At 66.2% G+C, this 57,300-nt stretch carries 53 protein-coding genes and 1 pseudogene (1 of these 54 only partly in view); 17 read left to right on the forward strand and 37 right to left on the reverse strand.

Translation table 11 applies throughout. From position 1 onward, the window contains the following. Positions 1-307 precede the first annotated feature (307 nt). The 13 genes from tyrS to argC all read right to left on the reverse strand — a co-directional run bounded on the left by tyrS (position 308) and on the right by argC (position 14,129). A complete protein-coding gene (gene tyrS, locus AOP75_RS00005) occupies positions 308-1,570 on the reverse strand; it encodes a tyrosine--tRNA ligase (protein ID WP_062076357.1) in 1,263 nt (420 codons plus the stop codon). A 225-nt stretch (positions 1,571-1,795) separates the two neighbouring features. Next, complete coding sequence (locus AOP75_RS00010; RefSeq protein ID WP_062076358.1) at positions 1,796-2,419, reverse strand: uridine kinase family protein; 624 nt, start codon at positions 2,417-2,419, stop codon at positions 1,796-1,798. A gap of 31 nt (positions 2,420-2,450) precedes the next feature. Then, entirely contained in the window at positions 2,451-3,578 is a 1,128-nt protein-coding gene (gene menC / locus AOP75_RS00015) for an o-succinylbenzoate synthase (protein WP_062076359.1), read from the reverse strand. Further along, positions 3,568-4,419 (reverse strand): GNAT family N-acetyltransferase, encoded by an 852-nt coding sequence (locus AOP75_RS00020; RefSeq protein WP_152649882.1) that lies wholly within the window; start codon positions 4,417-4,419, stop codon positions 3,568-3,570. The genes menC and AOP75_RS00020 overlap by 11 nt, the downstream gene beginning before the upstream one ends. After that, entirely contained in the window at positions 4,416-5,567 is a 1,152-nt protein-coding gene (locus AOP75_RS00025) for a M20/M25/M40 family metallo-hydrolase (protein ID WP_236683040.1), read from the reverse strand. Before AOP75_RS00025 ends, AOP75_RS00020 begins: the two co-directional genes overlap by 4 nt. A gap of 51 nt (positions 5,568-5,618) precedes the next feature. Beyond that, positions 5,619-7,058 carry an argininosuccinate lyase gene (argH, locus tag AOP75_RS00030; RefSeq protein WP_152649883.1) on the reverse strand — a complete coding sequence of 480 codons (1,440 nt, stop codon included), beginning with the start codon at positions 7,056-7,058 and terminating at the stop codon, positions 5,619-5,621. Beyond that, positions 7,055-8,257 carry an argininosuccinate synthase gene (locus AOP75_RS00035; RefSeq protein WP_062076362.1) on the reverse strand — a complete coding sequence of 401 codons (1,203 nt, stop codon included), beginning with the start codon at positions 8,255-8,257 and terminating at the stop codon, positions 7,055-7,057. Before AOP75_RS00035 ends, argH begins: the two co-directional genes overlap by 4 nt. 99 nt (positions 8,258-8,356) lie before the next feature. After that, on the reverse strand, positions 8,357-8,845 hold the full coding sequence (gene argR, locus AOP75_RS00040; protein ID WP_062078222.1) for an arginine repressor: 489 nt from the start codon (positions 8,843-8,845) through the stop codon (positions 8,357-8,359). Positions 8,846-8,847: 2 nt separating this feature from the next. Next, a complete protein-coding gene (argF, locus tag AOP75_RS00045) occupies positions 8,848-9,777 on the reverse strand; it encodes an ornithine carbamoyltransferase (RefSeq protein WP_062076363.1) in 930 nt (309 codons plus the stop codon). Then, positions 9,777-11,003 (reverse strand): acetylornithine transaminase, encoded by a 1,227-nt coding sequence (locus tag AOP75_RS00050; protein ID WP_062078224.1) that lies wholly within the window; start codon positions 11,001-11,003, stop codon positions 9,777-9,779. The genes argF and AOP75_RS00050 overlap by 1 nt, the downstream gene beginning before the upstream one ends. Beyond that, positions 11,000-11,917, reverse strand: a complete 918-nt coding sequence (argB, locus tag AOP75_RS00055; protein WP_062076364.1) for an acetylglutamate kinase — start codon at positions 11,915-11,917, stop codon at positions 11,000-11,002. The genes AOP75_RS00050 and argB overlap by 4 nt, the downstream gene beginning before the upstream one ends. After that, complete coding sequence (gene argJ / locus AOP75_RS00060; RefSeq protein WP_062076365.1) at positions 11,914-13,089, reverse strand: bifunctional glutamate N-acetyltransferase/amino-acid acetyltransferase ArgJ; 1,176 nt, start codon at positions 13,087-13,089, stop codon at positions 11,914-11,916. The genes argB and argJ overlap by 4 nt, the downstream gene beginning before the upstream one ends. Continuing rightward, the gene (gene argC, locus AOP75_RS00065) at positions 13,086-14,129 is read right to left on the reverse strand and encodes an N-acetyl-gamma-glutamyl-phosphate reductase (protein WP_201774133.1); all 1,044 of its coding nucleotides are present in this window, start codon (positions 14,127-14,129) and stop codon (positions 13,086-13,088) included. The genes argJ and argC overlap by 4 nt, the downstream gene beginning before the upstream one ends. A gap of 89 nt (positions 14,130-14,218) precedes the next feature. Between argC and AOP75_RS00070 the strand changes: the two genes are divergently transcribed. Then, positions 14,219-15,202: a quinone oxidoreductase family protein gene (locus AOP75_RS00070; RefSeq protein WP_062076367.1), complete on the forward strand. Its 984-nt coding sequence runs from the start codon at positions 14,219-14,221 to the stop codon at positions 15,200-15,202. Positions 15,203-15,273: 71 nt separating this feature from the next. Then, positions 15,274-15,783 carry a GNAT family N-acetyltransferase gene (locus AOP75_RS00075; protein WP_152649884.1) on the forward strand — a complete coding sequence of 170 codons (510 nt, stop codon included), beginning with the start codon at positions 15,274-15,276 and terminating at the stop codon, positions 15,781-15,783. On the opposite strand, the gene AOP75_RS00080 is transcribed toward AOP75_RS00075, so the two are convergent. Then, positions 15,784-17,304, reverse strand: a complete 1,521-nt coding sequence (locus AOP75_RS00080; protein WP_269078799.1) for a DHA2 family efflux MFS transporter permease subunit — start codon at positions 17,302-17,304, stop codon at positions 15,784-15,786. 67 nt (positions 17,305-17,371) lie between these two features. Here AOP75_RS00080 and AOP75_RS00085 point away from each other — a divergent pair, with 67 nt between their 5' ends. The 4 genes from AOP75_RS00085 (at position 17,372) to AOP75_RS00100 (ending at position 20,881) form a co-directional block, all read left to right on the forward strand. Continuing rightward, complete coding sequence (locus AOP75_RS00085) at positions 17,372-18,418, forward strand: NAD-dependent epimerase/dehydratase family protein (RefSeq protein WP_062076369.1); 1,047 nt, start codon at positions 17,372-17,374, stop codon at positions 18,416-18,418. Next, positions 18,415-19,074, forward strand: coding sequence for a hypothetical protein (locus AOP75_RS00090; RefSeq protein ID WP_062076370.1), 660 nt, complete (start codon positions 18,415-18,417; stop codon positions 19,072-19,074). Before AOP75_RS00085 ends, AOP75_RS00090 begins: the two co-directional genes overlap by 4 nt. A 28-nt stretch (positions 19,075-19,102) precedes the next feature. Further along, a complete protein-coding gene (locus AOP75_RS00095; protein WP_062076371.1) occupies positions 19,103-20,092 on the forward strand; it encodes a zinc-binding alcohol dehydrogenase family protein in 990 nt (329 codons plus the stop codon). A gap of 63 nt (positions 20,093-20,155) precedes the next feature. After that, positions 20,156-20,881 (forward strand): hypothetical protein, encoded by a 726-nt coding sequence (locus AOP75_RS00100; protein ID WP_062076372.1) that lies wholly within the window; start codon positions 20,156-20,158, stop codon positions 20,879-20,881. On the opposite strand, the gene tal is transcribed toward AOP75_RS00100, so the two are convergent. Further along, positions 20,878-22,014 carry a transaldolase gene (tal, locus tag AOP75_RS00105; RefSeq protein WP_062076373.1) on the reverse strand — a complete coding sequence of 379 codons (1,137 nt, stop codon included), beginning with the start codon at positions 22,012-22,014 and terminating at the stop codon, positions 20,878-20,880. The two genes, AOP75_RS00100 and tal, sit on opposite strands and share 4 nt — an antisense overlap. A gap of 256 nt (positions 22,015-22,270) precedes the next feature. Between tal and zwf the strand changes: the two genes are divergently transcribed. Continuing rightward, positions 22,271-23,716 (forward strand): glucose-6-phosphate dehydrogenase, encoded by a 1,446-nt coding sequence (zwf, locus tag AOP75_RS00110; RefSeq protein ID WP_062076374.1) that lies wholly within the window; start codon positions 22,271-22,273, stop codon positions 23,714-23,716. Next, the gene (gnd, locus tag AOP75_RS00115; protein ID WP_174435786.1) at positions 23,713-24,762 is read left to right on the forward strand and encodes a phosphogluconate dehydrogenase (NAD(+)-dependent, decarboxylating); all 1,050 of its coding nucleotides are present in this window, start codon (positions 23,713-23,715) and stop codon (positions 24,760-24,762) included. Before zwf ends, gnd begins: the two co-directional genes overlap by 4 nt. A gap of 28 nt (positions 24,763-24,790) precedes the next feature. Here the strand turns inward: gnd and AOP75_RS00120 are convergent, their stop codons facing one another. The 4 genes from AOP75_RS00120 to AOP75_RS00135 all read right to left on the reverse strand — a co-directional run bounded on the left by AOP75_RS00120 (position 24,791) and on the right by AOP75_RS00135 (position 26,980). Then, positions 24,791-25,252 (reverse strand): hypothetical protein, encoded by a 462-nt coding sequence (locus tag AOP75_RS00120; protein ID WP_062076375.1) that lies wholly within the window; start codon positions 25,250-25,252, stop codon positions 24,791-24,793. Between the two features lie 91 nt (positions 25,253-25,343). After that, positions 25,344-25,721: a YidH family protein gene (locus tag AOP75_RS00125; protein WP_062076376.1), complete on the reverse strand. Its 378-nt coding sequence runs from the start codon at positions 25,719-25,721 to the stop codon at positions 25,344-25,346. Continuing rightward, entirely contained in the window at positions 25,718-26,053 is a 336-nt protein-coding gene (locus AOP75_RS00130; protein WP_062076377.1) for a YidH family protein, read from the reverse strand. Before AOP75_RS00130 ends, AOP75_RS00125 begins: the two co-directional genes overlap by 4 nt. A gap of 165 nt (positions 26,054-26,218) precedes the next feature. Beyond that, positions 26,219-26,980: a phosphodiester glycosidase family protein gene (locus tag AOP75_RS00135; RefSeq protein WP_062076378.1), complete on the reverse strand. Its 762-nt coding sequence runs from the start codon at positions 26,978-26,980 to the stop codon at positions 26,219-26,221. Between the two features lie 265 nt (positions 26,981-27,245). Here AOP75_RS00135 and AOP75_RS00140 point away from each other — a divergent pair, with 265 nt between their 5' ends. Further along, the gene (locus tag AOP75_RS00140) at positions 27,246-28,142 is read left to right on the forward strand and encodes a glucose 1-dehydrogenase (RefSeq protein WP_062076379.1); all 897 of its coding nucleotides are present in this window, start codon (positions 27,246-27,248) and stop codon (positions 28,140-28,142) included. Between the two features lie 121 nt (positions 28,143-28,263). Here AOP75_RS00140 and AOP75_RS00145 read toward each other — a convergent pair whose 3' ends face one another. Further along, positions 28,264-29,913 (reverse strand): cation:proton antiporter, encoded by a 1,650-nt coding sequence (locus AOP75_RS00145; protein ID WP_062076380.1) that lies wholly within the window; start codon positions 29,911-29,913, stop codon positions 28,264-28,266. A gap of 164 nt (positions 29,914-30,077) precedes the next feature. Here AOP75_RS00145 and AOP75_RS00150 point away from each other — a divergent pair, with 164 nt between their 5' ends. Further along, entirely contained in the window at positions 30,078-30,371 is a 294-nt protein-coding gene (locus tag AOP75_RS00150) for a hypothetical protein (RefSeq protein ID WP_062076381.1), read from the forward strand. A gap of 113 nt (positions 30,372-30,484) precedes the next feature. Here AOP75_RS00150 and AOP75_RS00155 read toward each other — a convergent pair whose 3' ends face one another. Together AOP75_RS00155 and AOP75_RS00160 are read right to left on the reverse strand one after the other, a co-directional pair. After that, entirely contained in the window at positions 30,485-31,612 is a 1,128-nt protein-coding gene (locus AOP75_RS00155; RefSeq protein WP_062076382.1) for an Rv2578c family radical SAM protein, read from the reverse strand. Between the two features lie 45 nt (positions 31,613-31,657). Continuing rightward, the gene (locus tag AOP75_RS00160) at positions 31,658-31,996 is read right to left on the reverse strand and encodes a hypothetical protein (protein ID WP_062076383.1); all 339 of its coding nucleotides are present in this window, start codon (positions 31,994-31,996) and stop codon (positions 31,658-31,660) included. Positions 31,997-32,224: 228 nt separating this feature from the next. Between AOP75_RS00160 and AOP75_RS12955 the strand changes: the two genes are divergently transcribed. After that, the gene (locus tag AOP75_RS12955; protein ID WP_083966572.1) at positions 32,225-32,839 is read left to right on the forward strand and encodes a sugar O-acetyltransferase; all 615 of its coding nucleotides are present in this window, start codon (positions 32,225-32,227) and stop codon (positions 32,837-32,839) included. A gap of 171 nt (positions 32,840-33,010) precedes the next feature. Here AOP75_RS12955 and AOP75_RS00170 read toward each other — a convergent pair whose 3' ends face one another. Both AOP75_RS00170 and AOP75_RS00175 read right to left on the reverse strand, forming a co-directional pair. Then, positions 33,011-34,768, reverse strand: a complete 1,758-nt coding sequence (locus AOP75_RS00170; protein ID WP_062076384.1) for a glycosyl hydrolase family 18 protein — start codon at positions 34,766-34,768, stop codon at positions 33,011-33,013. A gap of 215 nt (positions 34,769-34,983) precedes the next feature. Beyond that, positions 34,984-35,406: a hypothetical protein gene (locus AOP75_RS00175; protein WP_062076385.1), complete on the reverse strand. Its 423-nt coding sequence runs from the start codon at positions 35,404-35,406 to the stop codon at positions 34,984-34,986. 121 nt (positions 35,407-35,527) lie between these two features. On the opposite strand from AOP75_RS00175, the gene AOP75_RS12580 reads away from it, so the two are divergent. The 3 genes from AOP75_RS12580 to AOP75_RS00185 are packed head-to-tail and all read left to right on the forward strand — an operon-like array spanning position 35,528 to position 38,116. Further along, positions 35,528-35,689, forward strand: a complete 162-nt coding sequence (locus AOP75_RS12580; RefSeq protein WP_161794510.1) for a hypothetical protein — start codon at positions 35,528-35,530, stop codon at positions 35,687-35,689. Next, the gene (locus AOP75_RS00180; protein WP_062076386.1) at positions 35,686-37,071 is read left to right on the forward strand and encodes a hemolysin family protein; all 1,386 of its coding nucleotides are present in this window, start codon (positions 35,686-35,688) and stop codon (positions 37,069-37,071) included. The genes AOP75_RS12580 and AOP75_RS00180 overlap by 4 nt, the downstream gene beginning before the upstream one ends. After that, entirely contained in the window at positions 37,064-38,116 is a 1,053-nt protein-coding gene (locus AOP75_RS00185) for a hemolysin family protein (protein WP_062076387.1), read from the forward strand. The genes AOP75_RS00180 and AOP75_RS00185 overlap by 8 nt, the downstream gene beginning before the upstream one ends. 122 nt (positions 38,117-38,238) lie before the next feature. On the opposite strand, the gene AOP75_RS12315 is transcribed toward AOP75_RS00185, so the two are convergent. The 6 genes from AOP75_RS12315 to AOP75_RS00210 all read right to left on the reverse strand — a co-directional run bounded on the left by AOP75_RS12315 (position 38,239) and on the right by AOP75_RS00210 (position 47,751). Further along, positions 38,239-38,400: a methionine/alanine import family NSS transporter small subunit gene (locus AOP75_RS12315; RefSeq protein WP_083966573.1), complete on the reverse strand. Its 162-nt coding sequence runs from the start codon at positions 38,398-38,400 to the stop codon at positions 38,239-38,241. Then, the gene (locus AOP75_RS00190) at positions 38,397-40,091 is read right to left on the reverse strand and encodes a sodium-dependent transporter (protein WP_062076388.1); all 1,695 of its coding nucleotides are present in this window, start codon (positions 40,089-40,091) and stop codon (positions 38,397-38,399) included. The genes AOP75_RS12315 and AOP75_RS00190 overlap by 4 nt, the downstream gene beginning before the upstream one ends. A 63-nt stretch (positions 40,092-40,154) precedes the next feature. Continuing rightward, the gene (locus AOP75_RS00195) at positions 40,155-41,870 is read right to left on the reverse strand and encodes an HNH endonuclease signature motif containing protein (protein WP_062076389.1); all 1,716 of its coding nucleotides are present in this window, start codon (positions 41,868-41,870) and stop codon (positions 40,155-40,157) included. 297 nt (positions 41,871-42,167) lie between these two features. Next, positions 42,168-44,582, reverse strand: a complete 2,415-nt coding sequence (locus AOP75_RS00200) for a glycoside hydrolase family 94 protein (RefSeq protein WP_062076390.1) — start codon at positions 44,580-44,582, stop codon at positions 42,168-42,170. A gap of 75 nt (positions 44,583-44,657) precedes the next feature. Further along, entirely contained in the window at positions 44,658-46,850 is a 2,193-nt protein-coding gene (locus AOP75_RS00205; RefSeq protein ID WP_062076391.1) for an NTP transferase domain-containing protein, read from the reverse strand. A 151-nt stretch (positions 46,851-47,001) separates the two neighbouring features. Continuing rightward, complete coding sequence (locus AOP75_RS00210) at positions 47,002-47,751, reverse strand: hypothetical protein (protein WP_062076392.1); 750 nt, start codon at positions 47,749-47,751, stop codon at positions 47,002-47,004. A 207-nt stretch (positions 47,752-47,958) separates the two neighbouring features. Here AOP75_RS00210 and AOP75_RS12975 point away from each other — a divergent pair. Together AOP75_RS12975 and AOP75_RS00215 are read left to right on the forward strand one after the other, a co-directional pair. Next, a pseudogene (locus AOP75_RS12975) lies at positions 47,959-48,084 on the forward strand (DUF2510 domain-containing protein); the annotation flags it as partial. 111 nt (positions 48,085-48,195) lie between these two features. Beyond that, a complete protein-coding gene (locus tag AOP75_RS00215) occupies positions 48,196-49,089 on the forward strand; it encodes a transglutaminase domain-containing protein (protein WP_062076393.1) in 894 nt (297 codons plus the stop codon). On the opposite strand, the gene AOP75_RS00220 is transcribed toward AOP75_RS00215, so the two are convergent. Together AOP75_RS00220 and AOP75_RS00225 are read right to left on the reverse strand one after the other, a co-directional pair. Continuing rightward, complete coding sequence (locus AOP75_RS00220; protein WP_062076394.1) at positions 49,086-49,718, reverse strand: hypothetical protein; 633 nt, start codon at positions 49,716-49,718, stop codon at positions 49,086-49,088. The two genes, AOP75_RS00215 and AOP75_RS00220, sit on opposite strands and share 4 nt — an antisense overlap. A 189-nt stretch (positions 49,719-49,907) precedes the next feature. After that, complete coding sequence (locus AOP75_RS00225) at positions 49,908-50,540, reverse strand: DUF6226 family protein (protein ID WP_062078232.1); 633 nt, start codon at positions 50,538-50,540, stop codon at positions 49,908-49,910. Between the two features lie 53 nt (positions 50,541-50,593). Here AOP75_RS00225 and AOP75_RS00230 point away from each other — a divergent pair, with 53 nt between their 5' ends. After that, positions 50,594-51,469, forward strand: a complete 876-nt coding sequence (locus AOP75_RS00230) for a hypothetical protein (protein ID WP_152649886.1) — start codon at positions 50,594-50,596, stop codon at positions 51,467-51,469. A 128-nt stretch (positions 51,470-51,597) separates the two neighbouring features. Here AOP75_RS00230 and AOP75_RS00235 read toward each other — a convergent pair whose 3' ends face one another. The 5 genes from AOP75_RS00235 to pheS all read right to left on the reverse strand — a co-directional run. Further along, positions 51,598-52,080 (reverse strand): FBP domain-containing protein, encoded by a 483-nt coding sequence (locus AOP75_RS00235; protein WP_062076396.1) that lies wholly within the window; start codon positions 52,078-52,080, stop codon positions 51,598-51,600. 280 nt (positions 52,081-52,360) lie between these two features. Beyond that, positions 52,361-53,854 (reverse strand): DEAD/DEAH box helicase, encoded by a 1,494-nt coding sequence (locus AOP75_RS00240; protein ID WP_062076397.1) that lies wholly within the window; start codon positions 53,852-53,854, stop codon positions 52,361-52,363. A gap of 354 nt (positions 53,855-54,208) precedes the next feature. Further along, positions 54,209-54,433: an archaeosortase/exosortase family protein gene (locus AOP75_RS12735; RefSeq protein WP_500778382.1), complete on the reverse strand. Its 225-nt coding sequence runs from the start codon at positions 54,431-54,433 to the stop codon at positions 54,209-54,211. 142 nt (positions 54,434-54,575) lie between these two features. Then, complete coding sequence (locus AOP75_RS00245) at positions 54,576-57,284, reverse strand: phenylalanine--tRNA ligase subunit beta (protein ID WP_062076398.1); 2,709 nt, start codon at positions 57,282-57,284, stop codon at positions 54,576-54,578. Further along, positions 57,285-57,300 carry the final stretch of a phenylalanine--tRNA ligase subunit alpha gene (gene pheS, locus AOP75_RS00250; RefSeq protein WP_062076399.1) on the reverse strand. 1,073 nt of this gene lie beyond the right edge of the window, so the window shows 16 of its 1,089 coding nt (coding positions 1,074-1,089); the start codon falls outside the window, past its right edge; the stop codon is at positions 57,285-57,287.

A 57,300-nucleotide genomic window follows, 5' to 3' on the forward strand; every position in this document is an offset into this window, starting at 1 on the left:
GTCTCACCGCGTCAAATCGCCTTGCCGGCGTATTGTGACGCTGTTCGATCAGCGGGATCTCCCACTCTACACCCTCAGGCGCGCCGCAGCGAACCAAAGCTTGAGCAGAGTGAGTGGCTGACAATCGAGCTCTTCATCCTGACCTCTCTGAGGCCCTTCCGAAGCGCTTCCGTCCTTGGCAGCGAGGAATACATTACGGGCGCTCGGGCCCCGCGTCAAATCGCGCAAATCCCGGGCGTGTCGCGGGTTTCGAGGAGCGTCTTCCCTGGTAGATCCCAGTAGGGACCGGCCTCTCGCCCGCGACCGGTCATGGCACCCGCAACATTCCTACAGATTTTTTTCCACGTCGGAGGACGAACCAGCCACCCGCCAGCGCATCGTGGTCCGCGAGCGTGGCTTCCAGGGAGTCGACCTTGACGTTGTTCACGTACGCTCCCCCGTCCTGAACCGCCCGGCGCGCGTCCGACTTCGACTTCACAATGCCGGCCTCGACCAGCGCGTCGACCACCGTGGCGTCGGCGGAGGCGTCGCCCGCCCCAAGCTCAGCGGCGCACCCGTCGAGTGTTGCCACGTCCAGGCGTTCGAGTTCTGCGCGTCCAAAGAGCGCCTGAGACGCGTGGACAACACCGTCCGCGGCATCGGCCCCATGCACCAGTGCGGTCACGTCCCATGCCAATGTGCGCTGCGCCTCCCGGCGGAACGGCTCTTCCGCCACCTTGCGCTCGAGTTCCTCGATCTCTTCGCGCGTGCGGAACGTGAAGATCTTCAGGAAGCGCACGACATCCGCGTCGTCTGTGTTGATCCAGAACTGATAGAAGGCGTACGGGCTCATCATGTCCGGAGCCAGCCACACGGCGCCGCCCTCGGTCTTGCCGAACTTGGTACCGTCCGCCTTCGTGATCAGTGGCGTCGTCATCGCATGGACGGACGTTCCTTCAGCCTTGCGGATCAGTTCGACGCCGCTGAGGAGGTTGCCCCACTGGTCATTTCCACCCGTCTGCAGGGTGCAACCGTGACGACGGTACAGCTCAAGGAAGTCATTGCCCTGGAGTACTTGGTAGCTGAACTCAGTGAACGAGATGCCTTCATCGCTGGCGAGCCGGCGCGCGACGGTGTCCTTGGCGATCATGGTGCCGAGGCGGAAGTGCTTGCCAATCTCCCTCAAGAGGTCAATCGCCGTGAGCTCCCCCGTCCAGTCAAGGTTGTTCACCATGCGGGCCGGGTTGTCGCCGTCGAAGTCCAGGAAGCGGGAGATCTGCGAGCGCAGCCGTTCCACCCATTCGGCCACCGTGTCCTTGGTGTTCAACACACGCTCGCCGGACATGCGAGGATCGCCGATCATTCCGGTCGCGCCTCCCACGAGCGGGAGCACCTGGTGTCCCGCTTGCTGAAGGTGGCGCAGGAGTACCAACTGAACGAGGTGACCGTGATGGAGGCTCGGCGCAGTGGGGTCGAAGCCGCAGTACACCGTGATCGGTCCCTCGTCGAGGGACGCCTTGAGGTCGTCTTCACCAGTGGTCTGCGCGATCAGCCCGCGCCAGGCGAGCTCGTCAAGAATGTGCGTCGTCATGATGCTTGCCATTGTGCCAGGCGCCGGCACCGGTCACGCCGATGCGGCACGCCGCCTTTCCGAGGAAGAAGAAAGGGTCGCTGGACGCACAGACACCGAGCACGAATCGGCGCTGAGGGGTGGACGTCCGCAGAGGGGTCCTACCGACTCGCGTGGCCGCGCATCCAGCGACACCTTCGACGGTATGCGGGCCGGTCTGAGAGTGGTCTCAGATTCCTCACACACTCAGTCCGGGATGGGAGCAGTTCCGTCGAGGATGACGTGCGCGTGGTCGCGGGTGGAATGGGCCGCAAAATGCGTGGCCTCGTCCCGCATCCACGCCATCCATTCGTGGCGCACGTGCGCACCATCGCGTGCGAGACCTCGTTGAAGGCGAAGGTCATCCGGAGCCTCAATCCACAGCAGCAGCGAGGCGACCTCGCGCGCGGCGCGACGCCCCACGCCCACACCTTCGGCGATGAGGACGGGCCCGGGTGGCACCGCAATGTGGTGGGTCCGCTCGTGACGGTGCCAGTCCCACATCTCGAACCCACCTGTCTCCCCGGCACTGACCGGCATCAAGACCTGTTCGACCAACACCGTGTCGAGACTGGACATGCCCGTCCAGCCCTCGTACATGTCGTCGGCGTGAATGATCTGCACGGGGGAATCCGCCGCGGTCGGGGCAGCGGGATCGAAGGTGCCTGGCCCGGGTGCTTCAGCGCCGCCGAGCGCTACGGCCAGACGTGAGGCAAGGGTGGTCTTACCCGAGCCGGCTGGGCCGTCAATGAGGACAATGCTGGTGCCGCCCGGCGATGGTGGAGCGGACCGGATGAGAGCAACCAGTTCGGTGAGTGTCGCCTGCGGCATCGGACCAGGCTACGGCAGTGGTGATCGAGCGCTAGGCGACATCTACGCGCGTCGAGGCAACCGCGAAGTTCGCGACCGCTTCGGCATCCGGCTCCTCGCACAGCCCGGGAAAGGTCGGAACGTCGATGTGTCCGTCCCTCAGCACATAGGGCGTCGTGAGGTCGCGCACGTAGAAACGATCCGAGGCTGAGATATCGCCGGGCAAGGTGAAGCCCGGTAGTCCAGCCAGGGCTGCGTTCGCGCCGCGCGCGAGCCCAGTTTCCAGCATGCCGCCACACCACACGGCGATTCCCGAGGCCCGCGCAACGTCGTGAATGCGACGGGCCTCGAGGTAGCCACCGACCCGGGACGGCTTGATGTTGATGACCGCTGCCGCGCCCCACGCGATGGCGTCTGCGGCGCTTTGGGCGGAGACCACCGACTCGTCAAGACACATGGGAGTGCGCATCACGCGGGCGAGCTCGGCGTGCTGGCGCATGTCCGCTTCGCCAAGCGGCTGCTCGATCAAGAGCAGATCGAAGTCGTCGAGTGCCCGCAGGTGGGCGGAGTCGGTGAGGGTGTAGGCCGCATTGGCGTCGACCTGCAACGGCACGTCCGGGTGCGCCTCGCGCACAGCGCGCACGGGCTCGAGGTCCCACCCTGGCTGGATCTTGAGCTTGATGCGTTGATAGCCCTGATCGACAAAGCCTGCGACCGCCTCGAGAAGGGCGTCCACGGAATCCTGAATGCCGACGGACACGCCCGACGCGACACGGCTGGCGGTGACTCCAAGGTAGTCAGCAAAGGAAGTGCGGGATGCCTTGAGTTGCGCGTCGAGGATGGCGGACTCAAGCGCTGCCTTGGCCATACGGTGGCCCACAATCGGCGCGAGGTGCTCCCCCACAGTCTCCGCAGTGAGGGGACGCTCGCGCTGAGCGCGGGCGAGCCGTGGCAGCGCAAACCTCTCAATGACGTCGACGGCGCCGTCTGCGTACTCCTCCGAATAGACAGGCTCCGCAAGAGCGCCGCACTCACCCCAGCCCGTGATCTCACCGTGGTCGGTCATCGCCGCGACCTCCACCGCGACAACCGTGCGCGCATGCTGGGTCGAAAACGACGTAGTGAACGGCGCGACCAACGGGATCCGCAAGGAGTGAAGGGTGACGTGGTCAATCTGCATCCGGTGCCTCCAGCACATAGTGGTGGTCGGTAAAGCTAGTGATGGTCCACCCGCCGCGCATTGCCGGTCCGAGCGCTTCGCGCACCGCAGTTCGCCAGGCGCGCGCCGCGGCCGGGCGGTGTGCACGGAGGCTCTCGATGTCGCGAGGTACCGCGACCGAGATCGCGGCGGCTTGCGGGTGGGAGACGGTCATGCGCGGCATGCCGTCGCGGCCTTCGGTCACGAGGGCCGATGCCTGAGGCAGCGCCGTACGCGAGTCGCCGTGAGGGGTGCTCACCACGGGTTGCGTCAGATCCCACCGGGCGAGCAAACGATCGCTCGTCTGGCCGCGGTTGACGCCGTCGGACATGTCCCCGTAGAAGTCGACGAGGTACTCAGCCACCTCGACGCGAAGCCGGTTGAGGTTGAACGCCGCGTTGCGGGCCACGAGCGGGTCGAAGGTCCACGTGACCTGGGTGAGCCCGCGCTCGAGTGCCCACGCGCGCTGATGCATTTTCAGCGCCATACCCACGCCGCGGCGGGCGGCGTGCGGCGCAACCCCGGTGACGTGGGAGTGCAGCGCGTGCCCGAGCGGCTGAGAGAAGTACGCGACACAGACTCCCACCAACTCTTCTTCGAGAAACGCCCCCGCGACATAGTTGCCTGCGTGGCCGAGGGCGACCATGAGCGGCGCCTCCACGACGGGGGCGCCCCACATGCGCGTGAGGAGGGCAGTCGCGTCCCCGACCTGTCCGGGGCTGAGCGAACGAATGACCACCCCGGCCCGGGAAGCGGAGTTCTGGGGCTCCTTGTTCGCGCTCGAGCGCAGTGGCGCAGACGCGTGCAGGTCTTCATCCCTCATGGGTGCGCCAAGACATCTTCGACGAGCAACGCGAGCAGCGTCGCGCGCGGCGCCACGTGCTCGATTTCCACGTGTTCGTCCGCTGCATGTGCTCCGCCCCCGACGCCCCCGAGCCCGTCGAGCGTGGGAACCCCAAGACCGCCCGTGAAGTTGCCATCCGAGGCACCGCCCACCGCGCACTCCTGCAGGTCGGTGACGCCGGCAACGGGAGCGAGGCGCAGGGCCCGCTCGAACAGCGCCGCAGCCATCGAGCGCTCCAACGGTGGCCGATTGACGTCCCCCGCCACCTCAATCGTTGCGCCCGGGGTGACCGGCGCCAGAGACGTGATCGCGGTGTGGATTCGTGCGAGCTCCGCTGCCGAGCCAGCACGAACATCCACCGCAAACGATGCTGCCTCGGGGACCGTGTTCGCCGTCGAGCCGATCATGCCGCTGGTGGGCACCACGGTGGTGCCGTCGCCGGACTGATGGAGGCTCGCGACTGCAAGCAACTGGTGCGCGAGTTCGAGGCCCGCGTTCACGCCCCGGTCGGGGTCGAGGCCGGCGTGCGAGGCACGCCCCTTCGCCATCACCGTGTACATCCCGGTGCCCTTACGCTGCGTCTTGAGCGCTCCAGCCGGCCCGGCCGCCTCGAGAACGAACACGGCCTGCGCGCCGCGTGCCTCATCCTCGAGCAGGCCACGCGAGGTAGACGACCCCACTTCTTCATCCCCCGTGACCAGAATGGTCACCCCAGCCACGGCATCGGCCCCATCGCGCTCAGCGAGAGCGGCGACAGCATGGGCCGCCTGGACCAACCCGATCGCCATGTCGAAACACCCGGGGCCGGTGAGCACGCCATCACGGATGACGCACGGATGCGCCTCGAGGCTCCCCAGCGGCCACACGGTGTCGTGGTGGCCCAGAAGGAGCACTCGGGTGCTCGCGCCACCTCTCCACCTCAGGTGGGTGACACCCTCGGTCACGATCCGCTCCGGCTCGCGGGGAAGGCCCGCGTCTGCGAGCCGGGCGCCCAGCACGTCGGCGACCACGTCTGCGCTGCGGGCATTCGCCTGCAGGTCGTCTGACGGGGATTCGCACTCGATGATGCGCTGCACGTCTTCCAGCATCGCTGGTAGGCGGGCGGCGAGGGCGTCTGCGAGGCTCACACCGCCATGGTGTCAGAAGTCAGGTGACGACGGTGTTTCGCGGGGAAGCTACTACGCCCCGGCCTCAGACCAGGGACGGTAGTACCGCACCCGCTCGCGCGCCGACTTGCCCTGTTCAACGACGCGCTCGGGAGCAGTGCCGCCAGTACCGTTGCGGGCAGCCAATGAGCCCTCGACCGTCAACACCTCGAGCACGCGCTCATCGAGGGCGGGGTGAATGCCCTCCATTTCCTCGCGCGTCATCTCGTGAAGGTCCTTGCCGCGCTTCTCACACAAGCGCACGCACGCGCCAGCGACCTCGTGAGCATCGCGGAACGGCACGCCTTCCTTCACGAGCCACTCGGCAATGTCTGTCGCCAAGGAGAAACCGGCGGGTGCAAGCTGAGCGAGTCGCTCCTCGCGGAACACCAACGTCCTCACCATTCCCGAGAACGCCGGCAACAGCACCTCGAGCGTTTCCACGGCATCGAAACCTGGCTCGTGGACTTCCTGGATGTCACGGTTGTATGCCAGCGGCAGGCCCTTGAGCGTCGCGAGCAGTCCGGTGAGGTCGCCAATGAGACGCCCCGCCTTTCCTCGCGCAAGTTCCGCAATGTCCGGGTTCTTCTTCTGGGGCATGATCGACGACCCCGTGGAGTAGGAGTCGTCGAGGCCAGCGAAACCGAACTCGACCGTCGCCCACGCGATGACCTCTTCCGAGATTCGCGACAGGTCGATGCCGATCATCGACGTCACCCATAGGAACTCAGCGACGACGTCGCGCGAGGCCGTGGCGTCGATCGAGTTTTCGCATGGCGCGGAGAAACCGAGCTCATCGGCGACGCCCTGGGGGTCAAGTCCCAGCGTGGAACCGGCAAGAGCGCCCGCGCCGTAGGGCGACTTCGCGGCGCGTGCGTCCCAGTCCACGAGCCGCTCAACGTCGCGCAGCAGCGGCCACGCGTGGGCCATCAGGTGGTGGCCCAGCGTCACGGGTTGCGCATGCTGGAAGTGCGTGCGCCCAGGCATGGGCGAATCGATGTGCCGGTCCGCCTGCTCAAGAAGCGCGTCGACCACATCGAGCACCTGTCCCGCGATCACTCGTGCATGCCTGCGCAGGTACATGCGTGACAGGGTCGCGATCTGGTCGTTGCGCGAGCGTCCTGCGCGCAACTTGCCGCCCACTTCCGGGCCGATGCGCTCGATCAGGAGCCGCTCAAGGGCACCGTGCACGTCCTCGTCGGAGGGCGCGGGCTGAAGCGTGCCGTTTGCTTCATCACGGCGCAGCTCCTCCAAGCCGTCGACCATCACCGCGAGTTCCGTGTCAGACAGCAGCCCGGCACGATGAAGAGCATTGGCGTGAGCGATGGACCCACGCAGGTCGTCGTCCGCATAGCGCCAATCGAACTGCGTCGACTTGCTCAACGCGGCCAGCGCCTCCGCCGGGCCCTGAGCAAAGCGACCGCCCCACAGGGCGCCTTCATTCGTGCCGTGCTGCTGCTCCACTGGGGTTATCCCTTCACGCGTGCGGCGCGTGCCGCAGCCTGCTTGGCCGCCAGGCCGTAGATCTCGATAAAGCCGCGGGCGGCCGACTGATCAAAGGCGTCGCCCTCGTCGTAGGTGGCCATGTTGAAGTCGTACAAGCCCACATCGGACTTACGACCCGTCACCGTGGCCCGGCCACCGTGCAGCACCATCCGCACGTCACCAGACACATACTCCTGAGTGTCCTCGATGAACGCGTCGAGCGAGTCCTTCAGCGGCGACGACCACATGCCGTCGTAGACCAACTCGCCCCACTTCTGCTCCACGCCGCGCTTGAAGCGAGCCTGCTCGCGCTCGAGGCACACGTTCTCGAGCTCGCGGTGGGCCTCGATCAGAGCAATGGCGCCCGGGGCCTCGTACACCTCGCGGGACTTGATGCCCACCAAGCGGTCCTCGACGATGTCGATGCGACCCACTCCGTGAGCGCCGGCGCGGCGGTTCAGAATCTCGATGGCCTGCAGCGGGGTGACCTTTTCGCCGTCGATGGCGACGGGGATGCCGCGCTCGAACGAGATGGTGACCTCATCGGGGACCGGCGGGAAAGCCGGGTCGTCGGTGTAGTTGTACACGTCCTTGGTCGGCGAGTTCCAGATGTCCTCGAGGAAGCCGGTCTCAATCGCGCGGCCCCACACGTTCTGGTCAATCGAGAAGGGGTTCGACTTGGTGGTCTCGATCGGCAGGGCGTGGCGGCCCGCGTATTCAATGGCCTTATCGCGGGTCAACGCGAGGTCACGCACCGGAGCAATGCACTTGAGGTCAGGTGCGATCGACGTAATGCCGACCTCGAAACGCACCTGGTCGTTGCCCTTACCCGTGCAACCGTGTGCGACGGTGGTGCCGCCAAACTCACGGGCAGCGGCGACCAAGTGCTTGACGATCACGGGGCGCGACAGCCCCGACACCAGCGGGTACTTGTCCTGGTACAGGCCGTTGGCCTTGAGCGCCGGCATGCAGTATTCCTCGGCGAACTCGTCGCGAGCGTCGGCGACGTACGCCTCGACTGCACCGCAGTCCAGCGCGCGCTGACGGATGACCTCGAGGTCCTCTCCACCCTGGCCGACGTCCACCGCGACGGCGATGACCTCTGCTCCCGTGGCATCGGCGATCCAGCCGATGGCTACCGACGTGTCCAGTCCGCCCGAATATGCGAGCACCACCCGGTCAGTCATGTTGTGTCTCCTTGTGAATCTTGTGTGTCGTTGCGTCGTGTTGTGCCGGGCAGGCCGGCAATTCTCGTGAAGTTTGTGTCACGGAGGCAGGTCAGAGAACTAGTGGCCGCCCCCGACGGCTCGCTCCAGGAACCGGCGAGCCAACCGCAGCCCGCCCTGGGGGTCCCGCGCGATCACCATGATGGTGTCGTCACCGCCCACGGTTCCCAAGATGGCCGGGTCGTCGTGCTGATCGATTGCTGATGCCAAATACTGGGCGGCCCCAGACGGAGTCCTGAGCACCGTGAGGTTCGCCGAGCCGTCTGCCGCCAACAGCAATTCGCCGCACAGGCGCGTGAGCCGCTGATCCGTGTCCTCTGACGCGCTGAGCATGTCCGACGTCGCGTACACGTGTGCCCCGCCCAGACCGCGGACCTTGACCGCGCCGATGTCCACCAGGTCGCGCGACAGCGTCGCCTGGGTCACCGCAATCCCCTGGCCTTCAAGGCGCAGCGCAAGCTCGCCCTGCGAGTGAATGGCCTCAGACTCGATCAAACGCCGAATCAGCGCCTGCCGAGCTGCCTTGGTGGCGGGAATCGTCTGGGTCATGGTCACTGCGCCACCAGCCAGGTCAACAGGGCCTTCTGAGCGTGCAGCCGGTACTCGGCCTCGAGCCACACCAGCGACTGTTCGCCGTCGATGACGGAGGCGGTGATTTCCTTGCCGCGGTAGGCGGGCAGGCAGTGGATGACGTGGGCGCCGGGCGCGGCCAGCTCAAGCGATCGGTCGCTCACTTGGAATGCGCCGAAGGCCTGCTCGCGTGCCTCCTTTTCGCCTTCATCACCCATGGATACCCAGGTGTCTGTCGCGATGACGTCGGCGGCGCGCACGGCTTCGTCGTGGCTGTGCGTCACGGTGACCGATCCGCCCGTCTCCTCGGCGATCTGCGTGGCGCGTGCGATGACGTCAGCGTTGGGGAGGTAGCCCTCTGGCGTCCCTACACGCACGTGCATGCCAGCGGTGGCGCCACCGAGCAGGTAGGAGTGGGCCATATTGTTTGCGCCATCGCCCACGTAGGCAAGGTCGAGCCCCGACAACGCTGCGACACCGCCGCGGGCGTCTGCGATGCAGGCCAGATCCGCAAGGATCTGACACGGGTGGAACGAGTCCGTCAGCGCATTGACGACCGGCACGTGAGAGTGAGCGGCCATCTCCTCAAGCCTGTCGTGCCCGAAAGTGCGCCACACGACCGCGCTCACCATGCGCTCCAGCACACGCGCGGTGTCAGCAATGGACTCGCCGCGACCCATTTGCGAACTCGCGGCATCGATGACAAGGGGGTATCCGCCCAGCTCCGCAATACCTGCGGAGAAGGACACCCTGGTGCGAGTCGAATGCTTATCAAAGATGACCGCCACGGCCTGCGGGCCTTCGAAGGGTCGCTGGGCGAAGCGGTCGCTTCGCATCTGTAGCGCCATAGTGAGGACCTCACGCTGCTCGGCAGGCGTCAAGTCGTCATCTCGCAGGAAGTGGCGGGTCATCACCGTCCCCCGTCTTGGGATCCAGGGTTGTCCTCGAGGTAGGAGGAGAACCAGTCAATGAAGGAATCCGCCTCTGCGACGGACAGCGTGAGCGCAGGTACCAACCGAATGGTGTCCGGCGACGGCGGGTTAATGATGAAGCCGGCGTCAACGGCTGCGGCGGCGATCTGGGGAGCCTGGGGCTGTGCCAGTCCGATCGCGAGCATGAGGCCCTCGCCCCGCACCTCAAGCACGCCTTCAAGCGCTTCAAGGCGGGAGGTCAGGTGGGCGCCCACGGTCTTTGCGTTCACCAAGAGGTTTTCCTGCTCGATGGCGTCGAGCGTGGCGAGCGCAGTTGCGGCGCCCATGGGGTTGCCGCCAAAGGTGGTGCCGTGCTCGCCCTTACCGAGGAGTTGACCCGCGCGATCACCGAAGGCGACGACCGCACCGATCGGGAAGCCGCCTCCCAAGCCCTTGGCCAGGGTCATGACGTCAGGCTGCACGCCAAACAGTTGGTGAGCGAACCATGCGCCCGTGCGCGCGACCCCGGTCTGGACCTCGTCAAGGATCAGTAGCGCGCCGGCGGCGCTCGTCAATTCACGAGCCAACGTGAGGAAGTCGTGGTCAAGGGGACGCACGCCGGCCTCGCCCTGGATGGGTTCAGCGATGACGGCCGCGAGGTTATCGCCCGCCTCAGCGACAGCAGCGCGCAGTGCCTGAGCGTCGTTCGCTGGCAGGAACACGACGCCCGCCGGCATGGGCCCAAACTGCTCGCGGATCGCAGGCTTGTGAGTCATGGCTAGCGCGCCCATGGTGCGCCCGTGGAACCCGCCCTCGAAGGCGATGATCGTGTCACGGCCGGTCTTGCGCGCCATCTTGAAGGCGGCTTCGTTGGCCTCGGCTCCCGAATTGGAGAAGAACACACGCGACCCTTCGGGGGCCTCCGCGAGGGTGAGCAGCCGCTCGGCCAGCGCAATTTGGGGTGCCGTGGCGAAGAAGTTGGACACGTGGGCGAGCGTGGCCGCCTGATCCGTCAGCGCCTTGACCCATGCGGGGTGTCCGTGGCCAAGGGCGTTGACTGCGATGCCGCCGAGGAGGTCCAGATACCTGTTGCCGTCGGCGTCCCAGACGAAGTTGCCCTCACCACGTTCCAACATCCGCATGGGGGTGCCGTAGGTTCCCATGAGCGCGTGCTCGTACCGGGCGATCCCTGCGCCGCTCAGTGCGGACTCTTGTGCGGCGCTCATGCCCACAGGTCCGTGTCATCTGGGCGAACCATGGTGCCGATGCCGCGCGACGTGAAGATCTCGGTGAGCAGCGAGTGCGGCTCCCGGCCGTCAATAATGTGCGCCTGCGCGACGCCGCCGCGCACAGCCCTCAGGCAGCCCTCCATCTTGGGGACCATGCCGGCGGCAAGGGACGGGAGCATCTTTTCGACGTCCGAGGCGTGGATGCGGCGCACCAGCGACGCGGGGTCGGGCCAGTTGGCGTACAGGCCCTCGACGTCGGTCAACATGACGAGCTTGCGCGCTCGCAATGCGACGGCAATGGCCGCAGCGGCGGTGTCCGCGTTCACGTTGAGGACCGTGGTGGGGTCCTCCATGTCTGGCGCCACGGTTGATACGACGGGGATGCGCCCAGCCGCGATGATGTCCTCGATCGCCGCGGGATTCACCTTCACGACATCGCCGACCAGGCCGACGTCGACCTTCTCGCCGTCGACAGTCGCCTCACGGCGCTTCGCTTGCAGCAGGCCTGCGTCCTCACCGGAGAGTCCAACAGCGAGCGGTCCGTGGTCGTTAATCAGTCCCACGAGCTCGCGCGACACGGAGCCGGTGAGGACCATGCGGACCACGTCCATCGCCTCTGGGGTGGTCACGCGCAGGCCGCCGCGGAACTCAGACTCGATGCCGAGTTTGCCAAGCATTTCCGAGATCTGTGGGCCGCCACCGTGGACAACGACGGGGTGCAACCCCAGCAGGCGCAGGTGCACGATGTCCTGCGCGAACGCCGCCTTGAGGTCGTCGTCAATCATGGCGTTGCCGCCGTACTTGATGACGACGGTCGCGCCGGTAAAGCTCTCGATCCATGGCATGGCGTCGATGAGGACGCCCACCTTCTGGTGAGGGGTCAGGTCGGGGTAATCGATGTCTGTGCTCATGAGCTGTATGCGCTGTTCTCGTGGACGTAGTCGTGGGTCAAGTCGTTGGTCCAGACGGTGGCGGAGGCCGCACCTGCGTGAAGGTCGACTTCTACGGTCACCTCGCGGCCGGTGAGGTCCACCAGGTCGCGGTCCTCCCCCACCCCTGAGGCACGGCACACCTGCACGCCGTTGACGTAAACGTCGAGCGTGGTCGCGTCGTAGGGGGCCACGGACTCAGGAACGGTGCCGGCCGCGGAAATGATGCGTCCCCAGTTGGGGTCGTTGCCAAAGATTGCGGTCTTGAAGAGGTTGGAGCGCGTGATCGCCCGTGCGACTGCCTCGGCCGCCTCCTCACTGGTGGCGTTCGAGACTGTCACCGCGATGTCGTGGCCCGCGCCCTCAGCGTCAGCGACGAGCTGGCGAGACAGGCTAGCGAGCACCTCGGTCAACGCCTCCTCGAATTCCGCCGCTGGAACCTCCTGGCCGGAGGCCCCAGAAGACATCAAAATGACGGTGTCGTTGGTGGACATGCATCCGTCGGAGTCGACGCGGTTGAGGGTGCGGGAGACGGCCGATGCGAGGGTTGCCTGGGCAACGGCGGTATCGATGATCGCGTCGGTGGTGACCACACACAGCATCGTGGCCATGCCTGGCGCGAGCATGCCGGCGCCCTTGGCCATGCCGCCCACAGTCCAGCCGGAGCGCTCCGAGACAGCCGTCTTCGGCACCGAGTCTGTCGTCATGATGCCCTGAGCCGCGTCCAGCCCGCCCTCGGCGGAAAGCGTGGCGATCGCAGCATCGGCCCCCGTCAACAAGGTGTCCATCGGCAATCGCACGCCGATGAGTCCCGTCGAACACACCACCACGTCGCCGGCACCGACGTCGCGACCTGTGCCCTGAAGGGCCTGAGCAACGTGCTCGGCGGTGCGGTGCGTGTCGTGGAACCCCTCGGGGCCGGTACACGCATTCGCGCCGCCCGAGTTCAAGATGACAGCGTCCGCCTTGCCATCGCTCACGACCTGCCGCGACCACGTCACGGGCGCAGCCTCAATTCGATTGGTCGTGAAGACACCAGCGGCCACTTTCGCCGGCCCCTCGTTCACGACGACGGTCACGTCCTTGGCACCCGTCCACTTAATACCCGCGGCCACGCCGGCGGCCACGAATCCGCGTGCTGACGTCACACTCACGGTGCCACCCCCAGGACTTGGAGTCCGCTCGTTTCGGGGTACCCCAGCGCCAGGTTCATCGACTGCAGCGCCTGTCCGGCGGTGCCCTTGACCAGATTGTCGATCGCGCTGATGACGACCACGCGTCCGGCCTTCTCGTCAACCGCGACCTGCACCAGGCAGGTGTTGGCGCCCAACGTTGCGGCGGTCGTGGGCCACTGGCCCTCGGGCAGAAGGTGAACGAAGGGCTCGTCCGCGTAAGCCTGCTCCCACGCCGCCCGGACCTCGTCAGCGCTCACTCCTGAAGCCAACGGCGCCGTGATCGTGGCAAGGATGCCACGTGCCATCGGCACCAGCGTGGGGGTGAAGGAGATCTTGACGTCGTCTGCGCCAGCGACGCCCAAGTTCTGAACAATCTCGGGGATGTGGCGGTGAATACCCCCCACTCCGTATGCACTGGCGGCGCCGAGGCCCTCAGACGCCAGCAGGTTGGTCGCCAACTTTTTGCCGGCTCCCGAGTATCCGTTCGCAAGCACGGCGACGATGTCCGTGGGGTCGATCACTGAGGCGGCTACGCCGGGCTGCAGGCCGAGCGTCACGGCGGTGACATTGCATCCGGGCACAGCAATGCGCTTGACGCCGGGCAACACATCTCGCTGGTGGCCGTCGGCCGTCATCAACTCCGGCATTCCGTATGGCCAGGTGCCGGAGTGGACCCCGCCGTAGTACTCCGCCCACGCGTCGGATGAGGCGAGGCGGTGGTCAGCACCGCAGTCGATGACAAGCGTGTCGGGCGACAACTGGGCAGCCACTTCCCCAGACGCCCCGTGGGGCAGCGCCAAAACGACCACATCGTGGCCCGCGAGCGTGTCCGGCGAGGTCGCGACAATCTCGCGGTCGGCGAGCGTGCGCAAGTGAGGCTGGTGCACCCCCAATCGGTCACCGGCGGAGGAATGAGCGGTCAGCGCTCCGAACTCCACGTCCGGATGCTCGCTGAACACGCGCAACACCTCGCCGCCAACATATCCGGAGGCACCAGAGACTGCGACTGAGATTGGCATATGCATAACTATACACGCCAGTGCATGCCCAGCCCCGTGCCCAGGCCGGCGTGGCGCGGGGTAGCGCCACCGCATGTCACGATGAACGAATGCTGGCCATCATCGCGTCCGCCCACGGCAGTCCAGAAGTCCTGACGCTCCGGGAGGTCCCAGACCCCACCCCGGCCGCGGGTCAGGTCACTGTGGCCGTCACCGCCGCTGGCGTCAACTTCATTGACACATACCAACGCAGCGGCGTCTACCCCGTCCCGACGCCCTTCACTCCTGGCCTCGAAGGAGCGGGGACGGTGACAGCGGTCGGCCCCGAGGTCACGGGGTTCGCCGTGGGTGACCGCGTCGCCTGGTGTGCCGGCGCAGGCTCGTACGCCGAGCAGGTAGTCATCGGTGCCGAGGACTGTTTCCACGTGCCTGCCGGGATTGCACTCCCCACTGCTGCGGCGCTGATGCTTCAGGGCCTCACCGCCCACTACCTCAGCGCCTCGACGTTTCCTCTCCAGTCCGGTCATGTCGCGCTCGTTCATGCGGGCGCTGGCGGTGTGGGTCTCCTCCTCACGCAACTCGCGGTGGCGCGCGGCGCGAGGGTCATCACCACCGTCTCAAGCGATGACAAGGAACACCTGTCCCGCGAAGCGGGGGCCTCCGACGTGGTGCGGTACGACAAGATGACCGATCTTTCCCGAGAGCTCCCGAGCGCTATCAGGGAACTTACTGGCGGGACAGGAGTCGACGTCGTATACGACGGCGTGGGCGCCTCCACCTTCGACGGCTCACTTGCCTCACTCGCCCCACGGGGCACGTTGGTGCTGTTTGGCGGGGCATCAGGACAGGTGCCGGCATTCGACCTCCAGCGCCTCAACGCGGCCGGGTCGCTTTGGGTGACGCGACCGTCTTTGGGGCACTACCTCGCTTCGCAGGAGGAACGCGCGTGGCGAGCCGGCGAGCTGTTCTCGGCGGTCGCGGCTGGAGAACTCAACGTCAGGATCGGCGTCACCTACTCCTTGGCAGAGGCTGCCGCAGCGCACGCCGCACTTGAGGCGCGCACCACCATGGGCAAGGTACTCCTCCTGCCCTGACGCGACGCGTCGCAACCCACGAGACGCGAGGCCGACACGTCGTGGACACATCGGCGCGGCACAATGGCGTCATGCAGAACCTGCGACTGAGGGTCATGCGACCCGCGGACCTCGACACCGTGCTGCGCCTCAACAATGAAGCAGCGCCGGCGGTCAACGAGCTGGACCGCGACTCCCTCACCCAGTTGAGGGACATGTGCGACGTGGCGCTCATCGCCGCGAATCGCGACGGCGACATCATCGCGTTCCTGCTGTCGCTCGCCGGCGGCCAGGACTACGACTCCGAGAACTATCGCTGGTTCGAACAACGTCGCGTGCGCCACCAGTACATCGACCGCATTGTGGTCGCGGGTCCCGCTCGCGGTACCGGTGTGGGCCGCGCGATGTACGAGTCCGTGTTCGAGCGTGCCCGCGAGCGCAGCGCCACTGAAGTGAATGCGGAGGTCAATCTGCGCCCGGCGAACCCGCGCTCGATGGCGTTCCACGAGCGGCTGGGCTTTCGTCAAATTGGCGAACAGGAAACCAAGGGCAACACCGTGCGCGTCGCCATGCTGTCGCGCGCGGTCGACGGCGTCTTCTAACTACGCTCCGGGAGCGACGCGTTCGTCGCCTTCCACAGCCGCGGTCCGGGGCAACAGTTGTCGAGGCATGACGAATTGCCAGGCGAGCACGGCCCCAGCCGCCATGACGAGTGCCGGCAGTACCAGAGTCTGTGCCATCGCCGTTGAGAAGCTCTCGAGGACGGCATCCGGGAGTGGGCCCTGCGTCAGGGAGCCCGCCACGGCTTCACCACCGACCGTGGGAGCACCGTTGCCGAACTCTGACAGTTCCGCACTCACCCGCGACACCATGACAGTGGCGATCGCTGCCGAACCCATCACGGCACCGACCTGGCGCGTGGTGTTGTAGACGCCGGCCCCCGCCCCCGCCGCGCTCGTTGGCAAACCGCGGGTCGCGGTGGAGGACAGCGGACCCCACATGAACGAACTCGCGATCCCGATCATGAGTGGAGGAATCAACAGCACCACGAGGGGCGTCTGCGGTGTCATCAGCCACAGGTAGGACAGGGTCGCGAGCGCATTGATGCTCATGGCGGGCACCACGAGGTAGCGAGGGTGAACGCGGTCGGTGAGTTTGCCCGCCAGCGGCGCGAGCGCGATCGAGGCGACCGCGGTCGGAACCGACATCAGGGCTGACTCGGTGGGCGTCATCCCCAGCGCGACCTGGTAGAAGTACACCAGCGGGATGAACATCGCGGTGGTAGCGAAGCCGACGGCACTGATGGCCGTGGACGCGACAGCAAAATTGCGCTCCTTAAACAACCCCAAGGGCACGAGCGGCTCCCCCGTGTTGCGACGCTGCCACCACACAAACACTGCCAGCACCGCGAGGCCCGTCGCGATCATGACCCAAATCCAGGGCGCCCACGCGTACGTTTGCCCCTCCTGAACCGCGAACACCAGCAAGAACATACCGACGGCTGAGAGCACCACTCCCCACCAGTCGAATTGATGTGAATGCGTCTCCAGCGATGGCACCAAGCGCCACGCGAGCACGAACGCGACGATCCCGACGGGCACATTCACGATGAAGATCCACTCCCACCCCAGCGAATCGACCAATACGCCCCCAAGAAGCGGGCCCACCAGCGTCGCGATGCCGGCCACCGCACCCCACAGCGCCATCGCCGGCCCGCGCCGGTGCGCGGGGAACGTGCGTGTGATGACGGCCATCGTTTGCGGCGTCATCATCGCCGCCCCTAGGCCCTGAACCGCGCGCGCAGCGATCAGGTTGGCGATGGGAGAGCCTGGCAGTGTCTCCGCGAGCCCGCACGCGAGAGAGGCGAGGGTAAAGGTCGACAGGCCAATGAGGTACACACGACGCGGACCGAACCGGTCGCCGAGCCGCCCAGTGATGAGCAACGGCACGGCGTAGCTAAGCAGGTATGCACTAGTGACCCAGATGACTTGGGTGGTCGTGGCGCCCAGGTCCGACTGGATGGTGGGATTCGCAATCGACACGATGGTCGTGTCCACCAAAATCATGAAAAACCCCAGCACAAGCGCCCACAGCGCGGGCCAGGGACTACGGTGAGTCGTCACCAGCCCACAGTAGACCGGGACGCGCGCGCCATGGTGCGCGCGCACGCCGCGCCGTTACGCTGATGGAATGCGCATCCTCATTGTCGGAGGCACGGGCCTCATCTCCTCGGAAGTGGCTCACACTCTCGCACGAGCAGGCCACGATCTCACCCTGATCACCCGCGGCCGCTCAACCACGGCATCGGCCCCAGCAGGCGCCCACACCATCACTGCTGACGCGACCGCCCCAGACGCACTGCGCGCCGCCCTGCGCGGGCCCCGCTTGCGCGGCGAGAGCTTTGACGCGGTGCTACAAAGTGTCGCGTTTACGCCCGAGCATGTGGCTCAGGACATTGAGACCTTCGCGCCGCTGACGCAGCAGTACATGCTGATCGCCACCTCGGCGAGCTACGCCACCTTTGACCGGTTCCATGCGTTGAGCGAGGGGGACCCACAACGCAACGACTATTGGGAGTACGCCCGCCTCAAGGCCCAGGCGGAACAGGTGCTGCGCGAACGTGCTGACGCGGCGGGCCTGCCATGGACCATCGTGCGACCCGCACACACCTATGGCCCTTCCAAGATTCCGGCATACACGGGCAACTCTCGCCTGCCGTGGACGATCGTCGATCGTATGCGGCGCGGCGCGGACATTCCGGTGCCAGGTGACGGAACGGCGCTGTGGACACTCACCCATGCGCGCGACGTCGCCGCTGGCATCGCGGGACTCATGGGGAATGCGAGGGCATTGGGCGAGGCCGTCCACATCACCTCGGATGAGGCGCTCACGTGGAACGCAATCTACGCAACCATCGCGCGCGCGGCGGGCCTCACTGCCGAGCAGTGGGAACGCCAGCGCATCAGCGTGCCCTCTGATGCCATGGTCGCCGCGGCACCGCACCAAACCGGATCCATCTACGGCGACAAGATGCACCCTGCGGTCTACGACACCACCCGGATCAAAGACCTCGTCCCAGGATGGCAGGCGCACACGTCGTTTGCCGAGGGAATCAACGAGTGCGTGGAATGGTTCGAGGCCGACCAGGGACGCCAAGAGGTCGATGACGACGCGAACGCGATGTTTGACCGCCTGAGTGCGATCTATCGGCGTGCCCTTGCGGAGGCTGGCGCGTGAGCATCTTCCGCCGGCGCTCACACGCCACAGATCCGCAGCGTGACGCGCAGGTGCGACGCGCCCTCATGGATGCGGCGGTGCGGGTACTCGGCCGCGATAAAGACGCGAGTCTTGCGGCCATCGCGAGCACCGCTGGCGTGGACACCCGCGAGGCCGCACGCGTGGTCGGTGACCGCGCCGGGTTGATCAAGCACACGGTGCTGCGCGGAGCGCACCGCGTGGGGCAGTCGGCATTCCTTGACGACGGCACTCCCCCGGAACAAATCGCCATGCTGATTGGCCGCGTGTGGGAGGACCAGGAGGGCGTGCTGCACCTCACCCACCTTGCATCGACAGGCCGGTATCGCTCCGAGGTTGAACGCGAGCTCGCACCCTTGCGCGCCACCCTCATCGACGCGCTACGGCGCGGAATGGACGACGGTACGGTCCGCAACGACCTTCCTGAGGCCGCCTTGGCGTGGATGGTTGAGCAGGCGACGTGGAACACCGTGCGGATGGCCTCTCAGCGTCCAGAACTCTCAACGGACTGGCGCCGCGTGGCCATGGCCCAAACCTTGTGTTCTGCTGGAGTGGGCTGGCGGGACGCCATCGCTACGGCTCAGCGCGCCGCTGCGCGCCTCGACGCCGAACACACCGGAGCACGCTCAACGCACTGACAGCCCCCACCTCACAAAGGAGGAACCAATGCACGCCATCGCTGCACTCGACGCTCGCCCTGTCGACGATCCGCTCGCATTCCGGGACATCGACATCCCCGAGCCGGACCCACGCGCCACGGACCTCGTGGTACGCGTGGAGGCTACGTCCGTCAACCCCACGGACACCCAGCGCCGCATGCGCGTGAAAGCTGACGGACCGCCTCGCATCTTTGGGTTCGACGGCGCTGGGACCGTGACCGCGATGGGCGACCAGGTGCAGGGCTTTGAGGTCGGCGACGAGGTCTGGTGGGCCGGCGACGCGGGACGCGCAGGCGCCAACGCAGAGTATGAGGCGGTGGACTATCGCATCGTGGCCCGCAAGCCCACGTCCTTGACGTTTGCGGAAGCCGCGGCACTTCCGCTCACGGCGCTCACCGCGTGGGAAGGCATGTTCGACTCCATGCGGCTCAGCCGCGAAGACTCGGGGACACTGCTCATGGTGGGTGGCGCCGGCGGAGTGGGATCGATCCTGACCCAGCTTGCCAAGGCGGTCACATCGTTGACGGTGATCGCGACGGCTTCGCGGCCCGACTCGGAGCAGTGGTGCCGCGACATGGGGGCGGACCACGTCGTGTCCCATCACGACCTCGCCGCAGCGGTGAAGGCCGTCCACCCTGCGCCCGTCGATTACGTGTTTTCGAGCTACACCCCGGGAAACATCGAGGCATACGGTGAGTTGCTGCGCCCGTTTGGGCAGATCGTGTCGATCGATGGCGGCAATCTCGATCTTCTGCCGCTCTTTCCCAAAGCCGTCGGTTTCCACTGGGGATACATGTTCGCCAGGTCGCGCTACGAGACATGGGACATGGCCCAACAGGGCCGCATCCTCGCAGAGGTCGCCGACCTCGTTGACGCCGGTGCTGTCCGCTCCACCTTGACGACCGCGATCCACGACTTCACGGCCGAGGGAATGCGAGAGGCCCACCGGCTCGTCGAGTCCCACTCCATGATTGGCAAAGTGGTCGTCCACCGGTAGCGACTCGGGCGCCCAGTCCGGACGCTAGTGGAGGCGTATGCCCAGGTATGCCATGCTCATGACATGCGCGCTACTCGGGCCCTTGTCTTGACGCTGGCGGCGATGACGCTCGCCGCGTGCACCACCTCAAGCACCCCGACGGACGTCACCTCCGCGGCCTCGGCGCCGGCGGAGACCGGCGAGGCATCGGCCCAGCCCACGCACACAGGCGCCTCTGCGGCCCCACGCAGCAGTGCGTCCGCAGAGGCGGCCGATGCCCCAGAGCCTTCCGTCCCAGGCGAGGGCACCGCTGAGGCTGGGGCCGGTGACGTGGGTTCGATCACGACCGACCCGTATTGCGCGCCTGCTCTGGCGGGCGCGGAGGCCATGGGCGCGCTACTCGACGCGACCGACCGCAAGTCGACTGAGACCGGGATGGCCGACGACGGCGGCAGCGTCTCGGCCATGAATGAGGCCGGAGCGGACATGCGTGCTGCGGCAGACACGGTCGCCACGCAGTGGACGCAGGCCGCACGGCTGGTGGAAGACGCGGCTGCACCGACCAATTCCTCGCCCACCGCGGCAGAGGCCACCGCAGCCTTCGACGACGTATCGACGTACCTCACCGACTGGGTGAATCCGGAAGCGACCATCGCAGCCGAGTCCTCCTCGATCGCCGACTACGACACGGCGACGGCGGAGTTGCTGATGCGCCCCGGTGTCACCGCAGCGGCTGCGGCGGGCGGTGCCGGACTATCGGTGGTCCTCAGCTACACGCTGGAGCGCTGCGGCGAACTACCGCAGTTCTAGCTCCGCGCGAGTTGATCGCCGACTCGTGCGAGCAAGTCATCCCACGCGTCAGCGAACTTGGCAATACCTTCGTCTTCCAACTGAGCAGTGACATCGGCCATGTCGACACCCGCGTCAGCCAAGTGCGCGAAGGTCTCGCGAGCATCGTCGTAGGCGTCGCGCACGGAATCCCAGTCCTGCGGGTTCGCGGGCACGTCGCCATGATCCGCAAAGGCCTCGATCGTGCCTTCGGGCATTGTGTTCACCGTGCCACGAGTAACGAGCTCATCCACGTACTTGGTGTCCGGATAGGCGTCATCCTTCACCGATGTCGACGCCCACAGCGGACGCTGCGGGTGCGCGCCTTCCTCCGCGAGCGCTACCCACCTGTCGGAGGCCAAGACCTGCTCGTGGTGTGCGAACGCGAGACGCGCATTGGCGACGGCCGCGCGACCTCGAAGTGGGGAGCCGGGAGCGCCCGAGTCAAGGCGCTTGTCCACCTCGGCGTCCACCCTGGAGACGAAGAACGACGCGACCGACTCGATCGACGCGAGGTCCCTCCCGGCGTCGCGAGCATCCTCCAAGCCGTCCAGATAGGCGTCAACGACCGCCTGATACCGCTCGAGGGAGAAGATCAATGTGACGTTAACCGAGATGCCCTCGGCGATGGCGGCACGTATGGCAGGCAAGCCCTCCACGGTTGCGGGAATCTTGATCATGACGTTGGGGCGGTCGACGAGCCACCACAACTGACGGGCCTCGGCGATCGTCGCTTCAGTGTCGCGGGCAAAGCGAGGGTCGACCTCGATCGACACGCGACCATCAACACCGTTCGTGGCGTCCCATACGGGTCGAAGGACGTCGCAAGCCTCGCGCACGTCCGCGGTCGTCACCATGCGGACAGCCTCCTCGACGTCTACCGACCTGGCGGCGAGCTCGCGGATCTGCGCGTCGTACTGGTCGGAGCCGGACACTGCGGCAGCAAAGATCGACGGGTTGGTCGTCACACCCACAATCGACTTCGCGTGCAAGTCACGCTGCAATGATCCGCTGCGAAGCCGATCGCGGCTGAGATCATCGAGCCAGATCGACACTCCGGCCTCGGAGAGCGCGGCGAGCGAGGTAGCGGTGGACTCAGGTGCAGGCGCGGACATGGCGGCCTCCTTCGTTGGTGGCTGGTGCGTACTCCTGGGCAACCCCCTCAGTGCGCTCAGCATTCCACGCGCACGCGCCACCTGCACGGCGGATGCACAATCCTCACCCGACGTTCACCGGACTGCCAGGCACAAGACCCGGGCCTCCCGATGTCGCTTCCGGGCACGCGTGCTGCTGTGGCCCTAGTGTGGAGGTGACCGCGCGGACCACAGCTCGCATGCGTGCGCGCAACAATTCCAACGTGAGGAAGTCCCCATGGCAGGAGCTGCACCACACACCCCGTCGGACGCTTTGGTGTTCTTTGGCGCCAGCGGCGACCTGGCCCGCAAGTCAATCTTTCCTTCGCTGTACAAGATGGTGAAGTCGGGCAACCTCACTGTGCCGGTGATTGGGGTGGCGTACTCGCAATGGACGCTCGATGACTTGCACCAGCGCGCACGCGACGCGATCGATGCCACGCCATCCGGCGTCGATGATCCGGCAGCGCTCGACCGCCTCTTGAGCCTGCTGAGGTACGTCGATGGCGACTATCAGGATCCGACTACGTTTACGGCCCTGCGCGACGTGCTCGGCGAATGCGGCGCCCCCACGCATTACCTTGCCATTCCCCCGAGTCTGTTCGGCACCGTAGTGCAGGGGCTCAAGAGCGTAGATCTGCACCGCAATGCGCGGGTGGTGGTGGAAAAGCCCTTCGGAAGGGACCTCCAGTCCGCTCGGGAACTCAACTCGGTCATCACCGATGCCTTTGACGAGTCGGCCATTTTCCGCATCGATCACTTCCTCGGCAAGGAAGAGATCATGAACCTCCTGTACTTCCGTTTCGCCAACGCCATGTTTGAGCCAATCTGGAACCGCAACTACATCGAGTCCGTCCAGGTGACCTTTGCCGAGGACTTTGGCGTGCGTGGGCGCGGCGCCTTTTACGAGTCCGCGGGAGCGCTACGCGACGTCGTCGAGAACCACCTCTTTCAGATCGTGGCGCTGCTCACCATGGAGGCACCCACCTATCAGGGGTACGGCGCGGTGCAGTCAGCGAAGGCCAACGTCTTCAAGGCGATGCGGCCGCTGACCCGGCACGACTACGTGCGCGGGCAGTTCGTGGGGTACCGCGACGAAGACGGCGTCGCCGAGCATTCCGACGTGGAAACGTACGCGGCCGTTCGCCTGTTCATCGACTCATGGCGGTGGTCGGACGTACCGTTTTACCTGCGTACTGGCAAATGCCTGGCCGCCTCTGCAGGCGAGGTCGTCGTCAACTTCAAGCGCCCGCCGCAGGCGCTGTTCAACGACGCCTTGGATCCCGATCAGCACCCCAACCGACTGAGGTTCCGCCTGCAGCCAGAGGGAGAGATCGGCCTCGGGGTGAGGGTCAAACGGCCTGGCGAGGAGTTCGTCGGCCACGAGCAGGAGCTCCTGTTGCCTACGGAGAGTCCCTTGGAACGCGAGCCCTACGAACGCCTCTTGTCGGACGCACTTCAAGGTGACAGTGCGCTCTTCACGCACGAAGACTCCGTGGAAGCGGCCTGGAAGGTTGTCGACGCCGTACTCACCGACCACGCCGCCACCATCCCGTATCAACCCGGCACGTGGGGCCCTGAGGAGGCGGCCGGCCGCCTCATCGGGGATGACGGGCCGTGGCACAACCCTCAGCCGCACGCGCGCACATACTCGGCACCACACAACGGAGGACACGCACGATGACCACGACAGACGACAGCCCTCGCCAGCAACTGGGAATGGTCGGCCTGGGCCGCATGGGCGCGGGCCTCACGCGCCGCCTCATGCGCGACGGTCACACGGTCGCGGTGCACGACGTCTCCACCGAGGCGATCGACTCCCTCGCGGCCGACGGCGCCATCCCTGCCCACGACCTTCAGGACTTTGTCGCTGCGCTTGAGGCGCCGCGAGCGGTCTGGGTTATGGTCCCTGCGGGGCGCATCACGCAACAGGTCATCAACGATCTCGCGGACGTTCTCGAACCCGGCGACACGATCATCGATGGTGGCAATAGCTACTACCGCGACGACATCGCGCACGCGCGAATGCTGGCGGATCAGGGCATTCACCTCATCGACTGCGGCACCTCCGGCGGCGTGTGGGGTCTGGAACGCGGGTTCTGCCTCATGATCGGCGGCGAAGCGGATACCGTGAACCGCTTGGCTCCCATTTGGGACACCATTGCGCCTGGGGCCGACGCCGCCGAGCGTACTCCAGGACTATCAGGAGATGTGTCGCCAGCAGAGCGTGGTTGGCTTCACTGCGGTCCCACCGGTGCCGGCCACTTTGTGAAGATGGTGCACAACGGCATTGAGTACGGACTGATGGCGGCGTACGCGGAGGGCCTTAACGTCCTGCGCAATGCGAACATCGGCTCGCTCGAGCGCCAGGCGGATGCCGAGACCGCTCCGCTCGCTCACCCCGAGTTCTATCAGTACGACATCCCCGTCGATCAGGTCGCGGAAGTTTGGCGCCGCGGCTCTGTTGTGGGGTCGTGGCTACTCGACCTCACCGCGGAGGCGCTGCAGCGGGACCCCGACCTCCAGGAGTTCTCCGGCGCGGTGGCGGACTCGGGCGAGGGTCGCTGGACGTCGATCGCAGCCATCGACGAGGGTGTCCCCACCCCCGTGCTCACGACCGCGCTGTACAGCCGCTTTGCTTCACGTGACCTCGACATCTACGCCGAGAAGGTGCTGTCAGCCATGCGCAAGGGGTTTGGCGGCCATGTCGAGCGGCCCACTGGTGAGTAGCGCGCCGTCGCCAGCGACCTGAGGTCGGCTAGGCCCTCGCTGGCGCGAGCGCGTCGATCAACGCGCGCTCATCCGCGACGCCCAAGAACACCTCGGAACCGTCGACAAGCGTCAATACCACTGCGGTGGTGCCGGTCGTCGTGTACGCGCGGGAGCCTCCGCCGCCAAGGCCATAGCGCCATCCCCAGCCACCGAACTCCCCGATGGGTCGGTACGTCCGCCGCTCGACGTCGGTAATCTGCTCGGCGGCGATGTCGCGTCGCAAGACACCCGCGAGCGACACGCTCACGCCCCGAGCCGATCCCGTGATGGTGAGCGGCATGAAGGCAAGGCCGACAAGGAGAGCGGTCGTGGGAACGCTCAGCCATGGCGCCGTTGTCCACACATCATTCGCGGAGAACAGCCATACGCACACGACGACCGAGGCCAGCAACGTGACGCCCGTGACGGGGTTCTGCCAGGACCATTGCCGCGAGCGATACTCAGTCATTGCTCCAGCCTGACACAGCCCACATGTGCCCGGAATCCCACGCGAGGATGATCCCAGCCGTGCCTGCCCCCCGCTTGGCGCTCCTCACGGGCTAGGCGAAGGCCTCGATGAGCATCCATGCCAGCGCGGCGACCGCGATGATCCCGGCGAAGACACTCAAGACTGCGACGCGGAACCTCGCACCCCCGAGGCCAGCATGCTCCCGTCCCTCGCGCATCTGGCGCGCGGCAACGCGATAGCGCCTCGACACCGACAGGTGCAACGTCAGCCCCACGACGAGCCCCACCACGGCCAACGTGTACGCCGCGGGGCCATAGACGAGAGCGAGAAGCTGAGCGCCGGCCACGGCGATGAGCGCAATCCTCAAAGCCGTGCGGCGCCACGCGAGCACAGTCAGCGTGTGAATGTCGAAGATGTCAGGGGGCCGGAAGGGCCCGGAACCCTGGGAGGGTGCTCCGGTGCGCGTCATGACGACGTCGCGAGGAACGCGCCAACGGTTAGCACGAGGGTGGCGACAATGACTCCCACCACAATGACGGCCCCGACGTGCAGCGTTGGCGTCCAGTTCCCACTGCCAGCGTCGCGGTTGGTCGCGCGCCATCCCAGCCACGACTGCACAGCCGCAAGTATGCCAAGGGAAACAAAAATGCACCCTGAGCCAAGCAACCACCCAGGGTGCACCGGCGGATCCAACGCCACCAGCGCCGCGCCAGTTGCGGTCAGCGCCAGCGACGTGCGCACCCATGCCAAGAACGTCCGCTCGTTAGCAAGCGCCACTTGCGGCGTGACCTGGTGACTCATCGATCTCCTCCTCGACACCACCGGCAAACATGGCGCAAGGCCGTTTACCGGCCCCTTCGTGTGCGCCCACTTTTCACACGCTACCGCCCGGACCGGGCGCGTGGAACGTCATCGACGCATCGGCCCGCTGTTCGCACAGACCGTTAAGCCGCGGCCGCCACAGCGCTACTGCGAGGAGCGAGCGCGCGCGGTGATGATTCCCGCGTACGGCCCGTCGAGGGGACCGGGCTCGCCCATCCCCGTCACCCACAGCGCCGAGATATCGCCATCGAGGTAGAGGGCGTCTTCGACGCCGAGCTCGTCCCTAAAGAGGGTGGCGAAGTCCCAGAAGTTCGTGAGTGTCCACGATTGCGCGAGGTACACCGTCTGTCCATCGGGACTCACGCCCACGCCAGACCGGACCGCGAGGTTGGTCGAGCCCTCATTGAACTCATGGTGGATCTCCCCGTCCAGCAGCAGTGCAGGGCCTGACTGCGTGGCCTCCCGCACCCCCTCCGGCGCATAGGCGTGGCTCTCGACGACGGCTGCGTGGTCGTCGTATACGGCAAAGACCGCATTGGGCATCAGGTGAAAATTGCCGCCGCCCTGATTGAGGTTGATGGGAACGAGTTCCTGCCCGTCTGACACGAGCAGCCCGCCTGGGACCAACTGCTCGGTAAAGATCCCCGCGTTGGTCGCCACCGCGATCGTGGGGTCCGCGGCGAGCGCGTCGCGCAACATCGTCCCGGGGTCCTCGGCATCCCAGTCGACCGAGATCTCAAACTCGCCCAGCGGGAGAGACACCACCAGATAGCGGTTGCCTGCGTGCTCGACTCCCGTGGCGTCGACATCCGCAATCGGGTCCGGCGAGTCATCCTCGGGCGCCTGCGTCCACGTGCCACCACCGGTGTCCGCACTCGCCGTCTGGCCGTCGTCAGTGACCGTCACCGTGGGACTCGGCGTGGACGGACCGGCACACCCAGTCACCAAGGCTGCACCCACCAGACACACGGCAATGGGCCGATGCGCCATGGGCAGGGCGCTGTCGACACGGGGCACGTAAGAGTGGATCAGGCGACAAGGCACGGCACCACTGTGGCACGACATTGTCCACGCCAGAGAGATTCCGCGCTGTGGAATCACTGGAGAGCCGCCGGGGTTGACTCACGTGTCAGACCACCGTTGACACGCCCGCGAACACAGGGAGGCACCCATGTCATTTGATCAGTTGACCTTCGACAACCCGGCCGAGCGCTATTCCGACATCAAGGGCCAAGCCCAATCGCAGCCCTTTCCAGGACTCGACAGCGACCTCACGCCGGCGGCGGACCACGGCGAGACGAGTTACCGCGGCACGGGACGACTCGCGGGGCGCAAGGCCCTCATCACCGGCGGCGACTCCGGCATTGGCGCGGCGGTCGCGATCGCCTTCGCCCGCGAAGGAGCGGACGTGGCTGTGAACTTCCTCGAGGAAGAAAGCGCAGACGCCGAGCGGGTGGCACGCATCATCGAAGAATCCGGTCAGCGCTGCCACCTCTTCCCAGGAGACATTCAGGACAGGGCCACGTGTCGCGCTCTGGTTAACGATGCCGCGACGGCTCTGGGCGGGATCGACATCCTCGTCAACAATGCGGGCCACCAGGTCTACCACAAGGACTTCACGGACATCAGCGACGACGACCTCGACCGCACCATGAAGACCAACATCTACGCCATGGTGTGGTTGACGCAAGAGGCCATCCCACACATGCCAGCAGGGTCGACCATCATCAACACCACCTCCGTGCAGGCCTACAAGCCGTCGCCCATCATCGTGGACTACGCGACCACGAAGGCCGGCATCAATGGATTCACCAAGGGACTCGCCATGAACCTGGCTCCGCACGGAATCCGCGTCAACGCCGTCGCTCCCGGGCCCGTGTGGACCCCCTTGCAGGTCACCGACGGCCAGCCGCCCGAGAAGCTCGACGGCTTCGGCGAAAACACCGCTTTGGGGCGCATGGGTCAGCCCGTCGAGATGGCACCGGCGTACGTATTTCTCGCCTCGCCCGAATCGAGTTACGTGGTGGGCGAGACCATCAACGTGAACGGCGGCCTACCCGTCCCGTAAGCGGACGACCGGAACTACCTGACCGCGCCTGGCGAAGCACCCCACCCGGCGAAGCACCGTGCCTGGCGAAGAGCACCGCACCCGTCCAAGCACCATGCGCCCGGGTGAAGGCGCGTGGGGACTACATCTCGAGGCGAATCTGCTCGGCGTCAAGTTTGTCGAGGGTCGCCGAGAGCACCTCGGAGCTAAATATTCCTAGCCCGCGTGCCTCGATCAGCGCGTCACGCTTGGCCTCGATGACGGCGATGCGTTGAGTGGTGCGGTGATACGCGGGGTCGTCGGCGCGGTAGGCGGCGCGCGCTTGCGCCGCAGCGTCGTCGAGGTACCTGTCGAGTTCGGCCCTCTCCGCCGCTTCTTCCTGCGGCGTGGCTCCACGAGAGGGCTTGAGGAGTGCGATGGCGTACCGCACAGTACCTCCCTGAACGACCAAGGACCCTACGGCGACGATGTAGGCGATCAGGACCAACAAGGCGCGCCCGGGAGTATCGGTGGGGAGCGTCTGCGCCGCCGCCACCGTGACGACGCCACGCATGCCAGCCCACACCATCACGGCGCCCTCCCGCGGCCCGAGCGGCGCCCTCATCAGGTGACTGATATCTGCCTCAGTACGCTGCAGGTGGCGGGTCACACGCTCGTGACTGACCCTGCCGCTCGCGATCGCTCTGCCGCGCACTCCCCCTGCGGCACGGCCCACCTGACGCATGGCGCCCGAGGCGGTTTCAGGGTCGCCCAGCCGCTCGCGAATCCGCTCAATGTGAGGGCGGAGGGCGGCTGCGCGGCGTGCCCGCCTCGCCTGCGCCCACAGCAGCGGCGCAATGAATGCGGCGCGCACAACCAGGACGAGTCCAAGCGCCCCTGCGGCGATGACGACAGCGAAGCCGACGCCGGCGTGCTCCGCTTCCACCACTTCGATCGTCGATAGCAGTTCGAGACCGACGATGAGATACACGGCACCCTCGAGGATGAGCTCGATGGCTCGCCACGTCTGTGTGTCCGACATGCGCACTTGGGGCGACAGCGCCCGCGCCGAGCCGTTGCCGGTCACGAGGCCACACACGACGGCCGCCACCAGCCCAGAGGCCCCGACCAGTTCCGCCGGAATCGAAGCGATAAAGGGCACCGCCAACGTAAACACCGTGTTGGCCGTGGTGTCTTTGACCCGGCCGGAGACCCACAGGTTGAACCGCCCCACGAGTAGGCCGATCACGACCGCCAGCGCCATCGCGATCACAAAGTCGAGGCTGACGTCCAGCACCGTGACCGAGGCGGTCGCGGCCACCACCGCACTGCGGAGGAGGACGAGCGCACACGCGTCGTTAAGGAGGCTCTCTCCCTCAAGGATACTGACCAGGCGCGGCGACACTCCTAGGCGCTTGATGATGGCCGTGGCGACTGGATCCGACGGCGACACAATCGCGCCCATGGCGAACGACCAGGCCCACGACAGGTCCGGAATCACCCAGTGAAAGAACACACCGAGAACGGCCGTCGAGATGATCGTGAGCGCAACGGACAGTCCCGATATCGCCTTGAACTCCCGTCGGAAGTCGGTGGCAGGGATGGAGGCACCTGCCGCGAACAACAGCGGGGGCAATACGCCAGCGAGGATGATCTCTGGGTCGATCGCCACGTCGGGCACGAAGGGCAGCAGCGACATGCCAAATCCGATAGCCACGAGAATCAACGGCGCCGCGATGCCCACTCGGGGCGCGAACGCCGTCGCGAAGGCGATCGCCACGAGCGCCACCACCGCAATGATCAGGAACTCCACGCTGCGCCTCCCGAGCTGTGTGAGCGAGTTCTCGCCATCGTATCGACGCTGCCCGTGCGGCCGCCGCCGGTAGCTGGGACGAACGTCGGTTTTGTTCGCAGCCCGACCGAGGTAATGTCGGGAATGGCCCACGAGGCCCACGCCTACCCCGTTGAGGAGGACAGATGCCCACCCCGCAGCAGTCCGCGACGCGCGCTCGTCCGCGAGTGCGTCCCGCCGTGCCGACGTTCCAGTCGGCGATGGGCGAAGGTCGGGCTCCGCTGCGAATGTGGGTGACGGACTTGACTCAGCGCGGGATGATCGTCAGCGACGGTGAAGGCGCCGCGATCTGGCCCATTGACGAGCGGTCCCGCCACGCGGTTGAGCAGGCGCTTGCGGTTGGCATCAATGCGCTCGATGTGCACGACGATGGCCTGGTCGTGATCGCGGGTTCCGAGATCAACCTCGCGCCTTGGTGATGCAGCGCCCCGAGTCCTGACGCTTCCTCTGCCCTCGGCATCGCTCACCGCCAGTGATCTGGCACCTGCGCCTCGCCCGTGGGACCTGGCGCTTCAGCCGCGCGGAAGTGCCCCTAGAACAACGTTGCTGACTCGTCGCGTTCGAGCGCGAGGTTGGCACGAGCGTCCTGTCGCGTGGCCGCCAGCCCGGAGTCTCGGACACGGGTGCGCCGCCATTCGCCGTTGTCGTCGCGCGCGTTGGCACGCGCCTGCGCCGTCTGACCCATTGAACCCGTCTGGGGATCCTCCACTGCACGTTCAAGGCCGTGTGCGCGGATCAGCGGCCGGATACGTTCCGCGAGCTCGCGCCGGTAGTGCTTGGGCGCGTAGCTGCCATCGCCGTACAAGCGGCGATAGCGTGGCGTGAGGTCAGGCCGGTGCGTGTTGAGCCAGCGCGCGTACCATTCTTTGACTCCCGGACGCAGGTGGAGAGCCGTGTACGTGACGGAGGTGGCACCCGCCTCCTTGATCCTGCCCAGTGCTTGGTCGAGATGCTCCGGCGCGTCGGTGAGATATGGCAGTACCGGCATCATGAACACCGCGACACTGAACCCAGCCTCCGCCGCCGCCGTCACAGTCGCGAGGCGCGCGGCGGTGCTGGGCGTACCAGGCTCGATGCTTTGTTGAAGGTCATCATCGAAGATCGCAATCGACATGGCAATGTCGACGGGCACCGACCTCGCCGCTTGCTGGAGGCGCGGAAGGTCGCGCCGTACCAGCGTCCCCTTGGTGAGGATCGACATGGGGGTCCCGGAGTCCGCGAGCGCGTCGATGATGCCGGGCATCAGCTGATACCGGCCCTCTGCGCGCTGGTACGGGTCGGTGTTGGTACCAAGTGCCACGTGCTCGCGTTGCCACGAGGGCTTCGCGAGATCCGCCCGCAGCGCTTCCGCGATGTTGGTCTTCACGATCACCTGGTTGTCGAAGTCCGTGCCAGCGTCGAGTTCGAGGTACTGGTGGCTGGGCCGCGCGAAGCAATAAACGCAGGCATGGGAACAACCTCGATACGGGTTGATGGTCCATGTGAACGGCACGGCAGAGTTCACGCCTACCTTGTTGAGCGCACTCTTCGCGTGAATCTCGTGAAAGGTGACACCGGCGAACTCAGGCGTGCGGACGGACCTGATGAAGGTGTTGAGGCGCGCGAGCCCTGGCAGCACGTCTGCCTGCTCCACGGTGGTCACCTGGCTGTCCCATCGCATGCGTCCATTCGAACATACGTTCGAACCCCTGGCAAGCATGACGCGCTACGGGACCTCCGTGCGGTGGCGCAGCGCGTTGTGTCGTTCGGCGACGGCGGCGCTGGCAGTCGGCGTAGCGCTGGACGCGGCGGCGGGCAGTTCCGGGCTCAGGCCAGTCGCCGGCGACGCCCACGAGTCCACGAGCGCGGCAATCTTGTCACGGTGCTTCCGAGCGCGCTCGGAGTCGAACGACCACCCCTCCCCCTCGACGGCCGAGGCGGACGGTGACGTCGACACGGTGCTGTCCCCGGCATCGGCCGCACCCCACGCGCAGCCGGTCAGAACGGACAGCGCGAACCCCGCACCGGCAAGAACAGAGACTGAAGTTGAGCGGAATGTCGTCACGAAGGGCCCCCTTGACGTCGGCGTGAGTCGCGCAGGTCGCGACTTCCACGACGCTACGGACGCCAGGGCACCAGAGTCGGTTTTCCACAGCAAGAGTTTGCTGGCACACTCAACTTATCTGGGTGTTCGTGGCTCAATGGCGCGCCGCGGGCATCCAGGCCCATGCTCCCCCAGTCTGACCCCCGCCTGCTGGCCACCAGGAGTAGCGTGAGGACAGGCCTTCCACCGATGGGAGTACACGCAGGCATGGACGCCGCATTCGACGAGGACCCGGACCGCTCGGAGTTCGACAAGCTCGTCGCGGGCGACTGGTTCCGCTACCGCCACGCGGGCCCCGAACTCGCCGAGCGCACTGCCGCCACGCAAGCCGCATGCCGCGCCATCAACGAGATCTATCCCAAGAGCCCACGCCGCGCCAACGAGCTCATGCATGACCTCCTGGACGCCTGCGGCCACAACCTCGACTTCCGGCCGCCCATCTACATGGACTACGGCGAGCGAGTGCGCATCGGCGACAACGTCTTCATCAATACGGGCTTGCTCATCCTTGGCGGCGGCCTCGTGACCATCGGCTCCGACTGCCTCATTGGCCCCGACGTCAGGCTGTACACCCCCAATCACGCGATGGATCCACACGTCCGCCGCGAGGGATGGGAACGCGCATTGCCCATCACGCTCGGCTCGAACGTGTGGATCGGCGGGTCGGTGGTGGTGTGCCCCGGCGTCACGATCGGCGACAACGCAGTGGTCGGCGCCGGCTCGGTCGTCACGAAGGACATCCCGCCTGGCGTGCTCGCGGCTGGGAATCCCGCGCGTGTGATCAGGAGCCTCGCTGAGCACTAGGGAACTCGACGTGCGCAGGTCGTGTTCGCGACGACATCGGCCCGCCGCATCCTCTGTCTGAACAACGAAAGGGCCGATGCTGCACTGAGCAGCACCGGCCCTTCGCCTTGGTATGGGGATCAGTCGGCGGCGGGACGGCACACGGTCGCCGCCGACTGAACTAGCGTCGTGCTACGCGCACAACGCCCCCGCCTCCCACGGGCCCCAGGCGGCTGCGCCGGGCGCCTTCGCGGTGTTCCACCACTCGGACGTGTGGTTCACGCCAGCTACCGACACGCGCGCACCGCGCTTGTAGGTTTCGGAAGCGTCCCACGCGGGAGCGCACTCCTCCACCACGACCTCGGCACCAGAGGTGCCACAGTCGCCGACCTTCTTCCAGCCGTTCGACGGCGCCGCACCTGGTTCGGTGTTTCGCACCCACCATTGCGCGGTGTACTCGGCGCCGTCATGCGACACGACGTCACCCTTGGTGTAGACGGACGTCTTGAACCACGGTGCAGCACAGTTCTCGCCCACCGTCGGACCCGGCTGCGCTGCAGCAAAGACCGTGCCGGCCGCCGTCACCAGGTCCGCCTTGATGTCTCCGGACAGGTCCCACCACATGGCACCCCCGAAGTCCCCGGTAGCAAGCCACTCGGACTTGGCCCGCACGGACCTGACGTCGTCGTAGCTCCACCACTGGTCACCGTCGTAGCGCCATGAGGCACCAGCGACCGGGTCAAAGTAACCCTCGCCCAGGTTCTTGATCTCGTCGTAGGTCTTGGTACCAATGGAGGCGGTCGCCGCAGCGCCCGCGATCTCGCCGTCAGCGACGCCTTCCCAGCCCTGACCGTAGATCGCCATGCCGAGGTTGAGCTGGTCGCCCGAGTAACCCGCGGCGCGGTACGCGTTCATGAGCCCGTCGGCGGCGAGACCCCAGTTGGCGCTCGCCTGCTCGCCCTCGGGGTTCGCGGGGTCGACGGGCCACTGGTATCCGTGCAGGTTTCCCTGGTGGCCGGTCTGGTTCTGCACCCACCCGCCGTGGTAGTCGTAGCCCTGCACATTGAGGAAGTCGAACGTTTCCACGGCACGCGGATCCACCCAACCGCCGTTGGTGCGCGGCCCCCACCCGGCCGGCGCAAAACCGGTCAGCAGGTAGTCCTCGCCCGTTGCCGCGCCACGCTCGTCCAGTTGAGCGCGGAACTCCTCGAGCAGCGACAGGAAGTTCTCCTTGTCAACACCGGGGTTGGGGCTCGGGTGCTCACCGTCAGCCGCGGGCCATTCCCAGTCGATGTCGATGCCATCGAAGATGCCGGCGGCAACGCCCTCGCCGCCAAAGCCGTCGGCCACGGGCAGGTCGCCATCAATGTAGATGTCGAGGCACGAGTCGACGAGGCGCTCTCGGCTCTGAGGAGTCAGCGAGGCTTCGGAGAAATTGTCCGACCAGGTCCAGCCACCCAGGGAGATAAGGATCTTGACGTCCGGATACTGCGCCTTGAGCTTGCGCAATTGATTGAAGTTACCCGCGAGCGCCTGGCCTGCTTTGTCGGCCTTGCCGTCGACGGAATCCTTCTTCGACACCAAGCGCTGGTAGTCGTTGAGAGGGTCACCCTCCATCTGCCCGGGGTCGACGGCGTCATCCGGCGCAGTCGCATCCGTGATGTCGCAGATCAGTTCACTGGTGACGTTGCCAAACGAGTAGTTGATGTGAGTCAGATGGTTGATGGCGCCAGAGTCAATGATGTCCGCGACCTGGTAGTCGCGACCGTCCTTGCTGGGCGCGTGGGCTTGGAAGTAGCCGACCGAACGGTATCCGTTGATGCCGTCGGGGTCCTCGGGCGCTGGCATGGAGCCGGCGGCCGATGCTGTGGTGGCAGCCATGGCGGAGATGCCCAGGGCCGCGGTGGTTGCCCACGCAGTGCGCGTCAGGCGGGTGTTCCATGTGTTCATCGATCAGGCCTCATTGCTTGAGCTTGTGGTTTCCACGGACACGTGCACGCTAACCACATCGCCCAGACCTGTAGATAAGGGAAATCACGTAACTTTCGCTCGGCAAACGGGAGAAACGTGCCAATATGCGCACAAGCGTCGCAATATATGCGACAACACGCGCCACAACTGCTGGCCGCGCCGCTCCAGCCGACGGAGCATCGGCGGTGCGATGCCTAGCGGTACGCCTGGATGCGCGCCGCGTGGCGCACCATAACGCGCAGCACAGTGAAGTCGAGACCGTCGGCGGCACGGAAACTGATCGAGGCCGATCCCACTTTGGACGCACCCATGTCCTTGCCGTACACCTTCGCGAGGTACTGGCCGCCTTCGGCGGCGTTGACGTAGAGACTCACGTAGTCCTTCTGCCGCGCCAGGCCAATCAGGAACCACTCCACGTCCTTTCCTCGCGGGCGTGGTTGCACGATGTCGCCATAGCCAATGATCGCCTGCTCAGTGCCTCCCCAAAAGACCCCGCGCCACAGGGCGCGCGACGCGTCCGGCAACTCTTCCCGTAGCGCGGAATCCAGGAGAGACAGCGAGCCGTCGATGTCGTGTGCGCGCAGAAACTCATCCACCGACTCTTCAGTGCGTTCCATGTTCACTACTGTGGCACGGCAGCCTGCCCGCTCGCCCGACACAAACCGCCGGGGGCGCCGCGGGCATGGCATTGCGGACAAGCGGCGTGCCTTGGCGCCGCTTGTCCCGTACAATCCCTGCATGCCCGACGGCCATAGTCCGCAGCGCCAGCCCGAGGCCCCCGAGCCCGGCCTGGCGCCAGCCCCCGCCCACCTTTCCCGTGACGCTCAGCGTTCCCGCACTCCGCAGGCCACCTGCGGCGTAGCGAACGCTCGTCCTCAGCGCATCGGCCACCTCGCATGACGCAAGCGTGGCTCCTCCTTGTCCTGGCGGTGCTCCTCATCGCAGCCAACGCGCTCTTTGTCGCCGCAGAGTTCGCGTTCATGACGGTCGACCGGCCCACCGTGGAGCGCGAAGCGAAGTCCGGCGACAAGCGCGCCAAGTCCTTGCGCGCGGCCTTGAAGCGCCTGTCAACCGAACTGTCGAGCGCACAGCTCGGCATTACCGTGACCAGCTTGCTCGTCGGATTCATCGCCGAGCCCTCGCTGGCCACACTCCTGCGACCAGGACTTGAGAGTGCTGGTCTGCCCGAGGAAACGTCACTGGGGATCGCGCTCGCCATTGCGTTCGTCGTCGCCACCGGCACTCAGATGGTCTTCGGCGAGTTGGTGCCTAAGAACTGGGCAATCGCTGAACCACTGCGCGTCGGCCGCGCGATCGCCGGCCCCCAGCGCGCCTTTACATGGTTCGCCGGCCCCCTCATCCGCATGCTCAACGGCTCGGCGAACTGGCTTGTGCGCCGGCTCGGGATCGAGCCACGCGAAGAGTTGGCGTCCGCTCGGTCCGCGCAAGAGTTTGAAGCGATTGCGTCGCGCTCGGCTGCCCAAGGAACCCTCGACCCTCGCGTCGCGGCACGCCTGGGGCACGCCTCGGAGTTGAAGGAGCGCACCGCGTCCGACGCGATGACGCCCCGCACACGCGTCACCTTCATTGAGGCCGATGCCACCGTTCAGGAGGTACTCGCACTCGCCTCCCGCACGGGGCATGCCCGCTTCCCGGTGACCGGCGAGGACGTGGACGAGATTGTGGGCGTGGCTCACTTCAAGAAGGCGCTGGCTGTGCCGTCACGCCAGCGCAAGTCCACGACCGTGCGCGACATCGCACTCCCAGTCGCGTCCGTACCGTCAACCATGCCGCTGTCGGCCGTGCTCGAGGCCTTGCGCGCTGGAAGCCAGGTCGCCGTGGTTGTGGACGAGTACGGCGGCACCGATGGCATCGTCACGCTTGAGGACCTTGTCGAGGAAATCGTCGGCGAGATCGAGGACGAGCAGGACCGCCCCGTTGCCCGCTACCGCCGCATTGGCGAACGGCGCTGGTCGCTGTCTGGCCTGCTGCGGCCGGACGAGGCCAGCGATGCTATCCGCATTGAACTTCCCGAGGCGCGGGAGTCGGACACCCTGGGCGGCTTCCTCACCGAGCACCTTGAACGCTTCCCCACTGTGGGCGATGCCATTGAGGTTCCGGCTCTTAACGAGGCGGAGCTTGACGATGACGACTTGCCGACCCCGGTCGTGGTGCGGATGACCGTGACCCGTCTGGATGGGCATCGCGTTGACCGCCTGATTCTGGAGGCCCTCGAGCCCGAGGACGAGGACGCTGCACGAAAGGAGGCCGCCGATGTCTGACGGACTCGCTATTGGACTCACCGTCCTCTTGCTGATTGGCAACGCCTTCTTCGTTGGTGCCGAGTTCGCCCTGGTGTCTGCCCGACGCTCTCAGATTGAACCGCGCGCCACCGCCGGCTCCTGGTCCGCACGCATCACCGTGCGCGCGATGGAGAAGGTGTCGCTGATGATGGCGGGCGCTCAGCTCGGCATCACGGCATGCTCCCTGGGGCTCGGCGCGCTCGGTGAGCCTGCCGTCGCCCACCAGCTCGAGAAGCCCCTGGGCGCCCTCGGCATTGAGGGGGCATGGCTGCACGGCATCGCCTTCGCCATCGCGCTCCTCATCGTCGTGTTCCTGCACATGGTGCTCGGCGAAATGGTGCCCAAGAACATCGCCATCGCCGGACCGGAGCGCTCGGCCCTGCTGCTGGGACCGATCCTGTACGGCATCGTCACGATCCTGAAGCCAGTGATCTGGCTGCTGAACTGGATCGCCAATGTCGTGCTGCGGATGCTCCGTGTGGAGCCGCGCGACGAGGTCGCGTCCGCGTTTGATGCGGACCAAGTCGCGGCGTTCGTGCACGAGTCGCGCGACGAGGGACTGCTGGACGATCACGAGCACCAGGTCATGGCCGGGTCGCTGCAACTGTCCTTCGAGACGGTCCTTGACGTGCTGACTCCATGCGAAGAGCTCGTGACGTTGCCTCTGGATGTGACGCCGCAGGGCGCGCAGAAGGCGTGCATCAAGACGGGGTTCTCCCGCTTCCCCCTCGTTGACGAGACGGGCGACTACGTGGGCTACTTGCACCTCAAGGACTTCGTGGACGTCCCTCGCGGTGGCGCCACCAAGCCCGTGCCTCAGGACGCCGTGCGCCCGCTGACGTGGATTCCCGCCGATGCCTCGCTCGAGCGTGCACTGGCATCGATGCAGGCGCGCGGTACGCACATCGCGCTTGTGCGCGACGCGGACGGCACCGTCATTGGCGCCGCGATGCTCGAGGACGTCATCGAGCGGCTCGTAGGCGAGGTTGTGGACGCGGGGCAGGCAGTCGACGCACAGTCGTAGCGACGGTGTGCTGCGGGCCGCGCCGAGTCGACCGCGTGGCGCGCGTGGCTCGCAGGGCACCCGGCCGTATGCAGGCGGGTGCCCTGTGCGGCATGCGGCCGGTGCCCGGAGCGGCGCGGGGGCTAGTCGCTGAGCGAGCCGCCCGTTTCTGACTCGGGTCCATCCCCACCCGCGGGCATGTCGTCTGCCTCAGGCTTGGAGCGTAGGAAAAGGATCGACGCGATTAGGCCTCCCCACACCACGGCCAGGGTGACCACCATTAAGACCGTTGCTTCGGTGCTCATCGGTCATCCTCCTCACGTTCGCCCGCGGCATCGTCGTCGGCACTCCCCTGGGCGGACGAATGGTGGCTCTTTCCCTGCGGCGGGAGCGCTCCCACCGGCTCGGGATCCAAGCCCAACTGCTCGCGCGTTGGCCATGCCTCGAACCGGTCGACGCCGCGCGCCCATGGGATCGCTGGCATGACAAGCGCGACGACAACGATGAACGCGAGCGTTCCCCATCCAAAGACCATCAGGTACCAGCTCGGAAGGTCCGCGTACCCCTCGGTGATGAGGGTGGCAACCTTGTCGACGAACATGTACACAAGCAAGATCGCGACCAGCGACGTGACGACCAACCACACGCGTCCGACCTTCATGGTCGACACTGCCGACAGGTGCCGCGCAAGCTCTTGCCCCCGCCTTCCGAACCACAGCACGACCACCACCATCAGGACGGCGCCGCCCACGATGCCGAGCTGGTTTGACCACTGATCGAGCGTGTCGAGCAGGTGCAGTCCCGTGGTGGTACCGAAACCAATCAGCGACACCACGGCCATGGGGATCCCAATGGTGAGCGCCGTGCGGCGCGCCTGCCATCCGAGCTTTTCTTGAACCGCCGCGAACACGACCTGGAGTACCGACACGAGTGAGGTAAGCCCGGCCAACAACAGTGAACCGAAGAACAGCGCGCCAAAGATTGCGCCGCCAGGCATCTGCGCGATGACCGCGGGGAAGGTCACGAAGGAGAGCGTGATGCCGGTGAGCCCTTCCACATCCCCGACCGCGACGCCCTGCTGAGCGGCGAGGAATCCCACGGTCGAGAAGACGCCGATGCCCGCGAGAAGCTCGAACGAGGAGTTGCTGAAGGCGACCACCAATGCGGGTCCGGTGACGTTGGAGCGACGCTTGCGGTAGGACGCGTAGGTGATCATGATTCCGTACGCGATCGACAGCGAAAAGAAGATCTGCCCATAGGCGGCAATCCATACGCCGGGGTCACTCAGCGCAGAGAAGTCCGGGGTAAAGAGCGCGTTGAGGCCATCGGCCGCCCCGTCCAGGAACAGCGCGCGCACGACGAGCGCGGTGAATGCCACCAGCAACAGCGGAATGGCCACGACGTTGAGCTTTTCCACACCCTTCGCCACTCCCAACGCCAGTACCGCAAGCGTCACAATCCAGATCGCGGCTAGCGGTACGAGCACGCCAGGAACGAAGTCCAGGCCCACGCCCGGCTCCGCTACCTTCAGGAATGTCTCCGTGAAGAAGCTCGCTGGATCCTCCGCGTAGTCGAGGCCAAAGCTGAAGAAGAAGTACGACAGTGCCCACGCGATGATCACCGTGTAGTACAGGCCGATGATGAAGCACACGGCCACGTGCCACCACCCGACGGCCTCTCCCCCGCGCGCTGCCCGCTTGAGCGCCAACGGCGACGAGCCACGGAATCGATGGCCAATGGCGTGGTCCAGAAAGAGGATGGGGATGCCTGCCGTGACGAGCGCGACGAGGTAGGGAATCATGAACGCGCCGCCGCCGTTGTCGTACGCCTCACCCGGGAATCGCCAGATGTTGCCAAGACCCACGGCGGAGCCGACGGCGGCGAGGATAAACGCAGTTTGGCCCGACCACGCCTCTCGCCGCTGCCGGGGCTCAGAACCTGGTGCGCCACCCGCGTCCGCCGGCTTGCGGGACGGCTCAAACTCTTCTGTCGCCATTTCTCTCACTCCCGGACCCCGTCGATGTGGTGGCCTATGGCCGCCTCTGACGCCTTTCTGGGGTCAACCGTATCGCGGCGCCACGTGACGGCGCCCGGCCACCACTCGGATTCCGCACGGCCCGTGGACGCTTGCCGCGTATCCACACAAGCCCCGAGGCAACCCCGGCATCGGAGCCAAGCCGGCGGCGTCGGTGTTCCGCCGCGGGGAAGGCATCGACACCGTCATTCCAGGCTGTTCCCACGACGCAGCCATACGCGAACCCGCATTCGGAACGCGCCGTTTTCGCCTACCGGGTGCGACGGCACTTCGCTCGTGCTGAGTGCCCGGAGCCGCGTCGTCCCAGATCTCAAGCGCCCGCGCTCCACCGAGGCGGGGCCGGCGTTCCGGATCGATTGTCCGTGGAGGCACAAACTCCACCCGCGATCCGCTGGCCCGGATTCCCCACCCTTGACGGTGAACGTCGTGGTGACAGCGGGTGCACAACATGACCCCATTCGACAGATCCGTCCGGCCGCCGTGCTCCCACCACGTGATGTGGTGGGCCTCACAATGCTCGGGCGGCGCATGACATTTCGCACAGCCACCATCGCGCTCAAGCAGCGCCACACGTTGGGCCCGGCTAAACAGCCTCACCCGCCGCCCCAACTCGAGCACTTCACCATCGCGCCCCAGGACCTCGGGGATCACTCCGGCGTCGCCTGCCAGCCTTCTGAGCTGCTCGAGGGGCACAGGAGTGTTCACACCATCAATGGCGCCCGCCGCACCCTCCGTGTCACCGCCGAGCAACCGCTTGAGATCCTCGACGCCCATGCGTACCACGAGGGACGTGCGCACTCCTGACGCCTCCGTCTCGCTGCACCCGAGCGCGTGGCGCGCCAGCGCAAAGAGGGCGTCAGCGCGCATCTGTCCCGCACTCCTGAGGTCCGTGCTCCGTTGGTGAGCGCCAGCCCCAGATTCCGCTCCGCCCGGCCCGCCGGCATCTTGACCCACGCCGGCACCAGAACTGGCGCGCCCGCCATCGCGCCTGGCGCGGAACTCGTGGGTCACCATCTGCTCGATCGCGGTCATCAATGGCGCGGCGGTCGCGGCGTCCATGGTCCCGTGGAAGCGGACCATCCCCGTGTGGTCTTCCTTCCACGTGAAGTAGCGCTCCGCATGATGACGGCGTTGGCGCTCGTGAAGTTCTGCGCGATCGACTCGGGCAACGGCGCGCGCCACCATGCGTTGCACATCCCTTGCCGAGCGGTCGCGGGCACGGTCGACGAGCCGGCGCTCCATGTCCACGAGGACGGCAGGCGACACCTTCTCCGACACGTCGTTGCGCCCGCGCACAATCAGTCCCGCTGCGTCAACGGACAGGGAGCCCTCAACGCAGGCGCGGGCCACGACCGGATACTTCTGCACGACCGTGGCGGGCGCGCCTCCATCACCTTCGCGTGCCCCCGGCGTCGGAACGGTCCGCGGCGTGAACGCATCACCTGCATCAATGGCCCGCTTCGCTCCAGACTCCGTGCCGCCTCGCACCTTCGCAATCAAGCCGCCGGGATCCCCGAATCCCTCCCGGCGTGCGAACCCGCCGCCGGGCAAACTCGGGTCAGACAACCGCTTCACCTCTCCCGCCAGCCGCGACCCGAAGGCACCCACCACGCGTTCCAACGTCGCTGCGGCAGCCATGACCGCCTTGAGTTGGGCCCGGTCAAGGTCGGCCACATCGCGCGCAGCGAGAGAGCGCATGACGTCTGTCACTCGCTCGATCTCCGCTGCATCGATTGCCATACCTCTACCCCACCAGAGGGGTCTGACACGCTGTGGCGTCACCCGGGCATCGGCCCGCACCTCGCACGCCACCCAACCGAGGCATCGGCCCGCCCCTCCAAAAGGCCCAATCAGACGCACAAACGCCCCGCGCAGCGGAACCGCACCAGCACAAGGCCGGCGACGGACCCGCCACACGGGGCGTCGTTCACAACAGCCCCGTCCGCGTCCGGCTTCACACCGTGAGGGACAAGGCACCGCCGCACGCTGGGGACGCGCGGTGGGAGCCTCAACAGCGAGCACTGAGCCCGCCAGCGACTAGCCCAGAGTCACCACGACGGACACCTCGGTGCCCGCCTGCTGAACCGGGATGGGGGCAGACGCATCGACATCCACGCCGTCAACCGTCACCGAAGCGACACCCTTGGACACATGCGAGGGGTTCTTCACCTCGATGTTGTAGACGGCCCCGCGCCATTCACGGCGCACGGAGAAACCGTCCCAGTCCTTCGGGATGGAGGGGTCGATCACCAGGCCGTCGAAGGCGAGGCGAATACCGAGGATGTACTTGGTCACCGCGGTGTACATCCAGCCCGCGGTACCGGTCAGCCACGGGTTCTGTGCCTTGCCAAACCACTCGTGGTCGCGCCCGTACAGGAACTGCACGTACGCGTAGGGCTCGGCGCCACGGACCTCGATGTTGTCGTTGTGGTTGTACGGCAGGATCTTGTCGTAGAAGTCGACTGCCTCGTCGCCACGTCCCAACATGGCCTCGGCGATAATCGGCCACGCGTTGGGGTGGGAGAAAATCGCGGCGTTCTCCTTGATGCCCGGGTACACGCGCGTCACGAAGCCCACAGTGTCGTCGACCTCAGTGAAGGCGGGCCAGTTGAGGTGGTTGCCGTACTCCGATCCCAGCAGCTCGCGCACGGAGTCCATGGACTGCTCGCCGCGCTCCTGCGACGTGATGCCGGCGATCACGGGCCATGCCTGGTGCTCAAGGAAGATCTTGCCTTCCTTGTTCTCGTTGGAGCCGACCTTGACGCCGTCGCGGGTGTAGCCGCGGATCCACCATTTGCCGTCCCACAGCTGCTCGTCGGCAACGGTCGCAATGCGCTCGCGCTCGGCCGTGTACTTCGCGATCGCCTCGTCGTCTCCGCGGTGTGCAGCGACCTCGAGGAAGGCGTTGATGGCCCAGGCGTGGAGGAACGTCACGAGCGACGTTTCGCCACCGCCAAGGTTGAGGCAGTCGTTCCAGTCGGCTCGCAGACCAAGCGCGACACCGTTTTGGCCAATCTGCTCGGCGGAGAAGTCCAGCGCCGCCTTGAGGTGGTCGTACACGGTGGCTTCGACGCCATCGGCGAACGGAATCGACTGATCCAGGAAGTCCAGGTCGCCCGTTTCCTTGATGAACTCCACGATGGACGGCACCAGCCACAGGTGGTCGTCGGAGCAGGTGTCCTCGAGCCCGTGGATGAGGTCGTCGGTGGACGGCGTCGGCACAATGGTGGGCGAAGGGATGTCCGGGAGCTTCTCGGCGTCCGGGTCGAACGCCTTGGGCTCAAACAGGTGAATGCCGTAGCCGCTCGAGACCTGAGCGCGCAGCAGTTCGAGGATGCGCTGGCGCGTCTTCGTAGGGTTGGAGTGGATGACGCTCATGACGTCCTGAGCGGTGTCCCTGTAACCCAGGCCGGTGCGACCGCCCACCTCGACAAACGACGCGAAGCGCGACCACACCACGCAGGTCTCGGCCTGCAGGAGCGTCCACGAGTTGATCATCGTGTTCATGCCCTCGTGCGGCGTGGAGATGCGCTGCTTGTTCTGCTTGGCCTTCCAGTACTCGCGCAGGGCCGCGTACTCGGCGTCCACGTTCGCGAGGTCCGCGTACTTGGCCTGGATGGGGCGGGCGGCCTCGTCGCGCGAGCCGTAGCCCAGCATGTAGACCAGGCGCTTGGTCTCACCCGGCTGCAGCGTGATGACGTGCTGCAGCGAGCCGCAATGGTTCTGGGTGGTCGCGGACTGGTTGGTGCCGTGGCCGCGCTCGATCGCGATGGGGTTGCGCTCGTCGCGGTAGGGGCCAATGAAGTTGTCGCGCAGCGAGTCGTACGACGACGGCGTCTCGGACGAGCAGAAGTAATGGAACGTCCAGGGCTCGTAGTAGAAGTCGTACTCGATGATCCCGTCCTCATAGGACGAGCCCGAGGCGTACAGCGACATCTGCAGGTTCTGGTTGTCGATCGTGATGGTGTGGAAGGCGAACTCCACGTAAGAGCCCACGGTCAGCTCGCGCACCTCGTCGGACGTGTTGGTGACGCGGACGTCCCACAGTTCGACGTCGTCCTCGAGCGGAATGAAGATGGTGTGCGAGGTGTCGATGCCGCGGTAACTCGACTCAAAGCGCGAGTATCCGAGGCCGTGCGCTGTGGTGTACTTCGCGGCGCCTTCCCCCTCGAAGGGCTTGCCGACGGGCTGCCAGGCCGACGACCAGTAGTCGCCGTCAGCGTTGTCGCGCACGTAGACGTAGTGGCCGGGACGGTCCAGCGGGACACCGTTTTGGCGGAAGCGGGAGATGCGCCCGTACTGCGAGGACTTGTAGTACGAATAACCGCCACCGTTGTGCGACAGCACGGTGCACATGTTCTTGGTGCCCAGGTAGTTCGTCCAGGAGACGGGGACGTCGGGGCGCGTGATGACGTATTCGTCGTTGTCGGTGTCGAAGTGACCGTACTGCATAGGGGGCGGTGTCCGTTCTGTTCCGTTGAGGTGAAGTGGTGGGGGCCGATGCTCGGGCTGGGTGGGGGCGCGACCTTACGCGGTCACGAAGCCCTTGAGCCAGTCCATGAGTTCCGTGGCCTTCTCGGGGCTGTCTGCTTCGACGAACATGCGTAGGACCGGCTCGGTTCCGGAGAACCGCAGCAGCGCCCAGTTGTCGTTCTCGAGCACAATCTTGGTGCCGTCGAGGTGGCTGATGGACTCGACCGGGTAGGGGCCGATGTGCGTCAGCGGGTCCGCTTCCAGGCGGCGCGGGACGGCGACACGCATTTCCGGTGTGGCGGGGACGCCCGCTTCTTCCGTGTAAAGGCGGCCGGTGATCTCGTAGATCATCTCGCGCAGCTCGGAGATGCGCTTGCCGGTGCTGGCGAGCATCTCGGCGACCAGGGCACAGGCGAAGATGCCGTCCTTACCCAGGATCCATCCGCGCACGGTAAGACCTCCAGAGGATTCACCTCCGAGCACCGCGCCAATCTTGTCCATGCCCGCCGTGACGTGCTTGAAGCCCACCTTGCACTCGAAGGACTCTTCGCCAAAGTGCGCGGCCAAACGGTCCAGCAGGTGGGTGGTCGCGAGGTTGCGCACCACGCCGCCCTTTTCACCACGGACTTCGTGGAGGTACCAGTACAGGAGGAGGAGCAGGTCATTGGTCGAGATGTACTCGCCGGTTTCATCAACAATGCCGATGCGGTCGGAGTCGCCGTCGGTGGCCATCCCGAGGTCGTACTCCCCCGCGCCCTTTTCGATGATGTTGATGAGGCTGGACAGCCGCTGAAGGTCGGGAGCCGGCGCGACGCCGCCGAAGAGCGGGTTGTGGGCGCCGTGGATGAACTCGGCGCGCACGCGCATGTCAGACAGAATCGTGCCGAGCGTCAGCTGGCTCGTGCCGTACATGGGGTCAACCACGACGCGCAGGTCGGACCCACGCACCGCCTCGACGTCGATGATTTTTTCGATGGCGTCGATGTAGGGCTCGGTGAGCGGCTTGTCCTCGACCATGCCGGCCTTGCGCGCCAGGGCCAGGTCCAGCGAGATGACGTCGTCAACGGACATGGCGTTTGCCTCGTCCTGGTAGCGGTCGGTCTCCTCGTCCAGCGGCAGCGAGCCGTCGGCCCGGAAGACCTTGACGCCGTTCCACTCCGGTGGGTTGTGGCTGGAGGTGATGATGACGCCGTACGCGGCGTTCGTGTACGGCGCCGCAAAGGTCACGAGCGGGGTCGGGACGTCGTCCGGGAGCAAGATCACGGGGATGTTGTTGCCCGCGAAAACCTCGGCGGCCGCTTCGGCGGACTCGCGCGACAGGAAACGGCGGTCGCCGCCAATCACCACACCCTTGCTGCCAATCCCCTGGCGCGTGGCCTCGTTTGCAATGGCCTGACACAGGCGACGCAGGTTGCCCAGCGTGTAGCCCTCGCCAATCACCGCACGCCACCCGCCGGTGCCGAACTTGATGGTGGTATCGGTGTCCTTCTTGGGCATAAATAGGCGCTTGAGGACAATGTCCGCGGCAACCTGCAGTTCCTCAGGCGTGTTGATGCCCTGGACCTCGTCGGGATCGAGGCTCCGGTAAGTCACCACCGTTGAGCCGTCCTGGATGAACTGGCGGGCCACCTCGGTCAGGCGGTGCTCGCCGGTGGCCGCGAGCGCGTCGATCTGCGCGAACAGGCGCTCGGGAGCCGCGACATAAGAGCCCACGTTGATCTCGTGGAGGTGCTGGCCGGACGCCGTGAGATCCTCAGGCTCCACGATGGCGGTCACCTGGTCACGGTCGCCGCGCTCAATGCGTCCGTAGGGCAGCGGCTGGTCGACGACCGCCGTCAGCAATGAGAAGTCGGCGCCCAACAGGTGGTGGCGGTTAAGCAAGCCGCGCAGCGAGTCGGTGCGCAGCAGCGGGGTGTCGGCATACGTCACCAGCAGTGCTGCAGCATCGGCCGGAAGCGCGTCACGGGCGGCGAGCACGGCGTCTCCGGTCCCCAGCGGCTCGGTCTGCTCGACGTAGGTGAGGTCAGCGCCCAGGTGCTCGCGGATCGCGGTGTCGCCCGGCGCGGTCACGACCACAATGTGGCTGGCTGGCACGACTGCGCGCACATTGGCGAGCGCGAGCTCAGCCACGGTGGCGTCTCCCAGGCTCTCGGAGAGCAAGGCGCGCGACGCGTCGTCGGCCCCCGCTGCGAGGACCACCGCCGCGGTGACGGGCTTGGCGAAGGGTGAGTCAGCGACATTGGCCATCGGGGTGCTCCTCAGGTCGACCACAGTGTTTGTTAGGAAACCTACCTAACTCCGAGGAAAACTCTATCCCCTTCCACCCGGAACTCCTAGGCCGCATGGCCCGGGTGTCGAGTCGAAACGATTGGCGCGTGCTCGCTTCGCCGCCTGTCGCCTACTTCTGAACCGCCGCCAGCCATGCCCGCGCCTGCGCACGCGCCGCATCCACGGCGGCTCTATGCGCGCGTAAGTCGTCCGCGGAGATCTCGGTCGACCCGCCAGCATCGGCGTCAACGGCAGCTGTCAGCGTTCGCAGGGCCTGAAGCCCCTGCCCGGCCGCATCTTGCCGGGCATCGGTGGGCGCATCGGAGGTCAGCGCATGGAGTTCCTGGTCGAGACCCAGCATGCGCGGCCGGCCCGATTGCCACAGCGACAGCGCCTGTTGCGCGCTCGGCTGCGCCACGATCTGCGGCACGAGCGAGTCCTCGAACCACGCAAACTCTCCACGTGCGGATGCGAGCCTCCGGTCCCACGCACTGCGGGCTCCTCCCCTACGCGCCACGGCGATGATGGTGATCAGCAGCACGACCGCAGCGAGCGCCCATGGCCACCACAGCACACTGTCCGCGTCGGCCGCCGTCTCACCTTCACCCGTGGTCGTAGGCGTCGGCTCAGGCGCCGAGCTCTGCGTCGCCTCCGGCTCAGGCTGCGCCGTCTGCGTTGCCGTGACGACCGGTGCGGGTTCCTCGGTTGCCGTGGGCTCCGGAGCGGGCGTCTCGCTCGGGTCTGGGCCGCGCGAGAGCGACGGCAGGCTGGTCGGCAGATTGGAAGGGTCGATGTCGGGCAGGTTCCCACACGCCGTCACCCCCGTTGCCAAGAGTCCAGCGACGAGCACGGCAGTCAGGCGGCGGGCGGAGGTTCTCACGTGACGTCCTTCATTGGGGTCAGACCTATACGTTCGACCCTAGCGGGAACGGTCCTCGCAGGTCAGCGGGTGAGATGGGCCGATGCCCGGCCTGGGCTTCGCGCAACACTCGGCCCAGAGGTCCACGATCGGTCGCTTCTGCGCTAGTTTGCTGGCAAGTCCGGCGCGAGGGGTGCTGGCGTCAAGCAGCACAAGGGGGTTCTGGTGGTGGAACCGTGGGGTGGTACGTCCAAGCCACAGCGAGCGCCTCGGCTTCCGGCTCCGGGTTGGCTAGCCGACCCCGCCGAGACGCACCTCGAACGGTATTGGGACGGGTCCCGTTGGACAGGCCGCACACGCGACCGTGTCACCAAACTGGAGATGTCGCACACTCCATCCGCGTCTTATGCGCACAGGGCCTACTCGCCCGTCGCGTCACGGTCACAGCGCAGGTGGATCCGTCCGGTGGTCCTGACACTAGCGATCGCAGTGGTGACGCTCTATGTCTATCAACTCGCCCTCGCACAGGGTTACTTGCCCGCATGGGCAAACATCGGTACCCAGATCGCCCTCGCCTCGCAACCCTCGGCTCCGGAAGTCGCCTATCCCGTGTACGGCTCGTCGGAACTCGTGACGTACATCGCTGCCCATACGGTCGCCCAGTCAGCACGCATCGATGTCACGCACTGGGCCCGCACACACAGCACCGAACACGTGGGTGACGCTGTCCTCGAGGCCTTCACTCAGAACCCGTACGCCTACGTCGACGGCTACCGCGTCTCCGATGACGGCACCAGCGTGGTCCTTGAGCCAACGTATGTGTACTCCGCGGATGAGGCCGAACACCGCCGCGCGGTCACGAGCCAAGCTGTGACGACCGGCCTCACCGCCTCTGGGGCCGACGTCGCCACGACCGATTCCGAGCGTGTCACGCGGATCCACGACTACATCGCAACGATCGCAGACTACGACTACGCAGCGTATGAACTCATCAATAACGGTGTGCTCGACGACCCTCGTGTCCAGCAATCGCAGGAGGCCTACGGCATCTTCTCGGCGGCTACGGCGGTGTGCAACGGCTATGCCCAAGCGTTCCTCGCGATGGCTAAGGCAGCCGGCGTTGACGTAGTACAGGTGACGGGCACCGTTTCGAGCGGCATGACAGTCGGCAATCACGCATGGAACAAGGTGCGCATAGACGGACAGTGGGTCGTTGTCGATGTCACCTGGGACGACCCTGACGTTGGCCTCGCCCCAGGACGGGAGTACCTCATGCTCCCACCGGGCGATGCCGCGCTCGTCACCCGGGTTGAAGACAGCAACTGGGTCGTGGACACGGCCCTGCTGAGTTACGCCTAGCGGTCAGCGTCGACGCTGTCGTCGTGGTCCCGTCGTGGCAGTCGCGGCGGCTTGGGTCCCGCCACCAGGAGGCACACGGCCGCGAGCGCGAGCCACGCCCAGCCCACCGCGACAACCGGATCAATGCCCTTGGGGTTCCCCGCCGCCGCAAGGACAGCGACACCCTGAGCCCACACACCCAGCGGAACGAGTAGCCCCGCGCACGCCGCGGCGGCCGCCGCGAGGCGCCAATCCCGCCGGCGCATCGGCCCCATCAACGGTTCCTTCGCCGCCATGCGGCGAGCAAATCGGCTCAATACGTAGAAGGTCAAGGCGAGGGTGAGCCACAGGGCAACTGCGGTGAGCCGCGTGCCCGCGCGGTCCGCCATTGCGGACACCTGTGAATACTCGAAGGTAGCGGACGCCGTCACACCCTTGAGGTTGCCGTCCGGCAGCGAGGCAGGATTAAGCACGTCGCGGTCAACTGTGACCTGAGCAGACGCATCCGGCACCGTGAGGCCCCCGCCAAAGTAGACCACGGCGATCAACACGGCGATGCCGGCACCGATTGTGAGCCCCTTGGCGAGGTAAGCCCACCGTTCAGCCGGTGTCGTGGACTGCTCGGCGCTGCGGCTGTACTCGTCGGTCATGGCCTCCCCTTGTGCTGCCGCGGATGGTCATGCGGCCTCAGTGATCGTATCTCCCACTCCCAGGGCTTGCCGACATTGGTGGCGGTCTGCCGGCCCGCTCCACCGCTCCGCCACGCCAAGGCGCTAGCAGTCACTGGGTGCCGGGATCTGCCGCATTCTGCGCGCTGGGTGACTGCCAGGAATGCCGGTTCACGACCATGCCCGCCAGGCTCCCCTGACGTGCTTCAAGGTCCGACGTGCCTCAACGATCCGCTCGCGTGGGAATTCTTTGGCGCGAGACTCCCCCGCCTGGCTGCCCGCCGGGTATGTCAGTCGGAATCCGACGCGCGCCCGGGGTCCACGCCCCACCCACTCGTCAAGCCCTCCGGCGGCGACAGCGAAGACGACCTTTTCCAAGTCGTCAGCCGACTCTTGCCACGACTCGTCACACGCGTCGCATCCGCACACCGGGTAATGCTCGTCGAGCAGGGCGCCTACATGGAGCTCGACCCCTGGGTGATCGTTGAGCACAAAGGTCAGTGGAGCGCAGCGCGGATCCCGTGGTCGCAATCGCACGGCACGCACAGTCTCGCGTCCAGAGCCACGGATCAGGTCACGTACAACGTGCTCGCCCTCGTCCACCTCTACGTCGTACGTCGCAATGAGATTGTCAATGAGGGCGTTCGCGACCGTATGCAACGGCGCGAACCGCTCCGGGTGCGCGCATACGGAATAGGTGTCGTCTGGCGGCGACATGTCCCAGCGGTTGCCGTAGTCGATGACGGCTCCGTGCTCATCGCGGAAAATATCCTCCACAATCTCTGGCCGTCGGTACACACTCATGCGGCGATCCTGCCACGCGGCTGGCTTCACGACACCTCGGGTAGCCTCCAAGAATGAGGATGCGGCGCCGCTTTGACTCCTACCCCGTCAGGCAGTCCAAGTCGGAAGCCATGCCGTGGACGACTCCCCCGGGAGGCCCGCTCAGTCGACGCCGCTGGTGGCGTCGCAAGCCGCTTCTACAGCCCATGCCGTACCCGGGGATCGACGACGCCCCGGAGTACCCGATCGACTCCGGTGAACAATCGTGGCCGCGTGTGGGCGAGCCAGGGTTCACGGTTGCAGGCTTGTGTGATTTGGACGCCGAGTCCGTCACGCGCGTGTTCCTACCCTTTGTGCTCAACGGCGACCCGGATGCTCCCGACGTCGACGGGCGTCGCACCTGGGCTCGGATGCTCACGCCGCTCGGAATCGACGTGACCGCGGACCTCACTTTGCGGGACGAGGTCGCCGCCGGGCGAGTGCCTGAGGATGGCTTCGACGATGCAGAGGGGAACTGGTACTGGCACGAGGGCGGCGTAGAGCCTCACACGTGGGGCGTGCTGTCGCGCGCGATCACCGATGCCGGACTGACCGATCAGATCGACATCATCGGATGGACGGTCTATGCCGAGAACGTGATCTGGGGCAACGCCGGCGCGCGCACTATTCCGTCACGGGACGGCGGAGTGTGGTGGGCGGACGGGCACCACATCCGAATCCGCGGCGCCACGCTCGCGGATGTTGACCAGTTCGCGTCCTATAGCGGCACAAGGTTCCCACTTGCACTCATCGCGGCAGACGGCTCGTACTTGGTGTCCGCGCCCGGCTATTCGGATTCGCTGTATGTCTCAGGGCCGATGCGCCTCGCGGAGTCCCTGCGCGAGCACGGGTTGGAGTGCGCACCGGTGGACCCGACATCGGACGCGTTGCTGCCTTCGAGTCACGACTAGCCCAGGCAGCAACGACGCCCGCCGGCTGCTCACAGGTACGGGGTCCCCACCAGGCGAACCCGATTCGCACCCGCGCCCTCGAGCGCGAGTAAGAACAGGGGCAAAGGAGCGTTCAGGCACGCCCGGGGTTACACCTGCGTGGCGAAAGCCGCCGAGCGCAATTGCAGTTCAGCGATCTGGACCTGGCGTGCTTCCTCGACGTCGAAGCCCTCGTACCAAGTCTTGGGTGGCCGGCGAGCATTCGCCGAACATTGGAAGTCTTCACAGATCAGCGAGCTCAGCGTGTCGCCGTTCTTCCCGGCTTTGCCCGAGCGTTTGGCGTTGTACAGGACTACGTCGTTGGGCAGCGTGGCGTCATTGCACCACGAACACTGCGCGCGCGTGCGTGGCCTGGACCCCGGGTGGCGGAACAAGAGGCCCAGAAGGCCTCCCTCGAGGGTGGGGATCACGGCGTAGGACCTGCGCCCCAGCTTGGGGTCACGCCAACCGAGGAGGTCGAGGCGGTCCCACTCGATCGCCTCAAAGTCGGCGGGAAGCGTGAGATCCGCGACTTCCTTGCGGGACGCGTTGATGAACGAAGCTCGGACAGTTGTGTCGGTCAGGGGAATCATAGGTATCGCTTTCTGCGACGCCCGGGCACGCGCCAAGCGGCCCTGGGCGGAGTTTTCGAGGTCGACGCTGTGGGCTGCTCCTCGCGGAGCAGCCCGGGGCGGGATCACCTGGTGCCGGCGCAGTGCGCGCCGACTACCTCCTGAAAACTCATACTTTGAGTGTAAACGCGCTCGGCGTACGCGTGCGCCAGGTCTGCTGGCGATGCACACGTGTGCCGATGCGTAGACACGGGCGCCCGACCACAGGTGGCAGCGCCCGTGTCCACACGGTCAGCGAGAGTTAACGCGAGCGACGCCCGCCGCTACGACCCGCAGAGAAGTCAGCCGCAGAGCGGTTGCTGGCCTGCGTTGCGCGCCCACCCGAGCGGCTTCGGTTGCCTCCACCCTGTCCGGGCTTGGATGAACCGTGGCCGGCGTCGTTGCGGTGACCGTTTGCAGTCGCGGAGCGGCCTTCACCGTTGCCGCGCCCACCCTGGCCACGAACGCGTCCGCGGGCGCCGCCATTGCGGTCGCCGGGCTGGCCGCCACCGTTGCGGTTGCGACCACGCCCGTTGCCGCGGCCACCCCCCTGCTGCTGCTTGGGAGCCTCGGGCGACGGCTTCACGTAGGGAGCAACCTCACCGATGAGGGCAATCACCTGAGACGACGTCGCGTTGACGGCCTCAGGCGTGACGGTGATCTTTGCACGTCGAAGGAGCTGGTCCGCGTCCCGGCGCTGCTCCGGAAGGACCAGCGTCACCACGTCACCGGAGGTGCCGGCGCGAGCCGTGCGTCCGGAGCGGTGCAGGTACGCCTTGTGCTCGGCTGGCGGGTCAACGTGGATGACGAGCTCGATGCCGTCGACGTGCACGCCGCGCGCAGCCACGTCCGTGGCCACGAGCACCTTGACGTCACCGGACGCGAATGCTGCGAGGTTGCGGTCGCGGGCGTTTTGCGACAGGTTGCCGTGCAGGTCAACGGCGGGGATGCCATCGGAAGCGAGCTGCTTTGCCAGGCGCTTCGCGTGGTGCTTAGTGCGCATAAAGAGGATGCGCCGACCAGTTCCCGATGCCAGGGCGCGGACGACTTCCTTCTTGGCCTCAGCATCGGCGACACGGAACACGTGGTGTGTCATCGCCTCCACGGGGCTCTCGGCGCTGTCCACACTGTGGGTGGTGGGGTTGTCGAGGAAGCGGCGGACTAGTTTGTCGACACCGTTGTCCAAGGTCGCGGAAAACAGCAGGCGCTGCCCGGCCTTGGGCGTGGCGTTCATGATGCGGGTCACGCCGGGCAAGAAGCCCAGGTCAGCCATGTGGTCGGCCTCGTCGAGAACGGTGATCTCGATGGAGTCGAGAGAGACAATGCGCTGCTTCATCAAGTCCTCGAGCCGCCCGGGGCAGGCCACGACAATGTCGACGCCCTGCGCCATTGCGCGTTCCTGGCGAGACTGGTTGACGCCGCCAAAGATGGTCGTGGTCTTCATTCCATACGCCGCGGCAAGCGGGGCGAGGACGGCGTCGATCTGGGTGGCGAGCTCACGGGTGGGAGCAAGCACAAGCGCACGGGGCCGGCCCGGCTGAGCCTTGCCACGCTTGGCGCCCAGGCGGGCGACGATGGGCAACGAGAATGCGAGCGTCTTGCCGGATCCGGTTTTTCCGCGGCCTAGGACATCGCGTCCGGCCAGAGTGTCGGGAAGGGTGTTCTCCTGAATGGGGAACGCGGTGTTCTTGCCCTCGCGGTCGAGGACATCAGTCAAAGCGGTGGGCACGCCGAGTTCGGCGAAAGAGGTGGCCATACGAGTGGGTGAGCCTTTCGGGCTACGGGCCGATGCGCACGTGCTTGCGCGCGACAGTCTCCCTGCGTTCAGGGCACCGGCCATGGTGGCGAATCGCGAAGGTGTCCGCGTTCGTTCGCCGAAGAGAGGATTTCTACGAGCCGCGCGAGTCTAGGGACTGGCGCTGGCGAGAAGGAGAAGCAATCTGCGACGCGTGCCCGGCGCTAGCCGGACACAATCATCAATCATAGCAGGTGGGTTGCGCGCACCTGCGTGTGGAGACAAAAAGAGGCGGGCACTGCAGGAGAGACTCCCACGGTGCCCGCCTCCGTTCGGACGAGGTTCAGGACCTCACCCAGACACTTGTGCGGCAGCTTAGAACCAGTGCTTTCGCCCGCCGATGCTCCGGCCGGTGGCGCCCAGCAGCGCCAGGACGGCTCCGACGACCATCAATACGATGCCGATCGTCTGGAGGATGCCAATCGACGCCAACAGGCCGATGAGGAAAAGAATCAGACCAAGAATGATCACTGCGTTTCCAATCTGTCGCGGCTTCAGTTTTGAAGCCGTGCTGTTTCTGTCGCCATCGGTAACGCACAACGTCCCACGTATCTTCCCGATCGATCAAAAAACATTGAGAGACTCTCCGTGCGCGTATCGGCACGGCCCTCGCATTCGCACGATGTCGCCCACAGACTTCAGTGGCATCCGGGGTGTGTGTCCGCGGTTGGCCAGTAGGGATCTACCGCAACTGCGCCTCGAACTGTTCCGCAGCCGCAGCAATGATCGCCTCGCGCACCGCGAGCACCTCGTCGCCCGACAGGGTGTGGTCGGCGGCACGCAGGCGCACGTTCACGGCAACGGACTTGAGCCCTTCACCGATCTGCTCGCCTTCGTACACATCGAACACGGTGGCGTCCTCGACCACGTCTCCCCCGGCCTCCCGCACAGCAGCGACAAGGTCACCGGCAGCCACCTCACGAGAAACGACGAACGCGAAGTCCTCCTTCGCCACGACCTGCTGCGACACGGGGACGGCGCCCACGATGGTTCCCTCGCCTGCGTCGATCAGCGGGTCGAGCACAACCTCGAACGCGACGGAGCGGGCGGGCAGGCCGAGCGTCTCGCACACCTTGGGGTGCAGTTCACCCGCGTGACCCACGAACTCGCCGGTCGGCAGCCAGTACGTCGCGCCGCGGCCCGGGTGCCACGGCATGCGCGAGCCCTGGGTGACGACAATCTCCACGCCAGCGGCACGAGCGACGCGCTCCACAGCCGCGAGGGAGTCCTCCCACGACCACGCGGTGGCGTGTCCGTTCCAGCCGGCGCGCACGCGGTTGCCGGCCATAATGCCGGCCACGCGGCGCTCCTGGCCCGGCAGAGCCTCGTTGAGCGCACGAATCTCGTCGGGCGTGATGCGGCCATCAGTGTGGTCCGCGATCGCTACATCGCCAATGTTCTTGGCCTGGTACGCACGGCCCAGTTCGTAGACAGCGATGTCCTGCTCGCCGCGCCCCAGGTTGACCTTTACCGCGTCCACGAGCGACGCGAGCATCGTCGTGCGCATGAGCGGCAGCTCTGCAGACAGCGGGTTCGCGAGACGCACGACGTCGCGGCGAGGGTCCACGTCCGGGATGCCGAGTTCGTCGAGTCGCGACTCCGCGATGAAGGGGTACGTGAGGACCTCAGTTAGCCCCGACTCAGCGAGGGTGCGCGCCACGGAACGGCGCACGCGCTGGCCGTGCGTGAGGCCACGCCCGGGAGGCGCGACCGGCAGCACGGAGGGCAGGTTGTCGTAGCCACGCAGGCGAGCGACTTCCTCCACCAGATTGACCGGTTCGGTCAAGTCCGGGCGCCAGGTCGGAGGAGTAACCAGAACTCTTGATACGAGATCTGCAGAGATCCCTTCCGATGACCCAATCAGCAATCCGCCGAAAGTTTCATAGTCCAATGGGTGCAGGGCGCGATGAATCTGCTCTTCTGGAGAATCACCTATCGCGACAACTGCGCACCCTACTTCTTCGAGGGCTGCCACAACCTCCTCGGGCGAGTACTCCACACCCACAATGAGGGACGGGAACGCCACGTCCATCGCGATTGCAGCGGGAGCCACGGTGGTGTCGACGTCCGTGTAGACGTCCTCGATCTCACCGCCGCCGTGCGTCTGCATCAAACGCAACGCGCGCTCCACAGCCGCGAGCTGCACCCGGGTGTCCACGCCGCGCTCAAAACGGCGCGACGCCTCGGAGCCCAGCTTGTGCCGGCGGGCCGTGCGGGCGATGGAGATGGGGTTGAAGTGCGCGGCCTCGAGCAGAATGTCGGTCGTCACGTCGGAGACCTCGGTCTCCGCGCCACCCATGACGCCTGCCATGCCAATCGCACGCGCACCGTGTCCGCCAAGGGAGTCCGCGATGAGCAGGTCCTCGGTGTGCAGCGAGCGCGTGGCGTCGTCCAGCGTGGTCAGCTTCTCCCCAGCGTGAGCGCGACGCACCACGATGGGCTCCGTCAGCGTTCCCAGGTCGTACGCGTGCAGCGGCTGGCCGAGCTCGAGCATCACGTAGTTGGTGACGTCGACGGCCAGCGAGATGGGTCGCATGCCCGCCTGGTCCAGGCGGCGCTTCATCCACGCGGGCGAAGCGGCCGTGGGGTCAAACCCGCGCAGACGGCGCGCCACGAACCGATCGCAGCCCACGGTGCCGCGCACCGGAGCCTGGTCCTCGACGACCACAGCGAAACCGTCACCGGCCGTACCGGTGACCGGGACATCGGCCGGATCCCGGAACTCCTGCCCCGTCGCGTGGCTGTACTCACGCGCCACTCCGCGCACGGAGAAGCTGTAACCGCGGTCGGGGGTGACGTTGATCTCCAGGGTCGCCTCATCGAGGCCGAGCAGGGAGATGGCCGATGCTCCGGGCACCAGGTCCTCGTCGCTCACGAGCCCGGGGAAAGTCACCTCGGACTCCCCGGACGGGGACGCCAGCACGATGATGCCGTCGTGGTCCTCTCCCAGGGCCAGTTCCTTCGCGGAGCAGATCATGCCGTCGGACCAGTGGCCGTACGTCTTGCGCCCGCCAATGGCGAAGTTGCCTGGCAGCACGCCGCCGGGCAGGATGCACACCACGTAGTCGCCCTCGTGGAAGTTGTGCGCACCGCACACGATGCCCTTGGAGGCGGGGTACTCCTCTTTGTTGTCCGGCTTGTGACCCGGACCTGCGGGGTCGTTGTGCTCACCGACGTCCACGCGGCAGTAGTTCACCGTCTTGCCGTTGGAGGCGACCTCCTTGACGAGCGTCATGACGCGTCCGATGACGAGCGGACCGGACACGCCGCCGCCCTCGATGCCTTCTTCTTCCAGGCCAACCTTGGCGAGCGCCGCCGCGACGTCCTCGGCGGTGTGACCGTCAACGAGGGAAACGGACTCTTCGAGCCACTTGAGTGGAACCTTAGGCACTTAAATCTCCATTCCG

The organism is Demequina globuliformis, from assembly GCF_000975155.1.
Lineage (GTDB): Bacteria > Actinomycetota > Actinomycetes > Actinomycetales > Demequinaceae > Demequina > Demequina globuliformis.

Excerpts from the sequence above, each read along its gene's own strand:
- AOP75_RS00240 (WP_062076397.1), bottom strand. The coding sequence starts at position 53,854 with ATGGCCACCTCTTTCGCCGAACTCGGCGTGCCCACCGCTTTGACTGAT.
- AOP75_RS00050 (WP_062078224.1), bottom strand. The coding sequence starts at position 11,003 with ATGAGCGCCGCACAAGAGTCCGCACTGAGCGGCGCAGGGATCGCCCGG.
- AOP75_RS00195 (WP_062076389.1), bottom strand. The coding sequence starts at position 41,870 with ATGGCAATCGATGCAGCGGAGATCGAGCGAGTGACAGACGTCATGCGC.
- AOP75_RS00235 (WP_062076396.1), bottom strand. The coding sequence starts at position 52,080 with ATGATTCCCCTGACCGACACAACTGTCCGAGCTTCGTTCATCAACGCG.
- AOP75_RS12580 (WP_161794510.1), top strand. The coding sequence starts at position 35,528 with ATGCCCGACGGCCATAGTCCGCAGCGCCAGCCCGAGGCCCCCGAGCCC.
- AOP75_RS00180 (WP_062076386.1), top strand. The coding sequence starts at position 35,686 with ATGACGCAAGCGTGGCTCCTCCTTGTCCTGGCGGTGCTCCTCATCGCA.
- AOP75_RS00190 (WP_062076388.1), bottom strand. The coding sequence starts at position 40,091 with ATGGCGACAGAAGAGTTTGAGCCGTCCCGCAAGCCGGCGGACGCGGGT.
- AOP75_RS00010 (WP_062076358.1), bottom strand. The coding sequence starts at position 2,419 with ATGCCGCAGGCGACACTCACCGAACTGGTTGCTCTCATCCGGTCCGCT.
- AOP75_RS12955 (WP_083966572.1), top strand. The coding sequence starts at position 32,225 with ATGGGAGTACACGCAGGCATGGACGCCGCATTCGACGAGGACCCGGAC.
- AOP75_RS00150 (WP_062076381.1), top strand. The coding sequence starts at position 30,078 with ATGCCCACCCCGCAGCAGTCCGCGACGCGCGCTCGTCCGCGAGTGCGT.
- AOP75_RS00085 (WP_062076369.1), top strand. The coding sequence starts at position 17,372 with ATGCGCATCCTCATTGTCGGAGGCACGGGCCTCATCTCCTCGGAAGTG.
- AOP75_RS00230 (WP_152649886.1), top strand. The coding sequence starts at position 50,594 with ATGAGGATGCGGCGCCGCTTTGACTCCTACCCCGTCAGGCAGTCCAAG.
- AOP75_RS00205 (WP_062076391.1), bottom strand. The coding sequence starts at position 46,850 with ATGGCCAATGTCGCTGACTCACCCTTCGCCAAGCCCGTCACCGCGGCG.
- AOP75_RS00020 (WP_152649882.1), bottom strand. The coding sequence starts at position 4,419 with ATGAGGGATGAAGACCTGCACGCGTCTGCGCCACTGCGCTCGAGCGCG.
- zwf (WP_062076374.1), top strand. The coding sequence starts at position 22,271 with ATGGCAGGAGCTGCACCACACACCCCGTCGGACGCTTTGGTGTTCTTT.
- tal (WP_062076373.1), bottom strand. The coding sequence starts at position 22,014 with ATGTCCGCGCCTGCACCTGAGTCCACCGCTACCTCGCTCGCCGCGCTC.
- AOP75_RS00100 (WP_062076372.1), top strand. The coding sequence starts at position 20,156 with ATGCGCGCTACTCGGGCCCTTGTCTTGACGCTGGCGGCGATGACGCTC.
- gnd (WP_174435786.1), top strand. The coding sequence starts at position 23,713 with ATGACCACGACAGACGACAGCCCTCGCCAGCAACTGGGAATGGTCGGC.
- AOP75_RS00070 (WP_062076367.1), top strand. The coding sequence starts at position 14,219 with ATGCTGGCCATCATCGCGTCCGCCCACGGCAGTCCAGAAGTCCTGACG.
- AOP75_RS00200 (WP_062076390.1), bottom strand. The coding sequence starts at position 44,582 with ATGCAGTACGGTCACTTCGACACCGACAACGACGAATACGTCATCACG.
- argR (WP_062078222.1), bottom strand. The coding sequence starts at position 8,845 with ATGACCCAGACGATTCCCGCCACCAAGGCAGCTCGGCAGGCGCTGATT.
- AOP75_RS12315 (WP_083966573.1), bottom strand. The coding sequence starts at position 38,400 with ATGAGCACCGAAGCAACGGTCTTAATGGTGGTCACCCTGGCCGTGGTG.
- argB (WP_062076364.1), bottom strand. The coding sequence starts at position 11,917 with ATGAGCACAGACATCGATTACCCCGACCTGACCCCTCACCAGAAGGTG.
- AOP75_RS00120 (WP_062076375.1), bottom strand. The coding sequence starts at position 25,252 with ATGACTGAGTATCGCTCGCGGCAATGGTCCTGGCAGAACCCCGTCACG.
- AOP75_RS00140 (WP_062076379.1), top strand. The coding sequence starts at position 27,246 with ATGTCATTTGATCAGTTGACCTTCGACAACCCGGCCGAGCGCTATTCC.
- argF (WP_062076363.1), bottom strand. The coding sequence starts at position 9,777 with ATGACCCGCCACTTCCTGCGAGATGACGACTTGACGCCTGCCGAGCAG.
- AOP75_RS00125 (WP_062076376.1), bottom strand. The coding sequence starts at position 25,721 with ATGACGCGCACCGGAGCACCCTCCCAGGGTTCCGGGCCCTTCCGGCCC.
- AOP75_RS00130 (WP_062076377.1), bottom strand. The coding sequence starts at position 26,053 with ATGAGTCACCAGGTCACGCCGCAAGTGGCGCTTGCTAACGAGCGGACG.
- menC (WP_062076359.1), bottom strand. The coding sequence starts at position 3,578 with ATGCAGATTGACCACGTCACCCTTCACTCCTTGCGGATCCCGTTGGTC.
- AOP75_RS00155 (WP_062076382.1), bottom strand. The coding sequence starts at position 31,612 with ATGCGATGGGACAGCCAGGTGACCACCGTGGAGCAGGCAGACGTGCTG.
- argC (WP_201774133.1), bottom strand. The coding sequence starts at position 14,129 with ATGCCAATCTCAGTCGCAGTCTCTGGTGCCTCCGGATATGTTGGCGGC.
- AOP75_RS00095 (WP_062076371.1), top strand. The coding sequence starts at position 19,103 with ATGCACGCCATCGCTGCACTCGACGCTCGCCCTGTCGACGATCCGCTC.
- AOP75_RS00185 (WP_062076387.1), top strand. The coding sequence starts at position 37,064 with ATGTCTGACGGACTCGCTATTGGACTCACCGTCCTCTTGCTGATTGGC.
- AOP75_RS00225 (WP_062078232.1), bottom strand. The coding sequence starts at position 50,540 with ATGAGTGTGTACCGACGGCCAGAGATTGTGGAGGATATTTTCCGCGAT.
- AOP75_RS00035 (WP_062076362.1), bottom strand. The coding sequence starts at position 8,257 with ATGACTGACCGGGTGGTGCTCGCATATTCGGGCGGACTGGACACGTCG.
- tyrS (WP_062076357.1), bottom strand. The coding sequence starts at position 1,570 with ATGACGACGCACATTCTTGACGAGCTCGCCTGGCGCGGGCTGATCGCG.
- AOP75_RS00075 (WP_152649884.1), top strand. The coding sequence starts at position 15,274 with ATGCAGAACCTGCGACTGAGGGTCATGCGACCCGCGGACCTCGACACC.
- AOP75_RS00175 (WP_062076385.1), bottom strand. The coding sequence starts at position 35,406 with ATGGAACGCACTGAAGAGTCGGTGGATGAGTTTCTGCGCGCACACGAC.
- AOP75_RS00220 (WP_062076394.1), bottom strand. The coding sequence starts at position 49,718 with ATGACCGACGAGTACAGCCGCAGCGCCGAGCAGTCCACGACACCGGCT.
- AOP75_RS00170 (WP_062076384.1), bottom strand. The coding sequence starts at position 34,768 with ATGAACACATGGAACACCCGCCTGACGCGCACTGCGTGGGCAACCACC.